This is a genomic window from Gilliamella sp. wkB292, assembly GCF_001690235.1.
Classification (GTDB): domain Bacteria; phylum Pseudomonadota; class Gammaproteobacteria; order Enterobacterales; family Orbaceae; genus Gilliamella; species Gilliamella apicola_F.
Map to the genome: position 1 here is coordinate 1 of NZ_LZGO01000019.1, position 46,906 is coordinate 46,906.

The following is a 46,906-nucleotide window of genomic DNA, read 5'->3' on the forward strand; positions in this document are numbered from 1 at the left end:
AATAATATTTATTATAAATCAGTATGATATGAATTTATTTCATAAAAAACTAAAATTATTTGAAATTAAATTGAACTTTTTGTTGTTTAGCTTGTCTATATCTACAGATTACATTTTTTCATTTTTTGCCCTCCACTCGAGTTTTCGGGTGGATTTTTTTTATCTGTTGTTTTTATCACACGATCTTTTCAAATTTTAGCTTCTCATTTATTGTTACTATTAAATTACAGTAAAAATTGCGCTTCACTAGGTAGGAAGATAATATTCTCTATGGATATTGAAATGGTATTGTTTTTTCTGTTACCAAGTCCTGCCCGCTAATACTTAATTATAAAGTGACCAAACTTAAGATAATCATGTACACTTTGATAGCTTTTTATTGATATAAGTAGAGAGATTTTTATGTTCGTTACCAAAAAAACACAAGGACACTTAATTGCCTTGATGACAATCTTTATTTGGGGAAGTACGTTTATTGCAACAAAAGTATTATTGGTCAATTTTAAACCCATTGAAATTTTGTTTTATCGATTTTGTCTTGGCTATGTCATGCTTTGGGTTTTAGCACCGCGTTTATTAGTTTGGCAGGGTATTAAGCGAGAATTAATGTTTTTATGCGCTGGATTTTGTGGTGTAACATGTTACTTTCTATGTGAAAACATAGCGTTAACTTATACCAATGCCTCGAATGTTGGGGTTATCACTACCTTAGCTCCCGTATTTACTGCTTTGTTATCAATATTCTTTTTAAAAACAGAAAGACCGCCTCGACGTTTTTATATTGGTTGTTTGTTTGCTATTTTGGGGGTTGGATTGATTAGCTTTAATGGTAAATATGTGCTTTCTCTTAATCCTTTAGGTGATATTCTTGCTGTTGCAGCTTGTTTATTTTGGGCTTGCTATTCTATATTAACCAAAAAAAGCAGTAATTTGGGTTACAATACCATTTTATTGACTAGGCGTTTTTTCTTTTATGGTTTACTCCTGATGTTACCGGCTTTATCTATTTTTGATTTTAAGTTCGGGTTAGAAAGGTTTAGCCAAATGACTAATTTACTCAATATACTATTTTTAGGTGTTGGTGCATCAGCGATTTGTTTTGTATCTTGGAATTATGCAGTGAAATTAGTTGGCGCTGTTAAAATTAGTATTTATCTGTATCTATTGCCGATTTTGACCATTCTTGCTGCGGTTATTATTTTACATGAACCGTTTACTTTTATTGCTGCATTTGGCACCTTAGTGACACTTATTGGTGTGTTATTGTCTGAAGGTAGAATAAAAATTAAAAAGCGATGATTTAACTCTAGGGGTTATATTTAAAGGGGCCTTTACCCCTTTATTGTTAATTATTGTACTCGCTTATCAATAGCGTCCATAATGATTTGACCAAGATGTTCATAATTCTCATCAAAATGGTGACCACCAGGCAATTGGAATGCTTCGCCTTTCATTTCTGGTTGTAGGCAACCGGTATCCTCTTTTTCTTCCTCTCCATAGATGCAAAATAGTTTATTGGCTGGAATCCGCGCAACTTCTGGTGCGGTTTTCATTTCGTCACCTGATTGCCCGAGCCAACCACTTACTTCAATTTCAAAATTAGCATCTTTTGAAAAAGCTATCATAATTAGCGCTTGGACACTTTTTTGATCTTGCGGTGATAGTCGGTTATAGAGTGCAGGTAAGATATCCCCACCAAAAGAGTAGCCAGCTAAAACGAATTGAGTTGTTCCCCATTTGTCTCGGTACTGTTGCATTAAATAGCTCAAATCTTTAGCGCTACGTTCAACTGAACGATGCTGCCAGAAAAGTTTTAATGCATCAACGCCAACTACCGCATATCCATGCAAAGCCATATATTCTGCCGAAATTTTATCAAGATCACGCCAACCACCATCACCAGAATAATAAAGTGTAATGGTTTTAGGGTGGATCTCTTTACTTCTGGCAGGTAATTCTATAACAGGTAGTTGTTCATGCTCACCAAATAAAATAGATGATAAGTGTAAACTCAGTAGTTCGGTTGGCGTAGCTTGGTATTCACCAATTGATGTTGTGACATGGATATTTTTTTGTTCCCGGGGGAAAACAGCAACATCATCATCCGGTGGATTATTCCAAATGACTTGCCAACTACCATGGCTGGCTTGCGTCGGTAATGGTGCATCACAATCTTTGTGATCTAAGGTAAATTCAATTGATAATGCTTTGGCGTCATCACTTTGTTGTTCTGTTAGCCATCTATAAGCAAAGGCTGCACCTTCTTCCATGCCTGCGACAGCAAAATTCTTCTCTTTGAGAATTTTTTTTGCTTGTTTAAAACGTGCTTGCTGCTCACTACAACTGGCAGAGGGTTTTAATTCAAACTGGACAAGTTTGGCGCCCATTTTTTCTGACAAGTCTAATAATTGTTGTTCAGTAAAATGATTTTTAGGCGTGGCAACAATAATTGCGGCTGCTTCAGCCGAGCGTTTTGGTGCTGCTGATAGGATGGAATATTCATTATTGATTGTTACGGTCTTAACTGATGCACTTTCTTGGTTTTTTATAAAATACCAGCCAAGTATAATCAGTATTAATAGCGTAATAAATAATAAAGCATAGCGTATAAATTTTTTCATATTAACTATTTTTATTCTTTTTTAAACCTGAGATACCACCAGAAATAAGCATAGTCGTATCGATCAAAGCAACTAATGGATCGAGCCCAGCAGGAACAGCCATATAACGTGGCTCCCAATGCGTTGCAAACTTTTCTTTAAAGCGACGTAAACCTTGAAAGTTATAAAAACGTCCACCTCGTCTAAATACTAGTGCACCTAGCCTTTGAATTAATGGGGCACCGCGTCGCCTTTGCATACCAGCCAATGGTACCATGCCTAGGCTAAAGTACTTAAACCCTCTTTCTTGATAATGCAAAATTAAGCCTACCATTAAAAATTCCATCGTTAATTTGGGAATATCTTGTATTACCCGCATTAAATCGATACTGGCCGAATAATGTTGATCGGTCTCAAGTAAATTAACAAAAGCAATGATGCGGCCTTGGTATTCAATTACTGCTATCGTAAAATTATCCAAATATTCTTTAGAAAAAGACCCTAATGAAAATCTTTTTTCCTTTGAGTGCTTATTTTTAAGCCAAGCATCTGAAACCGCTTTTAGTTCATCAAGTGGCGCAGTTCCAGGTGGGTAAAATTTTAGGGATAGTCCATCACGTTGCCCTCGATTCCAAGTATAGCGAAGATCTTTATAACCTTTTGATGTTAAATCAAATATTTTTAAATTGACTAATGCTTCTTCACCAAGTTTTACTGTACGTAAACCAATATCCATATAAAAAGGTAAATTAGCTGCTCTGACTTGATAAAAAACTGGGCGAAGATGGTGTTCATCACACAGATCACGAAATGACCAAATTAAGTCAGCTCTATCAGCAATATCACCAATCGGATCAAATAACGCAACCATGCTTCGACCACGTCTTGCATACATAATAAAGGCGGTTTGTTCTTGGTTGAACAGCAGTGATTTATCGCCACTCATCGCTAAGCCGCCTTCAGGCTGTTTTGAATTTAAAACGATCTGATAAGCTTTATTGAGTTGTTCTGTTTCTGGTTTAGCTAATATTGGTAACGCTGGTCTAAATAACCAGATTAACATAATCGAACTTAACAAAATAAAACTGCCTAATGCTGCACGTAATGCTCGTGGTACTCGGCTATCTAATTCAAACTGCCACCATAGATCTTGGCTATAGGGGACATCTTGGTAAATAAATAAAATAAGCCAAACAAAAAGCGCAATCAGACAAAAACAAATGGCAAAAGATTTGAAAGAAAAGGGGATAACACTAAGTCGACTTTTTCGATAAAAAGCATGCCTAAAATTAATGAGTAATATTGCAATAACTAATAAAGTTATGGCTTCTATCCAGTGTAGACCTCTTAACACCGAGCAGAGGCTACCAATCAAGAGTAAAATAACGGTAATTCCCCACGCTGAATAAAGACGTCGGCGTAAACCCATTGCGAGTAATAAACATAAAACGCCAATCAAACTCGCACTTAGATGAGCTATATTGATAATTTTATTCGGAATAAATTCATCAACAAAACGATGATTAAAACCAGGAATGATGCTAGAAAACATCATCACTACACCGGCAAAAAATACCGCAGCAGCCATGATAGAGGCCGCAATTCCCGTTTCAGTTTGCTTGACTTGTGATGAAGTTAAATAATGCTTTCCTTCATTGATTAACAGCAAAATACCGGCAGGGATAAGCGGGATTAAAATATAAATAATACGATAAATGACTAATGCTACAGTTAAAGATGCTGCACCAATTTGAGATGAAAATGCGGCGAGCATAATTGCTTCAAATACGCCTACTCCCCCAGGAACATGACTTAATACACCAGCAACTAATGCCAGAATGTAAATCATAATAAAGGTAATAAAATTTGGATGCGAAGGTAGTAGAAAGTAAAGAATCGCCCCTGCTAAGACAGCATCAAAGAAGGTAATAATAAATTGGCTTGAAGCCAAACGTAAGTTAGGTAAACGAATAGACCATCTTGCGATTTTAAATAAGCGAGTATCTTTATTAGGCTTTTCCGATAAACGATTGCAGTATAAGAAAATAAATAATCCAATATAAAAACAAAATAGCATGCTTGCTATTAGTATCACGCCATTTTCGGATAAGTGTAAAGCAACCATAGCATTATGTGGATGAATTAACGCTGCCGCCGCTGCCAGTAATGGTAGAGTAAAGCCTAAAGAGAGTGTAACAAAAATTGACATTCTTGCCACATCAATCGTTGTTAGTCCATATTTGAAGTATAAACGACAACGAACTGCGCCCCCTGACAACGCCGATAAACCTATTGCATTACCGATAGCTGAAGCACAAATTCCACCTAAAACAATAATGGAAGGCTTTAGCTTTACGCCTGCATAACGCGCGGCTGACCATTCATAGCAAATTAACATTAAATAGCTACCAATAGCCGATAAACAAGCAAATAAAATAGCTTGCGGTGAAAGGTTGTGAACGGCTAATTTTAAGTCATCAAGATTAATTTCTTTTAATAGATGCCAGCAAACAATCAAAGCAATAAAAAAGATGGATAATCCAAATAATAAAGCTAGGAATTGGCGATAGCGAGTGAAGTATTCTATCAATTGCCAAGGCAAAACTTTACGCGCTGATATTTTCACGTGAGCAACTCCGATATTTGCTTTATAAATTTTTGATTTGCGCATTCTACCTTTCAAGTTTGTTGAAAACAATCATCCCAAAATAAAAAAAATATAAAAAAAACATTAATTATTACTGAGCAACTATTTTAATTGATTATTTTTATTTAGTTGATATTAGTTTTTAATAAAAATATTTATGGGTTAATAAATATTACTTTTGGGATAATATGTATTGATTTATAGTTATTTTACTTTTAACCTTAGTTGCACTTTATATAAAGTAATTTAAGCGTTATCACTGATAGTTTATTCGTAAAAAAGCATAAAGTTGTTGTTTGGTTGTTATCAATAATTATTTAATAAGTTGTTTTATTATGAAAACAGAGATAGGTAATCTAAATAGACTTCGAGCGCCAAGTAGGCAACGTTTTACTAAAAAAAAATATTGTGGTTTGTTCATTCCTATTATTTTTTATTTATTGCGAACAATAAGGACTCTATTTTATTTAATTCGACTATCCATAGTGCTGTTTTTTTGGGGTTTATTCAGTTTTAATGTTTTTAGTGCATTACCCGTAGTTCAAGCTGTTAAGACTGTAAATACCATACAAGGTTCGGCTCCCTATCTTACTTTTGATGGTGGTAAAAGCCGTGCTTATACCACTTATGATTTATTCGTCATTACTTTACCTGACGGCAGAGAATTTAATTACTCAAATAACGTTTCCTCCACCACTAATCCGATTCAATTAACCGGTGCACCAACCAAAGTTAAAGATATTAAAACGATCATCCCTTACAATCAAACAGCAGATAGCTCAGATCAAAACAAGGATATCACTGCTCAACAAAGCATGACCGATGTGCTCAACTCTGGTCCTTATTGGTTTGATGTCGATGGTGATGGTGAAATAACGGCGACCGGTCATTTTCAATTGATTGTAAAAAATGCCAATAACCAAGTGCTTAGTTTGGATGATGAATTAAACGATTGTGAAGCGCCTTATAGCTTTAGGCTAATGCATGATGGGAGTGATGTCACCACTAAATATGGCGATCCTAACCATTTTTCATTGAACTACACTGATATGATTTACTACCTGAATCCGGCACCGGGTGCTTGCTCTTTATCGGCAAAACCCAATTTATTCCTCAGCGATACCCATAAAACTTGGTCAGGTTCGAATTATTCAGGACCGCAAGGCATGTGGGATGATGCCAAAGGATTCAGACAACAATCTTTTGATAATCCAGAATTGAACTTTCCAACTATGGCCGCTAATGGGCTATTGTTTACCATGGATTTAGCTGATTCAGCCAGTAATATGAGCTTTACTAAAATACCTGCCGATTCCGGCATTGACTTAGAGATTACCAGCAAAGGTAATCAAGCAAAAATCACTTTAACCGGTCCTGCTGACGGCGCCAGTTTGCAAGATGCAAGTAAAGCAGCAGTTGCCACCACCTTTATTCTTTATGCCGATAAGGCGAAAACCCAAAAGCTATATAGTTTTACCATTAAAAAATGGTTTATTGCTAAAAAAACTCGTCCGGAAAATTTTGATGAAGCAGCAAAACAGTATTGTCGTGATTTAGGTTATCAATTACCGACAGTATCACAATTGACCAATGCCAATTCAAAAGATTCTTCGAGTTATTGGGATGGTGGTTTGGCCGGGCAAGGCAATAATTATCAACGCCGTATTGGTGGTGGATTGTTTGCTGAGTGGGGCGAAATTCATCTAAATTCTTATCCGCAAGCTGACATTTACCCAAATGAAATTTACTTGACTAGCAATGATTTGCAAGTTTATTCAAATATGGGACAAATTCAAAAAAGGGGATATGGTAGTCTGGTTTGTATCAGTCCTAATTAACGTATTGCGACAATTAGTGATGAAACCATATGTATTGTTTAAAATAACTCGGTTGATTGAAATGTGTGACTTAGCAGCGATAAAATCAAGTTTAGCTTTATTGATATCAAAAATGATAATAGCTTGTCTTGGCATTGTTTGTTACAGTGTGAATGCGGGTTTACCTTATGTTGAAGCGGTCGAAACAACAAATACCATACAAGGTTCGGCTCCTTATATCTCTTTCGATGGCGGTAAAACGCGCTCATTTTATACCGATAATCTTTTATTAATCACTTTACCTGATGGACGAAAATTTACAAAAGCGACCAACACTTCATCAAAGCAAGTACCCATACAATTAAATGGGGAATCGATCAGAGCCAACGATTTTAAAACCTTAATTCCTGAAAACCAAGCATCCGTTTCTTTAACTGAGGTGTTTGCGACTAACGGTTTTTGGTTTGATGAAGATGGTGATGGTGATATCACAGCAACAGGGGATCTTATATTATCAATTCAAGATGCTAACGGTACTCCTATCGCATTGGATAAAGAGTTAAGTGATTGTTATGCGCCTTATAGTTTTACCTTAAATCATATGAATGGCACATTATCTACTAAATATGGTCAGCCAAATACGGTTGCATTTGACGCAAATAGTACCACTTACTATTTTTCTCCGCCTAATGGTGCCTGTACTTATTCAGCGGAGCCAAATTTATCAGTCAATGACAGCAAAGGCAACAGTTGGGGCGGAACGGACTATTCAGGACCAGAAAATCAATGGGATGATGCTAAAGGTTTTAAACGGCAATCTTTAACGCATCCAGAATTAAATTTTCCAACTATGGGTGAGAATGGTTTATTTTTTTATCTGAATTTACTTGATAGTTCACCATCGGATATGAGCTTTGATAAAATACCCACTGATTCAGCAATTAATTTAACCATCACGGGTAATGGTTCTAAAGCCAAAATTCAATTAACTGGGCCGACAAGTAGCGCTGATGCAGCACAAGCAGCCAAAGCTGCTATTGCTACGACATTCATCTTATATAAAGATAAAGCTAAAACCAATAAAATTTATGCTTTTACTATACAAAAATGGTTTATTGTTCAGGCTGAAAATACCAGTATGCTTTTTGAACAAGCAAAACAATATTGTGATAATTTGGGTTATCAAATACCGACTTTACCTCAATTAACAAATGCAAATTATAATTCAATTTGGACTGGTGGATTACCTGGGTTAGGTCGTCACTATCAACGCCGGATCGATGGAGGACTGTTTTCTCAATGGGGCGAGACAAACAACTATTATTATCCTGAAAGCCATTTTATTTCCGGCGCTGTTTATTGGAGCGCAAATAGCTTCCAAGAGGGTGGTAAAACTTATTATTTGCAAGTTCACTCTAACATAGGGATGATTGATTATTGGACAGATAAAGCTAAAGTTGCTTGTATTAGTCCTAATTAAGCAAAATAAAAAAAGGTTTAAATGATGAAAGATTCACCGCTAACTAAACATCAACAACGTGCTATGCAAGCCGTAAAAATTTTTGTAGAACAAAAGCTTGCCCATGATTTTTCAGGTCATGATATGGCACATATTGAACGCGTAGTTAAATTGGCACAAAAAATCTTACTCAATGAACCCAATGCTAATTATTTTATTGTTGTTTTAAGTGCTTATTTACATGATGTAATTGATGAAAAAGTAGTGTCTAATGTGGAATTAGCGGTTGATGAATTACGTTGTTTCCTAACGTTACAGGACCTTACGGAAATCGAAATTACTGCTATTTTTTCTATTATCGAAAATATGTCTTACCGGAAAAACCTGAGTGATAAAAAGCCATTATCCCTTGAAGGTAAGATTGTACAAGATGCCGATCGACTTGATGCCATTGGCGCAATAGGAATAGGGCGTACATTCTATTATGGTGGTAATAAACATAACATCATGCATGATCCTACCATTTTGCCAAGAATACCGATGACTGAAGAGAGTTATAAACAACCGAATACAGTAATTAATCATTTCTATGAGAAACTTTTTTTACTTAAAGGTATGATGAATACGCAAACTGCTAAAAACATTGCTGAACAGCGACATGATTTTTTAGTTCAGTTTGTTAATCAGTTTGAAAAAGAGTGGAGGGGTGATGACTAACTGTACCGCTGTTTAATGTGTTAAATAGTATGGGAGAGGTTTGTGATGACGATAACTAGCGATAATAAAATTACTCTAAGTAATAATGTAGTAATGCCACAACTTGGTCTTGGTACTTTTAAATTAACTGAATTTGATCAAATATCTCAAGCAATTAATACGGCTATTAAAGTTGGCTATCGTTCTTTTGATACCGCGCAACTTTACCAAAACGAAAAACAAATCGGTCAGGCGATTAAACAATGTGGTATCGATCGTAGTGAATTATTTATTACTTCAAAAGTGAGCAATGCCAATCAAGGTTACAAAAAAACGTTAGCAAGTTTTGAACAATCGCTAAAGGATTTACAACTTGATTATCTTGATCTGTTTTTAGTGCATTGGCCGCTTCATCATACTTTTTTTGAAACTTGGCGAGCAATTGAAAAGCTTTATGAGGAAAAACGTGTTCGAGCCATTGGAGTGTGTAATTTTCATATCTCACATTTAGAGTTACTGGCTAGTCAAGCAAATATTCAGCCGATGATTAATCAAATAGAAATTCATCCCTACTTAACACAAATAGACTTAGTGCGCTACTTACGTAAGCAAAATATTGCAATTGAAGCATGGTCGCCACTTGCTCATAATAAAATACTCAATGAACCGGTATTAGTTGCAATAGGCGATCGTTATAATAAGTCTTTATCACAAGTTGCCTTACGTTGGCACCTACAAAATGGTTATATTGTGATCCCAAAGTCAGCGCATCCGGATCGGATTGCTGAAAATATTAATATTTTTGATTTTGAACTTACCTCTGACGAAATAAGAAAAATTAATTGCTTAAATCAAAAATTACGCACGGGACCTAATCCTGATGATGTGTATAACAATAATGGCTTTTAACTTATCCAGATATGCGCTTTTTAAAAGTAAAAAACTATCTGTTAAAAAGGTACGGGCGCGCCTACCAGCCATAATACAGTCGGTAATGTGATTAAACTTAATAATGTACTGACTAGGGTTGCACTCGAAACTAACTCAGGATGCGTATCAAATTGTACTGACATTAAAGTGGTATTAGCGGCACTGGGCATTGCGGCTAACACAATGAGTACCTGTTTATAAACCGGTGAAATAGGCATAAAGTAGACCAAACAACAAGCGACAAGTGGTGAGATAACCATACGGGTTAATAGCGAAAATGAAAGTTTAGGGTAATCGAGTTGTTTAATCCGAATTTTAGCTAATTGCATACCTAAAATTATCATAATAATCACAATTGATGAATCACCAATCATGCCAATGGATGTCATAATGGATTTTGACAAAGGAATGTGGCACAACTGGAAAATAATCCCCAAAAAAGCACCATAAGCAACAGGCATGCGAATGACTTTATTGATGACATCTTTTTGACTGACAATATCGCTACGAGCACTGCCTTTTGCTGCATAGTAGATACCAACGGTACTCATCACAAATTGTTGCAATACCATCATAATAACGCCAAGATCGAAGCCTACTGTGCCAAAAAAAACCAGTAATACCGGTGTACCATAATTACCATTATTCATAAAGCAAGAACTCAGAATCATGGCGCAACGTTCTTTGACTGAATAACGCATGATCAACGACCAAATTGAGACAACACTAACTAATAAGAAACAAAGACCAAAAATATAGACAATATAAAATAGATAGTCTGTGGTTAAGGTGTGAGTATAAAACGTTTTGAATGATAAAAAAGGAGAAAGCACATAAAGCGACATTTTAGATAAATTTGCTACATCAAATTTTAGTGCTTTTTGTGCAATAAATCCAACGACAAATATACAGAAGATTGGAAATAAAATAATAAAAAATTGCATAAACGGTATCTTCAAATTGGTTAATTAATTCATCGAATCAATAGTATTTACTATCGAATCTCGTAATATATTACAAGTATTATCATCAAGTGCATTGTTGTGTTTATCTTTTAAAATAAATAAATCTTCAATATGTTCACCGATAGTTGCGATTTTAGCACTACTTAATGATAACTCTAGTTTTGCAAATACTTCACCAACACAGGCAAGTAACCCCGGCCTATCTAATGCAATTAGCTCCATATAAGTCTGGCTTTCATTAAAGGCAGATAAAAAATTGACTTGAGTGGGCACTGAAAATGAACGCAATCGTTGCTTAGGCGGTTTTATTGTTACGCCTTTGTAAACCGGCTGCTGCAAAGCTTTTTCAAGTGATTTTATAATACTGTAATGCCTGTCTGGTTGTAATGTTTGCCCATTTGGTTCTAATACAATAAATGTATCAAGGGCAAAACCTTTCTTATTGGTAATAATTAATGCATCATGAATGCTCAGGTTATGATTATTTAAAATATTGCAAACAGTGGCAAATAGGTAAGGTCGATCTGGTGAGTAAATAACTATCTCGCTGCCACCATGGTACGGATCAGGGTTGATCGCTACAAATGTTTGAGTTAAATCATGCTGCAATAGCATTTGCGCATGCCAAACAATCTGTTCAGTAGTATAGCGCAGAAAATAGTCAACACGGTAATCTTGCCACAAATTTTTGATTTTTTGTTCATCGTAATGTTGTTTGAGCAAGGTTTCGAATGCTTCATGTTTATGTTGGCGAGCAATACTTCGTTGTTCAGGGATATGATGAGCTCCTGAATCGAATGATCGTTTTGCGGTTAAATACAGTTCACGCATTAAACTTTGCTTCCAACTGTTCCAAAGTGTTTCGTTAGTTGCGCACACATCGGCAACGGTTAAACATAATAAATATTGTAAACGGCGCTCACTTTTAACAATTTGAATAAATTCATTAATAACCGCAGGATCTTGTAAATCACGACTTTGGGCCGTGACTGACATAAGTAAATGATAGCGAACTAGCCACACAATTAAGTCGGTATCTTTTGGCTCAAGTTTATGTAGTTGGCAAAACTTTTCAACCAGTTTTGCCCCTATTTCAGAATGATCACCATGGTGACCTTTACCGATATCATGGAATAATCCAGTAATAACTAATAATTCAGGTTTTGATAGTTTGGCAAAAACGTTTGAACTGTTCGGGTGTTTTTCTTTACTGGCTTGAGTTTTAAAACTATCAAGTTCAAGTAGCAAGCGGATAGTATGTTCATCAACTGTATAGGCATGGAATAGATCAAATTGCATCATACCTGCAATGTGCTTCCAACCAGGAATATAGACAGTCAAAATACCATATTGATGCATCAGTAATATAGCCTTTTTAATTGCATCTGGGTGTTTGATAATTTTTAAAAATAATGATCTTGCCTTTTCATCTTCACATAGCAAGGTTGTTAATTGTCGCCGCGCTGAACGTAATTGCCTAATTGTATTTGAGTATAGCCCTGTGATTTGAGGATTTAGTAAGATGGTATAAAAAAGCTGTATAATCATGACAGGATCTTGTTTGAACAGATTATTGTCTTTTACATCAATCAAGTCATCTCTTGCCTGAAAATATTCATCAATACTATAGGTTTTACTTTGAGCATTAAGTTCAAGTATCGATTCATCAAACAGTTGTAATAACATTTGATTAAGTTCGGTAATATTATGTGCAACACGATAATAATCATGCATCATTTTTTCAACAGGCGTATTACCTTGACCTTGGTATCCGAGCAGATTAGCAATACTGAGCTGGCGATCAAACAGCAAGCGATTGTCATAACGGTTAATCACGCTATGCAGGGCAAAACGCATACGCCAAAGGAACTTGCGACAGGTTTTAAACTCTTCAATATCTTCAGGCGTTAAATAATTAAAATCAGCTATTTTTTTTAAAAACTCACCACCAAAATGACGAACAGCAATCCATTGAATAATTTGCATGTCGCGCAAACCGCCTGGGCTATTTTTTAAATCCGGTTCTAGATTATAGCTGGTACTATGATATTGCCGATGTCGTTCTTGTTGTTCTTTAACTTTAGCCTGATAGAAAGCTGCTGAAGGCCAAATTTTATGACTAAAAATCTGTTTTTGCAGCTCTTTTAATAATGAAGCGTTACCACATATTAATCTCGATTCAATTAAATTGGTCATAATGGTGATATCGTTTTTAGCTTCTTGCAGACACGTTTTTAATGTTCTAACACTATGACCAATATCTAAATGTAAATCCCATAGCAAGCGAACTAAATCACCAATTCGTTTTTCAAGATCTTTTGACAGTGCACTATCACTTAATATTAAAATATCGATATCTGATAGAGGATGAAGTTCTGCACGACCATATCCACCTACGGCAATTAAGGCTAGGCGGTTTTGCTTAAACAGTGAAGACACTTGTTCTGGAATTTGGTAGTACTGCCAGAGTCTTTTGAGCAAATCATCAATAAATTGACTCCGTAAATGCACCAATATATCAATATCGACATTTTGTTTAAATTGGCTAACAGACCAGTTCTGAAATTCTTCAAGTTGCTGTTTTATATAGTGAGTATTTATTTGCTCATCGTTAAAATTAAGCGGTGAGATTGGATAATAAAGATTTGCTTGAGTCATAGCGATTATATCAAATCAAAACAATTTAATGCTAATATCCTTACCCGATTTTAGGTAACTGTCAAGCAACGGTTTATTGATATAATTATTGACATAGTTAATGTATAAAAAAGGAACAAGCGTTTGTTCCTTTGGTGAATGAAAATGCGGGTTGGCGCGTTTGATGATTATTTTGTTTGTGTATTAAAGTTACTAAGCATTTTATACTTTATGTACTGGTTAGTCGCTTCTAATACTTCAATAACCGCACCTTTATAACGTATAATTTTGGAACTAGACAAGTCATATTCGGCATTATTCGCAAAAGCAGGTCTTGCCATGTTATTGCTAAACTCGCGATATCCTATATTAATTTTATTTCCAATTTTTCCTGTATAAATTAATATTTGTTGGAATTGGTTTTCACCTGTTATGCTAACTTTCTTGAATTTATATTGTTTATCATAATTACAAAAGTCAGTGCCAGTGGGGAAAGACAAACAAACTTCATTTTTATTATTATCTTTTCTAACGCGAATTCCAATAACTGGCAATGAGTTGGTATAACTTTTGACTATTGATTTTCCATCGATACTTTTTGAGTCGAAAAATAGGTAGGTTTTATCTTCACCTAATTTTGGATAGTCACCAGCATCAATAATGAAAGATTGTATAGTTCGAGTAATATCTGTTTTAGAACTAAAAGAAATAGTATCGACTAATTTTATATTTCCCTGGCGAATCATATCATCACCAATATAGGTTGTTGTAACTGTATTGAGTTCTGGAAAACTGATTTGAGATGTTTCAGGTACATAGTTATATTTAATATCACTTACACATCCAAATAATGTAAAAGACATTGCAGCTATAATTATTTTTTTCATTAGATTTCCTTTTCCTTTTTTAGTTCTTTCATATAGTAAGCAAATTTAATAATAGATCAATATAGCAATCAATTTTTATAAAAAAACAGATTAGTTATTTATTTTTTCAAGTTACTGTTGATTTTGAGATATATAACAAAAAAGGAACAAGCGTTTGTTCCTTTGGTGAATGGAAATGCGGGTTGGCGCATTTGATTATAATGAGAAATCACTTAAATCATCTTCATTAATTTCTGAGTCAATTTGTCCCACTAGGTAAGAACTCATTTCCGCTTCTTGTGGGGCAACTTGGACATTGTCAGACACTAGCCAGTTATTAATCCAAGGAATTGGATTGGATTTAACTTCGTACGGTAATTTTAGACCAACAGCTTGCATACGAATATTGGTAATATATTCAACATATTGGCATAAAATGTCTTTATTTAATCCAATCATTGATCCACCTTCAAATAGGTATTCGGCCCACTCTTTTTCTTGATTGGCCGCTTGCAAGAATAAATCATAACAATCTTGTTCGCACTCTTTGGCAATTTCTGCCATTTCGGGGTCGTCTTCGCCGCTACGTAATGTATTTATCATGAATTGAGTACCGGTTAAGTGAAGGGCCTCATCACGTGCAATAAGTTTGATTATTTTTGCATTACCTTCCATCAATTCGCGTTCAGCAAAGGCAAATGAACACGCGAAGCTGACATAAAAACGAATGGCTTCAAGCGCATTAACGCTCATTAAGCATAAGTAGAGCCGTCTTTTGAGTTCGCGCAGATCAATAGTGATGGTTCGACCGTTAACGTTATGCTTGCCTTCACCCAATAAATTATAGTAGCTGGCATAGCTGATAAGGTCATCGTAATAACCAGCAATATCGCCTGCTCGTTTTTGAATTTCTTTATTGGTGACAATATCATCAAATACGACAGAGGGATCGTTAACAATATTACGAATAATGTGTGTGTATGAACGTGAATGTATCGTTTCAGAAAATGACCATGTTTCAACCCAAGTTTCGAGTTCAGGAATAGAAATAAGTGGCAGTAAAGCAACGTTAGGGCTACGTCCTTGAATTGAATCGAGTAGAGTTTGATATTTCAAGTTACTGATAAAAATATGCTTTTCGTGTTCAGGTAACGCTGCATAATCGATACGATCTTGTGAAATATCGACTTCCTCTGGACGCCAGAAGAAAGAGAGTTGTTTTTCGATCAGTTTTTCAAACATTTCATATTTTTGCTGATCATAACGGGCAACATTAACAGGTTGGCCGAGAAACATTGGCTCTTTAAGTTGGTCATTATGTACATGCGAAAAGGTACTGTAATTCATACTCATAAAAGAACTCCTAACGGTTTTTTGTTGCTTTTACCGCGACCTTTCGCGACAGCAAAAGACGAGGAAGAATTTTTAGAGAAAGGTTTGACTTTCTCTAAAACTATTTTTCTATATTACTGCGTAATGATTGAATATTGTTTAAATTTTGCAAGCTCCGCCTTCACATCCATCATCACTTGCTGTTAGCGCTATATCACCTTGAATATCTTCGGCACCATCACGTGTATTATGATAATAGAGTGTTTTTACCCCAAATTTATAGGCTGTTAATAAATCTGCTAATAGCTGTTTCATTGGTACTTTGTCATTAGGGAATTTTGTCGGATCGTAATTAGTATTAGCTGAAATAGATTGATCAATAAATTTCTGCATAATACCAACTAAGTGTAAATAACCGGTATTATTAGGTATTTGCCAAAGTAATTCGTAGAAGTTTTTTAAGTCGTTATAGTCCGGTACTACTTGCTTTAAAATGCCATCCTTTGACGCTTTAACACTAATATAGCCGCGAGGAGGTTCAATACCATTGGTGGCATTAGAAATTTGTGACGAAGTTTCAGAGGGCATTAATGCTGATAATGTGGAGTTGCGTAATCCATAAGTTTTAATTGATTCACGCAGTGATTCCCAATCATAATGTAAGGGTTCTTTAGTAATACTATCCAAATCTTTTTTATAGGTATCGATTGGCAAAATCCCTTGAGAATAGGTTGTTTCATTAAATAACGGACATGCACCTTTTTCTTTCGCTAAATTATTTGATGCCTTAAGCAGATAGTATTGCATGGCTTCGAAAGTTCGATGAGTTAAGTTATTGGCGCTACCGTCGGAATATTTAACACCGTGTTTAGCTAAATAATAAGCATAATTGATGACACCAATACCTAATGTACGACGATTGATTGATGAATTTCGAGCGGCAGGTACAGGGTAATCTTGATAATCAAGCAGAGAATCAAGAGCACGTACGGTAAGATCAGCTAACTCTTCAAAGTCATCAAGTGATTCTATTTTACCTAAATTAAATGCAGATAAAGTGCAAAGCGCAATTTCACCATTTTCATCATTAATATTATAAAGTGGTTTTGTTGGCAAAGCGATTTCCATACATAAATTGGATTGATGCACTGGAGCTTGTTCAGGATTGAATGGGCTATGAGTATTACAATGATCGACATTTTGAATATAAATACGGCCAGTAGATGCGCGTTCTTGCATCAAAAGTGAAAATAACTCGACAGCTTTTACTATACGTTTGCGAATATTCACATCTTGTTCATATTGTTGATAAAGAGATTCAAATTTATCTTGATCAGCAAAAAAAGCATCGTAGAGTCCAGGTACATCAGATGGGCTAAAGAGTGTTATATTTTCATTTTTGATAAGGCGTTGATACATTAATTTATTAATTTGTACGCCATAATCTAAATGACGAACGCGATTTTCTTCAACCCCTCGGTTGTTACGTAAAACAAGTAAACTTTCAACTTCTAGATGCCAAATTGGATAAAATACTGTAGCTGCACCGCCTCGTACGCCACCTTGGGAACAAGATTTAACTGCTGTTTGAAAATATTTATAAAATGGAATACAACCCGTATGGAATGCTTCACCACCGCGAATTGAACTGCCTAATGCACGAATACGACCCGCATTGACGCCAATCCCTGCTCGCTGAGAAACATATTTAACAATGGCACTTGCTGTTGCATTAATTGAATCTAAACTGTCATCACATTCAATTAAAACACAAGAACTAAATTGTCGTGTAGGGGTACGAACACCAGCCATAATTGGCGTTGGCAGTGAAATCTTGAACGTTGATACTGCATCGTAAAAGCGTTTAATATAATTTAGACGTGTATCTTTAGGGTAATTGGCAAAAAGACAAGCGGCAACTAATATATATAAAAATTGAGCGCTTTCATATATTTCACCTGTTACACGATTTTGTACTAAGTATTTACCTTCGAGTTGTTTTACCGCTGCATAAGAAAAATTCATATCACGCCAATGATCGATAATCTTATCCATTGCTTCGAACTCTTCTTGCGTATAATCTTCAAGTAAGTGTTTATCGTAACGTTTAGTGTCGACTAACTTTTTGACATGTTCATAAAGTGGCGGCGGCGTAAACTGATTATAGGCTTTCTTACGTAAGTGGAAAATGGCTAATCGAGCAGCTAAATATTGATAGTCAGGGGTTTCTTGCGAAATAAGATCAGCAGCAGCCCTTATAATTGTTTCGTGAATATCGGAAGTACGAATGCCGTCATAGAATTGAATATGTGATCGCAATTCAACTTGTGATACTGAAACATTGTCTAATCCTTCGGCTGCCCAAGTGATGACTTTGTGAATTTTATCTAGATTTATGGGTTCTTGTTTACCATTTCGCTTTGTTACGAGTATTGATTTATTCATTTTTTTATCCAGTTTTATCCCGTATTTCAGTGAGGGTTATGATAATTGATATTTGTCAAAATATACAATATATAGTACCTATTAATCATTTTATTACTATATGTAGTGTATTTATTAAGCGATAATTAAAATTTTTTAGTTAAAATCAACTATAATGATGCAAAAAAGGAGAGGCGTATTTATAAAACTATATTAGCGAAAAAGGGAGGTAAGCGCATAAAAACATGCAATTATCGGAATGATAAGATCTACCTATGAATAAGTAGATCTATTTAAAGGTTAAGTATAATTCTACCATTCTTGACCTGGAGGTATAGAAACACATACACCATTTTTATCTTCATTTTCGTTTGCACGGCAATGATATTTAGCATTATAAGTGTGCATATCACAAAATGTACCAGGTTGATGTGTATGAGCATCAATTGCCTCTGGATCCCATACATACCAGCGACTAAAAATATTAGATTGATTTTTAGCCGGTCCATATGAACCAGGATATTTATCTTGACTAGGATCGCCCCATTCACCAAATAAAGAACCAATTTCACGAGTATAGTCAGAGGAACCGGCTCTATTACCATAAGGCGCATTACTTAATTCTTTGGGTTCAGTTATGCGATAGTTACCTGGCTTATTTCTACATTCGGCGGCTACCGCTTCGGCAGTGTCTCTGACGCCGATTACATTGCCTTTACTATCTTGAGCTTGTTTCCAAGCTTCATACCATTTTTTTATTTTGAATCCATATCGTATGGATTTATGAGTGTTTTTATTTTTTCCCTCTATAATAATTGTAAATCCATCAGACCCCAACGCTTCGACATATTGCCAAGCTTGTTTTGAATCTCTAGCTATTGGTGTATTTAAATAGACAGTAACTATATCATTATTATTGGTAATTGTTGCAAGTTCACTCCCTTGTTTTACAGACCAATCATAGTTATTAGCAAGTCCATTTTGAGCCAAAAGTAAGTCAAACTTAGCACCATAAAAACCCGTAGTTGGAAAGTTTTTGTCTAAATCTACATTTGATTGAATTAAAAAACCAAAATTTTTATTCCATTGATTTTTAGCACTATTAGCGGCTGTAGATGGGGTTAGTTCGGGTTTTGCGTAACAAAATCCAGTATCTTCTAAAACAGTATACATTTTCGATGGTTGCGTAATAAATGTATCATTAGGATATTCATTATCATCGGGTATACCAAACTTTGAGAAAAGAAGTAAGTCTGCTGTCAGTTTTACTTTATAAGGGCTGTACATTCCTTTTTGTGATAAGGAACAAAAAGTATCTGTTGCTGTAGGTATAAATTCAACTAATTGATTTTTAGCATTGGTATAATACCAAGTCATATTGATTTTATCTTTAGCACTTAAAAAATCGAGTTGATCCCCATCGTTATCATAATATTGGTTTTCGTTAGGTTGTTTTATTGGTGCTATTTTAAATTTATCTTTGAATGGATAACTTGTTTGCAGGGGAATAGTATCGACTTCGCTACCGTAGTAATTGAGATCATCTACATTTAAACCAAAAAGATCAAGATCATCGATATTATTTTCTATTTCGGTAGACAACGATGGACGCATGCCATGAATGATTTGCACTGTTTGTGACGTTAAATAAGCATAACCTATTGGTGAAAATTGTAATAACAGTAATAATTTACAAATTACTTTTGCTAGTGTTTTAACATTTAATTGATTCACTTTAATATCCCTTTCCATCACTAATTATCTTTACTTAAAATTAATTCATTGTTTTTTATAATTTTATTTTTGTAATTTTATTGATAATGCTAATAAATTTTTATCATGTTCAATAAATCAGCTGGGATAATTATAGTTCAAATAATAGGTTTAGTCGATCAATAAGATCGTAATGATCGTTAATTCCTTAGATTGACGCATTATTATTCAATAATGAGTTAAAAAATAGTTATATAATTAATAAGTTAGTGTAATTAAGAAAAAAGCCTCACAGTTAAAAATATGTTATTAAGAGGGGGGGATTGTTATAAAAAGTTATTTGTTTAGTGATAAAAAGGAAGGAAGTTATTTGATACCAGTATTAATTGGTATCACTTTCAGGAACAGCTGTACATACCCCAGCTTTTCTATCGGTTTCAGCGGAACAGTGATATATGGCATTGTAGGTATGTAAGTCACAATAAGCCTTTTTATTAGGGTCGTACAACCAAATTCTTTTGTATAAAGTTGATTGCGTTGTAGCTGGAGCCCAAGAGTTAGGGTAAGCGGTTTGTGATGGATCGCCCCATTCACCAAGTAATGTACCAATTTCTCGAGTGAACACCACTCTAGTACCAACTACTTTAGATGTGGCATTACTGACTTCATCAGGGTAGCTGATCCGATAATGTCCATCTAAAGTTTTACAACCTTTGGCTATATTTGGTGCGGTGTCAATGGTTGCTTTAGGCATACCAATATTGGTTTTATTATAACCTGAAAACCATTTAGTTAAAGTAAACACATAGTTAAGATTATAGTTTGTCGTTTTATTGTGACCTTGGACAATAACTTTATAACCCGTACCAGATCCGATAACGTACTGCCAAGCTTTACCTGTATCTTTAGCATCATCAGTATCAAATGCGACAGTAATTTTATTTAAACTTGGGTTTAATTTTAAGGTTGTCAGCTCACTGCCTTGTACAATTTTCCAATCATAATTACTGGCAAGTTCTTGTTGATTGAGTAACAAATCAAATTGTGCGCCATAAAAACCCGTTGTGGGAAAGTTTTTGTCAGATTCGCTAACGGACTGAGTCAAAAAGCCATTTTTTTTATCCCATTGATTGGCAGCACTAGCGGTTGCCGCTGTAGGTAATAATACGGGTTTAGCATAACACACGCCGGCTTCTTTCAATATTGAATAAGTTTTACCAGGATGAGCAGAAATAAGTTCGTTAGGATATTCGTTAGCATCGGGATCACCAAACTTTGAAAATAGAAGTAAATCAGCCGCTAATTTAACTTTATAGGGACCCACGATTTTACTTTGCGCTAATGAACAAAAAGTATCGGTCGTTTTTGGGGTGAATTGCACTAATTTATTTTGCGCATTGGTATAGTACCAACTCATTGCAATATCATTAGCCGTACTTAAAAAATCAAGCTGATCACCATCTAGATCAATATATTGGTTGCTATCAGGTTGTTTAATATTTGCAACTTTAAATTTATTGATAAATGGGTAACTTAGGACAAGGGGTATTTTATCGACTTCTTCATCGCCATAATAATCTAATCCCTCAAAATTTAATCCAAATAGTGGTAAATCATCGATATGTTTTTCGATGTCTGAGGATAAAGATGGATGGTTGCCATGAACGGTTTTAACTGTTTGTGCGATTAAAAATGCATACGATAGTGGAGAAAACGGTAATAAAAGAACTAAAAAGAAAATTACGTTGAACTGGTGTTTATTCATTAAACTGATCACTGCTATATTCCTTATATTACTTTTATTATATCTATTGTTGTAAAAATATATTGGTAAATCGAAAATAACGAGCGGCGCGGATTATATCTAACGCAATAAAAGTTGTCTATTAATAAATTGTAATTAATAAATAATACCTTTTTTATCGGACCAATTTTAGGATGCAAGGTAAGAATAGCTTGACTAAAAAAGCGAAACTCGATTAAGAAGATTAATTTTTTGGCGTCTTATAACGTTGATTTGGACTAGCTTGATTTTGTGCTTCTAACCAGGCAAGTTTCTCAGCATAATTTTTTTCAGCACCACGTTGTGTTGGATGGTAATATTTGTTGTCGGCCATTTCTGGTGGAAAGTAATTTTCGCCAGCTGCAAAGGCATTTGGTTCATCATGTGCATAACGATATTGTGCACCATAACCTAAATTTTTCATTAAACTGGTTGGCGCATTGCGTAGATGTTCAGGGACGTCATAATCGGGTTTTGATGTTGCATCTTTCATGGCTTGGTTAAATGCAAGATAAACAGCATTACTTTTTGGCGCACAAGCAAGGTAAACAATAGCTTGTGCAATTGCGCGTTCTCCTTCTGCTGGGCCAACGCGTGTAAAACAATCCCAAGCGGCAAGTGCTACTTGCATGGCTCTCGGATCGGCATTACCGACATCTTCCGAGGCAATAGCTAATAATCGTCGAGCAACATAAAGTGGATCACCACCAGCGGTAATAATTCTTGCATACCAATAAAGCGCAGCATCGGGTGATGAGCCTCGAATCGATTTATGCACGGCCGAAATAAGATCATAATAACGATCACCTTGATTATCAAATCTGGCACTTCTTTCACCTATCACTTCTTTAAGTAATTCTGGTGTTAGTGCCTGGCCATCAGACATATCGACTAATAATTCAAGTGTATTAAGTGCACGCCTAGCATCGCCACCTACAAATTCGGCAATCTGTTTTTTCGTTTCATCCGGTAAAATAATATTTCGATTGCCATATCCGCGCTCCGGATCGTCCATGGCTTGTTGTAAAATCAGCTCTATATCATTATTGGTCAAGGATTTTAGCAAATAAACTCTTGCTCTTGATAGTAATGCAGAATTTAATTCAAATGAGGGATTTTCTGTGGTTGCACCAATAAAAGTTACGGTGCCATTTTCCACATAAGGTAAAAAAGCATCTTGCTGGCTTTTATTAAAACGATGCACTTCATCGACAAATAAAATTGTACGAATCCCAGCTTGCTGATTAATTTTGGCGCGCTCAATCGCTTCTCGGATATCTTTAATGCCTGACGTTACAGCGGATATTCTTTCAACTTTGGCATTGGCATGATGAGCGATAATTTCGGCTAATGTTGTTTTGCCTGTACCGGGTGGGCCCCACAAAATCATGGAGTGTAAATTACCTGCTTTGATAGCTTTAGGTAATGGTTTATCTTCGCCAAGTAACTGAGATTGCCCGATATACTCCGATAAATCCCTAGGACGCATCCTAGCCGCTAACGGTTTAAATTCATCAGTACTAAACTCAAAAGATAGGCTAGGCATAGTAAATATCTATCCAAATTTATAAAATTGGAGCTATTATATACTGCTTATTGGTTAAGTTAAAAATAAAAGAAAATATCTTTCTTAGCTAATTGAAAAACGTTAATATTTTAAAACAATTTTGGTCTCAAAATTAATTTAAATACTGCCAAATAAAAATAAAAGGATTAGGCATGAAAAAGATTTTAGTGTTAATAGGGCTATTGGTTAGTGTATCGGCATGGGCCGGCGATAAAGAAGTACTGCAACAACGTTTGGATAAAATAGATGGCTTTTATGCGCGGTTTTCTCAAGATGTGAAAACCGCTGATAATCAAGTAGTACAACAAGGTAAAGGTGATTTGTGGGTAACAAGACCTTATTACTTTAATTGGACAATGAATGAACCAGATGAAACATCTATTATTTCAGATGGAAAAAATATGTGGGTCTATACCCCAGCGGTTCAGCAAGTAAGTGTGATGGATTTAAAAAAGGCTGTTGATAACAGATTAATGTTACTTATTACAGATAGCCATAATCCTATTTGGAATGCGTATAATGTCACACGAAAGCAAGACTCATTTACATTAAAACCAACAGATGGGACAAATCAAGACTTTGTTATCTCAGTGTTACCAACAGGAATGATTTCTAGCTTTACGATTATTGAAGAAGATGGACAGCGCAGTTTTTATGACTTGTCGCGTCAAACACTTGGTAAAGTTTCATTAGAAAAGTTTCAGTTTACTCCACCTGCTGGTGTTACTATTGATGACCAACGATAATAATTTAAAGTAATAAAAAAATAATGACAGATAACAAGCTGGCGAAATGCGTCAGCTTGTTGCTATGTGTATTTTCATTTGATTGGTGTTAATAATTATTCTGAACGTTAATGAGGTAGCGGATTATTCATAATCTTCTTCATTAATACTCACAACAGGATTATCAGAAAAAAGATAGTGATCACGTTTAGTCTCAAAATCTTCACTTGCTGCGTCAAATAGCATTTTTTTGGTGTTTTCTAAATGTTGCCACATAGCTAATTTAGCCGCTTTAGGATCGCGATTGATCAACGCTTCTAAAATTTTATCGTGTTCTTCCCACCAGCTTTCAATGTCTTGCTGTTTAACATGTTCGTGAAGCTTTTTCCATAAAGGATTTAAGGTTCTTTGTTGCCATGCTTCTTGCACAATGGTTATCAGTGCCGTGTTACGCGTTATCATGGCAATTTGGGTATGGAATTTTAAATCCCAATTAGAATCACGATAATGGTCTTCTTTTTTGGCATTATGCTGAATTTCTAATAAATTGACGATATCATCTTTAGTGATCTGTGTGGCGGCAAATTCTGCGATATTGCTTTCTATTAGTTGACGCGCTTGCAGCAATTCAAAAGGTCCAGTTGTTGCAAAATTCAAACCCACAGGAGAATCAATAGGATTAGATTGCATGCTGTTAGCTATAACATGAATACCTGACCCTTTTCGAGCATCAACAAACCCTTCAACTTCCAGCATTATAATGGCTTCTCTAACTACTGAACGGCTTACTTTTAGCTCTTCACAAATTAATCTTTCCGAAGGTAATTTGCTACCCACTGGGTAAATACCTTTGATTATGCGGTTTTTTAATTCCGTTGCGATAATTTGGTAAAGCCTTTGATATTCGTTTTGTTCTTGGGTCATGATGACTTTGATATAGCTCCTTAATTAATCATCATCTTAAAATAACATCTAATTGATTGGAGTTAAATAAGATTGTTTTATTTTTTTTACATAGAACACGAATCATTAAGGTTGGCAGACAGATAAAAATCCTATCAGATATTCTTATGTTTAAATTATGTGATGTATGTCAACTTTTTAAGTTATCAGACATGTTATTATGCGGCACATTATATTGGGCGTGGTGAGATGGATAAAACAATAGCAATCTGCGTTGGTATGTGATCGCTTTAATAACGATAAGAATGATACTTGTTCATCTAACACGTAATCCGATAGCTGTTAGCATACCAGTTTTAAAAGCCATGATGGATATGACAACGCAAAACTATTGTTATGTTGTTGCTGTGTATTTGGCTTGTTAAATCGTTATCTAACTGTAAACGGATTAACCGATAGAGTAGTTTGGCTTCATGCTAGTACTATCTTTGCTTTAATTGTTGGTGCGCTAGCCAATAACATTGGTTTTATTAAGCCATTCGTTATTTTAAGTTAACTTCATTTTTTAGCCACTGTTGCAATTGAGTTAATTTTAAAGGCACCATCAATAAATATAACGAATAAATTGATCTGATTACACACGATTTTATGTCATCAGATAATTAATTATTATTGGGAGAATAAAATGCGTTTTTTAACTGAAAATTTTTTACTAGATACCGAGTTTTCTCGTCAGCTTTATCATGATTATGCGGCTGATCAACCCATTTTTGACTATCATTGCCATTTACCACCGGAACAAATTGCAAAAGATTATCAGTTTAAAAACTTATATGACATCTGGCTTAAAGGTGATCATTACAAATGGCGCGCTATGCGTACTAATGGTGTTGCTGAAAAATTCTGTACAGGAACAGATGTCAGTGATTTCGAAAAATTCAAAGCCTGGGCTGAAACTGTGCCCCATACTATTGGTAATCCTTTATATCATTGGACTCACTTAGAATTACGTCGACCATTTGGTATTGATAACATTTTATTGTCCCCATCAACGGCTGAAACTATTTGGAACAAATGCAATGCAATGCTCGAAACTAAAGGGTTTTCTGCACGTAGCATTATGAAAAAAATGAATGTCAAAATGGTAGGGACAACCGATGATCCTATTGATGATTTAATCCACCATAAAACCATTGCCCAAGATAGTTCATTTGATATTAAAGTTCTACCAAGTTGGCGCCCAGATAAAGCATTTAATATTGATTCTGAGTTTTTTGTAGCTTATATCGAAAAATTATCTGCTGTCGCTGATGTGGCTATTACTAATTTCCAACAACTTTGCCAAGCATTATCAAAACGAATGGATCACTTTGCTGCACATGGTTGTAAAGTTTCGGATCATGCATTAGATGTAGTTGTTTATGAAGAAGCAAGTGAGAAAGAGCTCGATGCTATCTTAGCCAAGCGGTTAGCAGGTGCAATGTTAAGTGCCAAAGAAACAGCACAATTCAAAACTGCAGTCATAATCTTTTTGGGTAGTGAATATAACAAACGTGAATGGGTACAACAGTACCACATTGGTGCGTTACGGAATAACAACTCAAAAATGTTTAAGTTAATGGGACCGGATGTTGGATTTGATTCAATTAACGATTCACCTATTGCGCAGCCGCTTTCTCGATTATTAGATGCGCAAGCTAAGCAAAATGCACTACCTAAAACAATACTCTATTGTTTAAACCCGTCTGATAACGAAATTTTAGGCACCATGATAGGTAATTTCCAAGGTGAAGGTGTCCGCGGCAAAATGCAATTTGGTTCTGGGTGGTGGTTTAATGATCAAAAAGACGGCATGATTCGCCAAATGACACAGCTTGCACAGCTCGGTTTATTAAGTCGTTTTGTGGGTATGTTAACCGATAGCCGTAGCTTCCTTTCGTATACTCGTCATGAATATTTTAGACGTATTTTATGTCGAATGATTGGTCGTTGGGTAGAAGATGGTGAAGCGCCACGTGATATCGAGCTATTAGGTCAAATGGTTAAAAATATTAGTTTTGATAATGCGAAAAACTATTTTGGCATTGAACTAAGCTAAGAAGCATTAAGTTGTTGTGATTAGATTAATTAAAGAAGAGTTAGAGTAATGAAAACATTAAACAGAAATGATTTTCCGGGTGCAAAATATACGACACGTGTTGTTCAATTTGGCGAAGGTAATTTTTTACGAGCTTTTTTAGATTGGCAATTAGATATCCTAAATGAAAAAACAGATCTTGATGCTGGCGTTGTCATTGTTCGTCCACTAAATACTGATTTTCCACCTTCATTAAGTATTCAAGATGGACTATACACCACATTGATTCGTGGTTTAAACGAAAAAAACGAAGCAGTAAAAGAGTTTAGAATGATTCGCTCAGTGAATAATGAGATAAATGTCTATACTCAATACGATGAATATCTTGAATTAGCAAAAGATCCGAATATCCAATTTATTTTTTCGAATACAACAGAAGCCGGCATTAGTTATGTTGAGGGGGATAAATTAACCGATCGCCCTGCGGCTAGCTATCCAGCTAAATTAACCGCTTTTTTATATGAAAGATTTACTCACTTTGCGGGCAGTAAAGCGAGTGGTTTAATTATTATTCCGTGTGAACTGATTGATTACAATGGTGATGCACTTAAAAAACTTGTATTAAAGTATGCTAAACAATGGAACTTGTCTGACAAATTTATTGCATGGATCGAAAATGACAATTTATTCTGTTCTACACTTGTCGATAGGATTGTACCGGGTTACCCAAAAGCACAAATTACTGAGCTTGAGGCACAATTAGGTTATAAAGATAACTTTATTGATTCTGCTGAATACTTCTATCTCTTTGTTATTCAAGGACCGCAATGGTTAGCTGAAAAATTATGCCTTGATAAATGCAATATGAATATCAAAATTGTTGATGATATCAAGCCATATAAAGAGCGTAAAGTCGCTATTTTAAATGGTGCCCATACAGCTTTAGTACCAGTTGCTTATCTATCAGGGATTGATACGGTAGGTGAATCAATGAATGATCCACAAATTTTATCTTATATTAAAGAGACTATTTTTGATGAAATTATCCCTGTTTTAGATTTACCACATCAAGAGTTAGTGGATTTTGCCCAGTCTGTGATCAGCCGTTTTAAAAACCCATTTATTGAACATCAATTAATGTCGATAGCTTTAAACAGCATGACTAAATTTAAAACTCGTATTCTTCCACAATTAATCGCTTATCAAAAAGAAAAAGGTGTTTTACCAACCCATTTAGTTTTCTCATTTGCCGCACTTATGGCTTTTTATCGTGGAGTGAGAAACAACCAAACCTATCCATTACAAGATGATGCTATTTGGTTGGAACGTTTTCATGCTGGTTGGACGAATATAGCCGAAGGTAAACAAACTATAGATCAACTTGTACACACGATATTAAGCGATAAAGCACATTGGGAACATGATTTATTAACTATTCCGCAATTAGCACAAACCATAACGCAATATTTAACGGTCATTACCAAGGATGGTATGCGTCAAGCAATTGAAAAATGCGTTGTCAGTAGCAAATAAAATGAGCGATGTAATGATTAAATTTATAAAAATAAATAATAAAGATAATGTTGCGGTGGCGTTATCTGATTTAGAAGCACATGAAGAAAATGTTATTGTTGATGGTCATACAATTGATTTAAAACAACCAGTCAAACAAGGGCATAAATTTGCCCTTCACGATATAGCGCAAGGTGAAAATATTATTAAGTATGGTTTGCCGATAGGCCATGCAACTTGTGCAATTAAAGCCGGTGAGCATATTCATTCACACAATTTAAAAACCAATTTAAGTGATATTGATGATTATAAATATCATCCTCAGTTAGCAACTAATGACTCTTTACATGCCATACCAGATAAAGAAATCAATATTTATCGTCGTAAAAATGGTGAGGTTGGTATTCGTAATGAGTTATGGATTATCCCAACTGTAACTTGTATTAATGGCATTGCTCAGCAAATTGTTAAACAATTTTGTGCAGAATTAAACAATCAATTAGAAATTGATGGGATTACCGTTCTTGAACATCCTTATGGGTGTTCGCAACTCGGGCAAGACCATAAAAATACTAAAATTATTTTACAAGATTTAGTCAAACATCCTAATGCGGGTGCTGTGCTGGTTATTGGATTAGGTTGTGAAAATAATCAAATTTCGGAATTCAAAGCCGATTTGGGTGACTATGATGCGTCACGAGTGCGATTTCTTGTTGCTCAGCAAGAAGAGGATGAAATTGAAGCCGCATTGGTTCTTTTAAGAGAACTTTACGCTGTCATGAAAAACGATAAACGTGAAGCCGGTCGTTTGAGTGAATTAAAATTTGGGTTAGAGTGCGGTGGATCGGATGGTTTTTCAGGTATTACCGCAAACCCAATGCTAGGTCTTTTTTCTGATTATGTGATTGAACATGGTGGCACTAGTGTGCTCACTGAGGTACCAGAAATGTTTGGTGCTGAAAATATCTTAATGTCGCATTGCATTGATGAATCGACTTTCGATAAAACAGTTCATATGATTAATGATTTTAAACAATATTTTATTTCGAATAATCAACCCATCTACGAAAATCCTTCCCCCGGGAATAAAGCTGGCGGCATTACCACATTAGAGGAAAAATCACTCGGTTGTACCCAAAAAGCAGGGGGCAGTAAAGTGATTGATGTACTTAAATATGGACAAATGTTAACCAAGCATGGTTTGAATTTACTTAGTGCTCCAGGGAATGATGCTGTTGCCACTGGCGCTTTATCAGCAGCTGGTTGTCACATGGTGTTATTTACTACTGGTCGAGGAACGCCTTATGGTGGCATTGTGCCAACCGTCAAAATTGCAACTAATACACAATTAGCAGAGAAAAAGGTGAATTGGATTGATTTCAATGCCGGAAAATTAATTCAAGGCATTTCAATGAAAACAGTATTAATAGAATTTATTGATTACATCGTACAGGTAGCTAATGGACAACAAACTTGTAATGAAAAAAATAATTTCAAAAATTTAGCCATCCTTAAAAGTGGCGTAACCCTCTAAGAATAAATTTTTATTCAATGATAAATCATGTCGTTAAGTCCTTGTGGACTTAATGCTAGGGGCCCGTTTTTTTTATAAATAATATAGGTATCATTCATGACGAATAAAAAAGAGAGAAAAATTACATGGTTAGTAAGATTCTCGTATGGAAGTGGTAATTTAATTGGCAGTGGCGCTTTAGCAATTAGCGGGGCTTGGCTGCTTTATTTTTATACAACTTTTTGTGGTTTAAGTGTCGTTCAAGCAGCATTAATTTTTTCTATTGCAACTTACTTGGATGTGATTCTTAATCCATTAATGGGATTTATTACTGACAACTTTTACCAAACAAAAATAGGACAACGTTTTGGGCGTCGCCGATTCTTTATTTTAATTGGCATACCTTTAATGCTCATCTATCCAATGTTATGGATTGATGGTATGGGGTTTTGGTATTACTTAATAACTTACATCTTATTTGAAATCATCTATACCAGCATTATGATCCCATTTAATACCTTACCAGTTGAAATGACATCTAACTTTTCACAGCGGACTTATTTGACTGGTTCAAAAGCAATGTTTGGTAAAGTGGCTAACTTTTTAGGTGCTGCTATACCGGGCATCTATTTTTACTATTATAGTAAAGATTCAGCAACGCCTTTCTTATTAACGGGGATCACTTACGCAGCGATTATGATCGTCGCGTTGATTTTACTGTATTGTAATAGTTGGGAAAAACCTAAAGAAGAAGTAAAAGATGAATCTGTACATAGCTTTTTTGAAGCTATTAAAAAGCTTATTATCGACATCTTATCAACATTTCGTATTAAAACTTTTAGAACGCATTTAGGCATGTATCTATTTGGATTTGGTGCTGAATGGTTATTTACCGCAGTATTTACCTATTTCATTGTGTTTAGTTTAGGTGAACCTCGCTCATTTGTCGCTTCAATGAACTCGTTAAGTAGTATTTGCCAGCTAGTTTCGACAGCCTTTTTTATGATGTATTGTGCAAAAAAAGGCTTTAAAAAACCGTTTATTATTGCATTACTCATCGTAATTTCATCGATGATTGGTTATGTCGGTATTTATTATCTTAACTTGCCAAATATCACTTGGATTGTTGTGGGTATTACCATCTGGTTTGGTCTAGGTACGGGGGGCGTATATTATATTCCATGGAGTGTATACGTATTTTTGGCTGATGTTGATGAAGTGGTAACTAATCGACGTCGTGAAGGGGTTTATGCTGGCGCAATGACTATGGCGGGTAAATTAGTTCGCGCTTCAATTGTATTTGTACTTGGTATTATTTTAAGCGCATATGGTTTTGAATCAAAATCTCATGTTCAGCCACAAAGTGCAATTGATGCCATTAATGGCATTATTTTGTATGGTGTTGTTGGAATGGCACTTATTGGTGCTTTCTTCGCTTGGAGAATGAAGCTTGATCATGCAACGCATTCAATCATCATTAATGAAGTCGCTCGTATTCGCGGTGGTGGAAAAATGGCTGATGTTACGCCAGAAACTAAAAAAGTGGTTGAAGAATTATCAGGGGTTGCTTATGAAAATTGCTTTGGCAATAACAACATTGGTTTTAAATCCAAAAAAGACCCAAGCAAAATAACAATCATTGAATAAATATCTAGGATTAGCCAGTAATGCTAGTTCTGATTTTAGCCATATATCGTGAACTATTTGCTATCAGATTAGTGGATAGTTCACAAAGTAACACGTAAAGGATAAAAAATGACGACTGTTTCAGTTAAAGATTTTGGTGCAATTGGTGATGGCACTACGATTAATACCTTAGCTTTTGCAAAATCGATACAACATATTGAACAACAAGGTGGAGGAACCTTAATTGTTCCAGTTGGTACCTATTTTACCGGCGCTATTAAACTTTGTAGTAATCTGACATTAGTGATTGAACAAGGTGCAACTTTATTGTTTTCCGATGATGCTAAAGATTATCCCGTGGTCAATTCGCGTTGGGAAGGGGTAAAACAAGATGTTTATATGCCATGTATATATGGTCATAATATTGAGAACGTAATAATCACCGGCGGTGGAAAAATCGATGGTAATGGCCAAAAATGGTGGCACACTTTTCGCAATGATCGCACTAATTTGAAATACCCTAGACCTTATTTGATCGGATTTGATTTTTGTGAGCGTATCACGATTGAAAAACTATTTTTAACACAATCACCAAGTTGGACGGTGCATCCAATGGAATCAAACGATGTGGTGGTTGATAACATCTCGATTCTTAATCCCGCTGATTCACCAAATACGGATGGTATCAACCCAGAATCTTGCCGTAATGTGAGAATTTCTAATTGTTATATTGATGTTGGTGATGATTGTATTGCAATTAAAGCAGGTACAGAAGAGACTGTTGATAAAAGCCCTTGTGAAAACATTTTAATTACTAACTGTAATATGATTCATGGGCATGGTGCAGTGGTATTAGGGAGTGAAATGAGTGGGTGTATTCGTAATGTGACCATTACGAACTGCGTATTTCAAAAAACCGACCGAGGTGTAAGGTTTAAAACCCGTCGTGGTCGAGGCGGTGCAATTTCAGATATCACCTTTAGTAACATCGTTATGGATGAGGTGTTATCGGCATTTGTGATGAACTATTATTACTATTGTGGTCCTAAAGGTAATGATCCCATTGTCTGGAATAAAGCAGCATTACCAGTTAATGAACAAACACCCGCATGTCATAATATTAGTTTTTCCAACATTATTGCTAAAAATGTGCGTGCTTATGCTGGTTTTTTATATGGTATACCTGAATCGCCAATTGCCAATATTTCATTTGATAATATTCGAGTATCGATGCAAATTGATGCGCAAGCAGGCGAAGTTGACATGTTTAAAGATGTCAAACCAGAGGCAGGTAAGGGCTTTTTTATTGAAAATGCCGACACCATTTTATTTAACAATGTTATTGTTGATAATGTTATTAGCGAGCCACTTAGTATCAAAAACAGTACAGGTGTGCATGTTAATCAATCATTTGTTAAACAAGACGGTAAATTATTGCCGCTTCAAGCTTAACGGGTTTTATCAAAATAACCGCGAGAATGCGGTTATTTTTAATTAATTTTTATTTCGTTACTGGTTTGAATCTGTCGATTTTATCAAACGTTTTATCACTATTTAGAGATATTATTGCTAATAATAGAACAAAAAATCTGGATAATTTTCTTACAAGGCTGTTGTTTATTATCAATATTAAAGAAAAACAACATATAATATTGATAAATATTGCATAATGATGCTGTTAATTGGCTAATCAGTCTTACCTACAAACTAATCTTTTTTTGTGCAAACAATCAATGGCTAGGTTTAAGTTAAATATTGTACTTTTAAGGCTACTTCACTTGTCACTTGGTAGTGTTACCATTAAATGGACTTAGTCACTATTATTATATCCATTAAAGCGGACTTTAAAGGCTGAGAATGTGTTTAAATCTCATAAAACAATCATATCCCGAAAAAGTATGCTTAATCCTATTTTGTATAATAGTTTTAGGTTATTTAACAATCCGTTGCAAATGACGAACTTTCATCAAAATGCGCAACAAAATTTATATACTAAAAATATGTCACGTTACTGGTTATATCGTTAGATGATAGTTGGGGTAATTGTTCAGTTTTTTGTCATCCTTTTAATTTTTCACCTCTGATTTATTGCATTTTGTTTGTGGCAACAAAATAACTTTGATGTTGATCACATTTATCTAATAAACCTTTTAAAGCTAAATTTTTAGCTATTCATACTCAATTTCAGTTGTTCACTTTTTAAAGGATAAATTATGACAAATGCCTTCTATCGAAAGCCAACTTATTGGTTCGCTTCATGTTATAGCTTTATGTACTATGCAGCAGGGAGTTTTGTTTTTTCTTTTTATGCAATATGGTTAAGCAAGGAGATTGGTTTAACGGCTAAACAAACCGGAATTATTTATTCGTTTAATTACTTTATCTCCTTGATCATTATGATTATCTATGGTGTTTATCAAGATAAATTAGTATTAAAAAAACATTTAATTTGGTTTCAAAGCATCATAATTACCTGCGCGGCGCCCGCTTTAATTTATGTCTATGAGCCGCTATTACGGAATAGTTTTTACTTTGGTGTTATTTTTGGTAGCTTCTTTTTAGGTTTTGGTTGGGTTGCAGGCATGGGACTGATTGACTCTTATTGCGAAAAGATCAGTCGGGCTTTTAATTTTGAATTTGGTCAATGTCGCACTTGGGGATGTATTGCTTATGCCGTAGGTACTTTTATTGCTGGCATCTTAATTAGTATTAACCCGCATCTTAATTTTTGGGCGGCATCAGTAGTGGGCATTTGCTTTATGATACTCAACCTTAATTTCAAACCGGATTTAAGCAAATCATCGGCAGCAGTCTTTCAAAAGAAAGATAAGTTAAGTTTTAATGAGATTGTTTCAGTGTTTGCGCTTAAGAAGTTTTGGATATTTGTGATTTATGTGCTTGGCACTTACAGCCTTTATAATATTTACGATCAACAGTTATTTCCGGTTTACTTTACCCAGCAATTTAATGATGTAAATGATGGTTATCGTTTATACGGCATATTAAATTCATTCCAAGTATTTTTAGAAGCAGCCGTGATGTTTTGTGTACCATTTGTGGTTAACCGTGTTGGTGCGAAAAATGCCCTTATTTTTGCCGCTTTTATTTCAGCATCTCGAATCTTTTTAACCGGTCATGTCGAGAGTATTGCCATTATTTCAGTAATTAAACTGATGCACTGTTTAGAAATTTCAACCATTTTAGTATCAGTATTTAAATATATTGATAACAACTTTAACGCGCGTTTGTCGGCAACGGTATTTTTAATTGGTTATCAGGTCGCAGGTTCGGTTGGGGTGATATTGTTTTCTACCTATGTTGGGCAAGTTTATGATACTGCTGGTGCAGCAACCACCTTTAATAATTTAGGGCTAGTCGTGTTAGGTTTCATGATTTTTGCCATGCTGTTCTTAAGCCGTGACAAAAAGGTCAAATCATCAGAGAAGTAAGCTAGTTAAGATTCATAACACGTTTTTAATTTGGCTAAACAAATTACATTTAATAAAACATATTAAGGATTCAAAATGAATATATTCAATTCAGTTACGCAGTTTCACTTTGAACAAACCAGAACTATTTCGCCCGAAAATATGACTGGCGAAAAAGGCAAATCATGTATGAAGGCCAGCGCTTTAGGACCGAGTCGAAAAGGGCAAGGCTGTATCTCAATCCCTGCCGGTAGAAAGATGACCATAGCCGAAATAACGGGTCCTGCCGAAATTCGCCATATGTGGTTTACTTTAACTGATAGAACACATCGCGGAAGCTTTGTACTTCGTGATGTTGTTATACGCATTTATTGGGATGATGAAACCGTACCATCAGTTGAGAGTCCAATTGGTGACTTTTTCTGTAATGGCTTTGGTGCAAGATGTGATATAAATTCAATGCCAATTGTGGTTAATCCAACGGGCGGCTTTAATTGTTATTTTAGAATGCCTTTTAATAAAAAAGCACGCATTGAAATTGAAAATGAGCATGAGGCTGATTTGCAACATTTCTTTTTTACAGTGAACTATGCGTTAATGCCAAAACCATTTGAAGCGCCGCTTTATTTTCATGCGCAATGGCGCCGACAACGCATTACTCAATATGCCCAAGATTATGTCATTTTAGATAATGTTCAAGGACAGGGTTATTATGTAGGTACCTACTTAGCCTTAACGGCGCTAGAACGTTATTGGTGGGGAGAAGGGGAGTTTAAATTCTATCTTGATGATGATAGCGATTATCCAACACAACATTCAACCGGTTCTGAAGACTATTTTGGTGGCGCTTGGGCATTTCATAATCGTGATAGCCAAGGACGCCCAAAAGCGAAGTGTTTTCAAACACTGTTTATGGGTTACCCTTATCAAACCAATCGTGATGCAACACGTGATTTTTTCCAGACAGGTGATGCAAATCCTGTACATGGCTTTGGCGATGATGGTTTGCCGATGCATGGTTTATATCGTTGGCATTTACCTGATCCGGTGGCATTTCACAAAAATATCAAGTTAGCCTTTCAACAAATTGGTAACGATGATATAAGATTGTATGAACGTTGTGATGATATCGCAAGTGTGGCTTATTGGTATCAAAATCCATCGGCAAATCACAATCCTGCGTTCCCTAATAAACAGCAGCGTACTCCACGTTAAAAATAAGGTAATGTGTATGGCGAGTAATAAATTAAAGCTCAATGATATTGCTCGTTTGGCTGGTGTGTCGGCAACGACCGTCAGCCATATTTTTAATAAACGAGATAAAAAATATCGAATTTCCCCGCAAACTCGGCAGCGGGTATTAGCGATTGCTCAGCAATACAGTGATCAATCTCATATTCGTCAATATTTAGTTAAAGCGAATAGCACAAATACCATTGGCGTTGTTGTGCCGGATATGTCTAATTCATTTTTTTCGATGTTTTTACACCATTTAGAAGCCTCGTTTAGACAAAAAAATATCCAACTCTTAATCACTTGTAGTCATTATAATCCCGAGGTCGAAATTAAAGTGGCGCAAAATTTGGTCGAACGTTGCGTTGATGCGATGATTGTTGTGACATCTTTAGATAGTGATGATTTTTATGTAAACATTAACCAACAGACTCCCGTACTGTTTTTCGATCGTTATTTAAAGGATACCAAACTTCCTTTTATCACCAGTGAATCTGTAAAGTCAGTTGCTGATTTGATAATTCCTTATGCTAAACAACTAGAAGAGTTTTATTTTATTGGATGTGATATACAACTAACCTCGATTCATGCAAGACTTGAAGGATTCAAGCAAGGGCTGAAAACTGCGGGATTAAAGTTCAAACACGATTGGTTAGTGTGTGATGATTATTGTCAAAATAAAGGGTATCAGTTAATCAAAGGTGTTCATGAAAAATTAGGACGGTTACCTAAAGCTATTTTTACGCCTTCATGCAATTTATTGCAAGAGGTACTGAGTTATTTGGTCGAGATCAAAATAGATCCTAATCAAATTTGTTTATGCTCTTATGATTATAATATCTATCTTGACTACTGTTATTACCCAACAGATGCGATTGCTCAAGACTTTCAAACCATGGCACATACTTGTGTTGAGGTCATCGATCGGCTGATTAACTTTAAAGAACTAAAACATCATGCCTTTTTTATTGAGCCAAAAATTATTCGCCACCGTTAGCCTAGCCATTTTTTTATGAGCTAGACTATTAACGATTGGCGTTTTTCATAATTCGCGCTTTATCAACCTGCCATTGGCGTTCTTTAATGTCGGTACGTTTATCGTATTCTTTTTTACCTTTGGCTAAACCAATTTTTACTTTAGCCCAGGCATTTTTCCAATATAAAGAGAGGGCCACAACGGTATAACCTTGACGGTTTATTTGACCAAACAGAGAGTTCAACTCACGCTGATTAAGCAGCAATTTACGTGTACGCATCGGATCGCATACTACATGCGATGATGCAACTGATAATGGCGTAATTGTTGCACCAAATAACCATGCTTCACCATCTTTGAGTAAAACGTAACTATCACTAATGTTAGTTTTACCTGCGCGCAGGGATTTTACTTCCCAACCTTGTAGAGATAATCCCGCCTCAATTTCCTCTTCAATAAAGTACTCATGGCGTGCGCGTTTATTTAATGCAATTGTTGCCGAACCCGGCTTGTGTGATTTTTTCTTAGTCATAATGTGCGATATTATAGAGTTACGTGATACTATATGCCAATAATTTTATTTTTTTATTTTATTCTTATGGCACACGTTTTTCACGAAGTTATCGAGCCTTATTCAATTGAACAAATGTTTGCATTGGTTAATGATATTGCTCGTTACCCAGAATTTGTTCCTGATTGTATCGCAACTGGCATTATTAGCAAACAAGATAATAAGTTAACGGCATTTATTGAAGTTGAAAAGTTAGGCTTTAAAAAATCTTTTACTACTGTAAATCAGATTAATGAGCCGCATTTAATTGAGATGAAATTACTGCAAGGCCCTTTTAAACACCTGTCTGGCAGATGGCAATTTACTCCAGTGAGTGATACTCACAGTAAAATCAGTTTTAGTTTAGATTTTGAGTTTAAAAATAAGCTACTTGATATTGCTTTTACCCCGGTGTTTAAAGAAGTTATGACTAACATGGTCAATGCATTTTCAACACGAGCAAGGCAGATTTATTAGTATGATAAATATTCAAGTTGTTTATGCTTTACCTAATAATGCAACCGTCATTAATTTAGAAGTTAGTGCACAAACGAATGTATTGCAAGCAATAACAAAATCCAATATCTTATCGTTATGTCAAATTACTTTAGATGAGCATCTAGTTGGTATTTACGGTAAGCGCTGTGATTTTAATACGTTAGTTAATGATGGTGATCGCATCGAAATTTATCGTCCATTAATTAATGATCCTAAAGAGATAAGACGAAAAAAAGCAGCACGTAATAAATAATAATCAAAAGTGAAGGGAAACCGAATGCACAATCTGCTAATTGAAAAGATTGAAATGTTATGCAAAAAACGCGGTATAAAACTGACAACACAGCGGCGTACTGTTTTACATATCATGTTGAAAGCAAATAAAGCGATGAGTGCATATGATTTGTTAGATCTATTGAAAGTTAGTGAACCACAAGCAAAACCACCGACAATTTATCGTGCACTTGAGTTTTTACTCGAACAAGGTTTTATTCACAAAGTTGAATCATCTAACAGTTATATTGTATGCCCGCATTTTCATGATCCAGAGCATATTTCAATTTTATTTATTTGTGATAAATGTAAACAAATTATAGAAAAGCATTCAGAAGATATTGAAACACAGCTCAAGCTACTAGCATTGCAAAGTCAGTTTTTAATAAAACATAGTGTGCTTGAAATACATGGAATTTGTCAGCCATGTCAGCCTTAATTATTACGCTTTGGTTAGTTAATCTAGTTTGTGATACTGTCGGACAAATTGCCTTTAAATATGCTGCCATAACGTCAAAACATCAACAAGGTTTACACTATTGGCAAAAATTGTTTGGTAATTTTTGGCTTTGGTTAGGTTTTGCTACCTATTTTGTTGGTTTTATTTTTTGGTTAGCTTTTTTAAGTGAAGTCCCCTTGTCGCAAGGTATTTTATTAGGATCGTTTAACATCATTACGGTTATGATTGCTGGGCGAGTTTTATTTAAAGAGCATCTAACCGCCTTTCGTCTTATTGGTATATTCTTTATTACTTTCGGCGTGATATTAGTGGGGCTAACCTAATGAAAAAATTTTATATCATTGGTTTTATTTTGTTACTATTTTTCGATACTTTTGGGCAAACCAGCTTTAAATTAACGGCATTAGCTGCACTCCCCTTTGAGGCTAATTTTAATTGGTTGATTCGTATTTTTAGTCATGGTTGGGCTTATTTAGTTATTTTAGGCTATACAGGTGCTTTTATGACATGGATGATATTATTAAAAAAAGCACCGGTTGGTCCTGCATTTGCGGCTTCTCATTTACAAGTTGTAACGGTAATGCTTGTTTCGATCGTGGCTTTTAATGAGCAAATTACAACCACTCGCTTACTTGGCGCGTTATGTATCATTATAGGTATTGTTTTTTTGGCATTAGCCGAACAACGATTACAGTGTAAATAATCGATTTTGATGTTTGATTTTCAAGGTCAAATCTAAATTATAAATAGCGAGTGATATTTTATCTTTAAATTGACGTTTAGTTTTGGATATAAACTGCCTTGGATCAAATAAAAAACTTAAATAACCAGTTTTAACCCTAAGTTCAATTCTATATTGCTCATACAGTTTTTTTAAACTGTATGAATATTGGTTATTTATATGCGATCTTTTTCCATCACAATTAGATAGGCTTCACGTTTCCAAAGTAAAAATAGGCGTCTCATATCTTTTTCCATTGTCACCACACGCCAACCTTGTCTTGCATTTTGATTTAAAAAATCAGAGAATTTTTCAGCATTAGAATTTGCTGCACCAAAAAGTAAAGATGATAAAGCACCTTCTTGATAAATAACAACTTTATATTCTTTCATTGTATTCATTTCCTTTTCATATTTTAGAAATAGTGTTCTTATTGATAAGTAATATCAATAAGGAGAGCAGTATATTATAAGTTAAGTTTTAAAACAAAGTTAAAACAGCAATATTTGAGTTAATATTATGTTTCTTATTAAAAAATGGGAAGATATACGTTTGAAAATCAAACGTATAAAAGGATATTCTAAAAAAATATGCTAAATTTGTTTATCTAAATTTTTTAGCATTTCGATGATAGGTCGATTAGCATCGGGAAATTCATCCGCATTGAGATCTTCTTGATCAATCCAACGGCTCGGTTGCCCTTCTTTGGCAAAAGGTACGCCATCCCACTCTTCAACTAAATAAGCATGGATAGTAATATCGCGATCATCGTAACTATGCTGAACTGTTTTTAAGAATTGCGCATGATGAATATGAATGTCGACTTCTTCAGCGATCTCGCGTTGCAAGGTTTGAAAAGGTGTTTCAGCAACTTCGACTTTTCCACCCGGAAACTCCCAAAAACCAGCAAGATGTGAGTCTTCACCTCGTTGAGTGATAAAGATTTGACAATCTTGTGAACGTATAATACCTACAGCAATTTCAGTATGTTTTTTCATAATCCTGTCTGTCTATCTATAAGTCAACTTGGGGAAAGAGATCCTTTCCCACCTGTTAAATGCCGAGTATTATCGGCAATTTATTTGATAATGTTTTGATGATACTAAATTTTTATCTTAGTGAACAGCACCATGACAGTGTTTATATTTTTTTCCTGAGCCACATGGACAAGGATCATTACGCCCAACTTTCGCTTGCGCTCGGACTACTGGTTGCGTCGATGAGGTTTCAGGTTCATCTCCATCAATACTAGTAACAGATTCATGGCTCGTTTTCTGTTTTTCCATGAGCTTTTCCATTTCAGCTAAGCGTTGTCGTTCAGCTTCATCAACTTCCTCTTGTGATCGGATTTGAACACGACTCAGTACACCAATAACATCATATTTTAACGATTCTAACATGCTTGCAAACATATTAAATGATTCACGTTTATACTCTTGTTTAGGATCTTTTTGCGCATAACCACGTAAATGTATACCTTGGCGTAAATAATCCATTGCGGCTAAATGTTCTTTCCATAAAGTGTCAAGTGTTTGTAACATTACACTTTTTTCAAAGTGTCTAAATGCTTCAGAGCCAGCACTATTTTCTTTTTCAAGATAGGTCTCTTTTGCGATTTGTAAAATGCGTTCACGTAATGTTTCTTCATGCAGATTTGCTTCTTCATCTAACCATTTAGCAATCGGTAAATCTAAAGCAAAATCGGTTTTTAATGCTGATTCTAGTCCAGGTACATCCCACATCTCTTCAATTGATTGAGGTGGAATATATTGATCAATTAGCGCATTAAATACATCATCACGAATAGAATCAATGGTATCTTTAATATCGCTATTATCAAGTAGTTCATTTCGTTGACGATAAATTGCTTTACGTTGATCGTTGGCAACATCATCAAATTCAAGTAGTTGTTTACGTATATCAAAGTTGCGGCTTTCAACTTTCTTTTGCGCATTTGCAATAGCTTTAGTAACCCAAGGATGTTCAATGGCTTCGCCTTCTTTCATACCCAGTTTACGCATCATATTACCAACACGCTCTGAGGCGAAAATTCGCATTAATGGGTCTTCAAGTGATAGATAAAAGCGTGAAGCACCAGGGTCACCTTGACGACCTGCACGACCACGTAATTGGTTATCAATACGACGAGATTCGTGACGCTCTGTCCCTAAAATGTAAAGGCCACCAAGTGCTATTACCTCTTCGTGCTTGGTTTGCCATGCTTGTTTGGCTTTTTCGATATCTTCAGGGGTTGGATTTTCAAGTTTAGCGATCTCATTTTGCCAGTTACCGCCAAGCATAATATCGGTACCGCGCCCCGCCATATTGGTGGCAATTGTCACGGCACCTTTACTACCTGCTTCAGCGATAATTTCGGCTTCTTGTGCATGGAATTTAGCATTTAATACATTATGTTTGATACCCGCTTTTTTAAATGCTTGAGAGACAAGTTCTGATTTCTCGATGGAAGCCGTACCAACTAACACAGGCTGCCCACGTTTTACACACTCTTGTACATCAGCCACGATCGCGTCGATTTTTTCTTTTTCGGTCATATAGACTAAATCAGATTGATCTTTACGGACCATTGGGCGATTTGTTGGAATAACAATGGTATCAAGACCATAGATTTGATTAAATTCGAATGCTTCGGTATCCGCTGTCCCTGTCATCCCTGCTAATTTTTCATATAGTCGGAAATAGTTTTGGAAAGTGATAGATGCCAAAGTTTGGTTTTCATTTTGAATTTTAACATGTTCTTTGGCTTCTACTGCTTGGTGTAACCCATCAGACCAGCGGCGTCCATCCATAGTACGACCAGTATGTTCATCGACAATAATGATTTCGTTATCGCGAACAATATAATCCACATCTTTATGGAACAGGTGATGGGCTCGAAGAGCTGCGTTGACATGATGCATTAACACAATATTGCTTGGGGCATAAAGTGACTCGTCACTTTTCATAATACCTTGTTTAATTAGTAACTCTTCAACTTTAATTAAACCGCGTTCAGTAAGGTTGACTTGACGTGTTTTTTCGTCAATAGAAAAGTCACCATCACCTTGAAATTGATCAGAATCTTCTTTTTCTTGGCGAACCAAGTATGGAATAATTTTATCGATACTGACATATCTATCAGAGCTGTCTTCGGCTTGTCCAGATATGATTAATGGTGTTCTTGCTTCATCAATTAAAATCGAGTCTACTTCGTCGACTAAGGCATAATGTAGTGGGCGTTGTACTCGCGATTCTTTCGTAAACACCATATTATCGCGCAGGTAATCAAAGCCATATTCGTTATTAGTACCATAAGTGATATCGGCATTATAAGCATCGCGTTTCATTTGCGGTGGCATGTTAGGTAGATTAATACCGACAGTTAAACCTAGAAATTCAAATAGTGGGCGATTGTTTTCAGCATCACGTTGGGCTAAGTAATCATTAACCGTGACGACATGAACCCCTTTGCCTGTTAACGCATTTAAATAGGCAGGTAAGGTTGCGGTTAAGGTTTTACCTTCACCGGTACGCATTTCAGCAATACAGCGTTCATTTAATACCATACCCCCAATTAGCTGCACATCAAAATGACGCATTCCAAAAACGCGTTTACTCGCTTCACGAACGACCGCAAAAGCTTCTTCTAAAATATCATCTAATTTGGTGCCATCAGCAATTTTTTGTTTAAATTCTGCTGTTTTTGCTTTTAGCTCATCATCCGTTAATGCTTCCATTTGTGGTTCTAAAGCATTGATTCTTTCTACGCGTTTACGCATTGTTTTTAGTACACGTTCATTACGGCTACCGAATACTTTGGTTAATAATTTTAATAGCATGATCTTCTCTTATTTTTTTAATAGGATTAATAATGTTTTATATCTAAATAAGACAACTTAATTTCAGTAAGTTATCGATTTTTAAACAGTAGCTTCAGGACCAGCTCTAATGCCGTTGTAGGGGGTTAATCGGATGACAATATTGGGACTGACATCATAATGATTTAATGAAATGGTTTGTTTATCATCATGTTGTTTTTGCACCAACAACAGTGATTGTATATGCGTTTTTATTGGCGTTTGATGATCTTGCACTATTGCGGTAATAGCTATAATACCGACTTGAGACACCGATAGCTGAGCAGGTAATGCATTTTCTTGATATAGACCAAACCCAGCAGCAATCACACCTAATAATAAGTGCGATAAGGCAGTTTTGATAATAAAGCGTTTGTGGAGTTGTTTACAATAGCTAATCACAGTCATAGTGGCAACATTCTAGCATTTTTTCTCAAAATTAAAACAATTATTACAGCAGTGTCATTAGCTACTCTTGATGTTAAAAGAAAAATGGCTAAAGGTCTGCTATCTTATTTTGACTCGGTTAGATGTTGTGGCAGTAAAATTGTTAAAAAGAGTGACCGATAACATCCACTTGCCAATTTATATTAGCAAGTGGATAGGATAAGCTTTAAAGCTTTTGTGCAGATGTAAGATTTTTAAGGATTATTTTTCTATTCTAATATTCTAATTTCGTCTGGTAACCAAGTTGTTTTATTTGGGGGTGAACTGCGTGATAAAAGCTCATCAGTTTTTGGTGGTTGGACCGTGTCAATGATTAATGAAATACAGGTAGATGCTTGTTTTTTAGGTACTGATGGCTTTAGTAATTTGAGCGGTCCTTCTAGCCCATCTTCTTCTGATGCTTATGTTGATAAAGCGATCATTGCTCATTCGGATAAAAAATATATTTTAGGTGATTACACTAAATTCAGTCGCAAAAGTTTATATAAAATTTGCGAATGGCAAGAGATTACCGCATTGATTACTAATGATATGGCTGATCCTTTGCTAGTTGCAAAATTAGAGAAGCAAACGCAAGTCATTTTATGTGAGTAATAGTCAACGTTAATTAGTCTGTTATATACTCGATATTGTCTATTTTGTTACCGTAATCATTGAAATTATTTTTATATTTAAGGGATTTATTCGTTGTGGATTGTTGATTTATCTTAATCGAAATAAAATCTCCCTCTTAATCTTAATAGTCTGTATTTAGAAAATTAAGAAAAGAGGGAGGATAAATCGATTATTTCACCATCAATTGCCCCATCATACCCAATGTTTCGTGTTCGATGATATGGCAATGATACATGCGTAATCCCGGCATGTTTTGTTGAATTTTCACAACAAGTGTTTCGTGCGGACGTAAATTGGTGGTATCTTTTAACGCAACAAATTCAGGCGTTGTTTTAGTACCATTTAATTCACGAGACTGCACAATAAATTGTGCACCATGTATATGGAAATTGTGATCCATATGTGAGTTGTTAACAATTGTCCACTCTTCAACGTCATGAAGTTTACTTTCTAAGTCAATTCGTGACATATCATGCTGTTTGCCATTAATTAAAAACAACATACCACCTCGAGGCTCATTTTTATTCATTACTTCAGTATATTCAAGCGACTTTTTGGCGACTGCTTCACCTAAAGTTGGTATTTGTTTTAGCTTAGCCGGTAAAACTACACTGGCTGTTTGGGTTAATTGGAATTGTGAAAGAATGATATTTTGCTCTGGTGGTACATTACCCATTTTACCCCGATCGTATCCGATATTTTCTAAGTAAAGGCTGGCTGTTTTTTTCGGAACTATGACCACTTCAGCGCGTTCAGCTGGGGTAAGTAGTAAGGGGGTATTAAGTTGGTGAGGTGCAGCAATTAGGCCACCGTCCGTACCCACTAAATAAACATCACAATCCGGTACCGAAAGGTTTAAGTATCGACCTGAACACGCATTCCAGATTCTCACTCGTGTTGCACCTTCTACTTTTATATTTGGGCGGTAAGCGCCATTGATTAACACAAATTGTCCTTCTCGACCATTCATCCAGTCTGTCATCGAATTTTCGGCAATTTCCCCTTTTTCTGTTAATTTTAAGTCGGAAAAGAACCAATGTTGCTCAGGTAGTGAAGCTAATGGATCGTTTTTACTGCGGACAATAAATGTACCGGCTAAACCACGATAGACTTGTTCAGCAACCGTGTTGTGCCCATGTGGATGATACCAATAAGTTCCAGCCGTACCTTCAGGGATGGTAAATTCATAAATTCGACTACCGCCTGCAGGAATGGCATCTTGTGGATTACCGTCTTGATCTGAAGGTATAAGCAAACCATGCCAGTGAATGGTCGTCGGTTGTGAAAGATCATTTTTAACGGTAATTTTGACATGATCACCTTCAAACACTTCAATTTTTGGACCGGGAACCATGCCATTATAAGCCCAAAATTCTGTGGTTATGTCGGGTGTTAAAGCTATTTTTACCGGTTTCAAATGTAACGTTGCTTCAAAGACGCCTGCTTGGTTACTGGTATTTTTTAAATTGGTGAGCTCAGGTAAATTTTTACCCTGTGTCAATGCTGAAGTCGATAACAGTTTTTGTGGCATTGTATTATTCATATTCATATTCATATTCATGTTCATATGATCGTGCATATTCCCCTCCGTATTACAGTTATCAGAATTAACTTCACACACGTTTTCAGACATAGATGCGTGATTCATTTTGGCGATAGCTTTAGTGGCAAACAATCCGCCTAAGGCGGCAGTAAAACTGATGATAAAATTTCGACGTTTCATAATATTCCTTTAAAATATAATTAGTTAAATAAAATAACCATTTATTCAATACAACTTGATAAAAAGCCTCACATAAGGTGCTTTTTATTGCGTTATTGACTGTGAATTACTTACTTCTTATGTTCGATAAATACTATTAAGCAATTTTGGGTGGTTTTAACTCAGGAATACTTTCTTTATACACAGGTACAAATGTTATTGGCCGGTACTGTTTACTTTTAATGGCATAATCAAAGGAAAAAAAATAGTTAGTAACAAGTGAGCTACATGTTGGACAGTGGTTTAGTTGTTGATATTTGTTTGGGATTGATGAGTTAGGATTGGATTGAGTCG

At 35.4% G+C, this 46,906-nt stretch carries 37 protein-coding genes and 2 pseudogenes; 21 read left to right on the forward strand and 18 right to left on the reverse strand.

What is annotated here, in order from left to right:
* Nucleotides 1–402: 402 nt before the first annotated feature.
* Complete coding sequence (locus A9G09_RS01265; RefSeq protein ID WP_065633111.1) at nt 403–1,299, forward strand: DMT family transporter; 897 nt, start codon at nt 403–405, stop codon at nt 1,297–1,299.
* A 50-nt stretch (nt 1,300–1,349) separates the two neighbouring features.
* Here the strand turns inward: A9G09_RS01265 and A9G09_RS01270 are convergent, their stop codons facing one another.
* Nucleotides 1,350–2,621 (reverse strand): virulence factor family protein, encoded by a 1,272-nt coding sequence (locus A9G09_RS01270; RefSeq protein WP_065633112.1) that lies wholly within the window; start codon nt 2,619–2,621, stop codon nt 1,350–1,352.
* A gap of 1 nt (nt 2,622) precedes the next feature.
* Nucleotides 2,623–5,271 carry a bifunctional lysylphosphatidylglycerol flippase/synthetase MprF gene (gene mprF, locus A9G09_RS01275; RefSeq protein ID WP_065633113.1) on the reverse strand — a complete coding sequence of 883 codons (2,649 nt, stop codon included), beginning with the start codon at nt 5,269–5,271 and terminating at the stop codon, nt 2,623–2,625.
* Nucleotides 5,272–5,582: 311 nt separating this feature from the next.
* On the opposite strand from mprF, the gene A9G09_RS01280 reads away from it, so the two are divergent.
* The 4 genes from A9G09_RS01280 (at nt 5,583) to A9G09_RS01295 (ending at nt 10,128) form a co-directional block, all read left to right on the forward strand.
* Nucleotides 5,583–7,085 (forward strand): hypothetical protein, encoded by a 1,503-nt coding sequence (locus A9G09_RS01280; protein WP_141671493.1) that lies wholly within the window; start codon nt 5,583–5,585, stop codon nt 7,083–7,085.
* A 61-nt stretch (nt 7,086–7,146) separates the two neighbouring features.
* Nucleotides 7,147–8,544 carry a hypothetical protein gene (locus tag A9G09_RS01285; protein ID WP_141671494.1) on the forward strand — a complete coding sequence of 466 codons (1,398 nt, stop codon included), beginning with the start codon at nt 7,147–7,149 and terminating at the stop codon, nt 8,542–8,544.
* A 21-nt stretch (nt 8,545–8,565) separates the two neighbouring features.
* Nucleotides 8,566–9,240, forward strand: coding sequence for an HD domain-containing protein (locus tag A9G09_RS01290; RefSeq protein WP_218056778.1), 675 nt, complete (start codon nt 8,566–8,568; stop codon nt 9,238–9,240).
* A gap of 45 nt (nt 9,241–9,285) precedes the next feature.
* Nucleotides 9,286–10,128 (forward strand): aldo/keto reductase, encoded by an 843-nt coding sequence (locus A9G09_RS01295; RefSeq protein ID WP_065633116.1) that lies wholly within the window; start codon nt 9,286–9,288, stop codon nt 10,126–10,128.
* Nucleotides 10,129–10,169: 41 nt separating this feature from the next.
* Here A9G09_RS01295 and A9G09_RS01300 read toward each other — a convergent pair whose 3' ends face one another.
* The 8 genes from A9G09_RS01300 to A9G09_RS01335 form a co-directional block, all read right to left on the reverse strand.
* Entirely contained in the window at nt 10,170–11,093 is a 924-nt protein-coding gene (locus tag A9G09_RS01300) for an AEC family transporter (protein ID WP_065633117.1), read from the reverse strand.
* Between the two features lie 24 nt (nt 11,094–11,117).
* The gene (glnD, locus tag A9G09_RS01305; RefSeq protein ID WP_065633118.1) at nt 11,118–13,772 is read right to left on the reverse strand and encodes a bifunctional uridylyltransferase/uridylyl-removing protein GlnD; all 2,655 of its coding nucleotides are present in this window, start codon (nt 13,770–13,772) and stop codon (nt 11,118–11,120) included.
* Between the two features lie 167 nt (nt 13,773–13,939).
* Entirely contained in the window at nt 13,940–14,638 is a 699-nt protein-coding gene (locus A9G09_RS01310; protein WP_065633119.1) for a hypothetical protein, read from the reverse strand.
* 195 nt (nt 14,639–14,833) lie between these two features.
* Nucleotides 14,834–15,964, reverse strand: coding sequence for a class Ia ribonucleoside-diphosphate reductase subunit beta (nrdB, locus tag A9G09_RS01315; protein WP_065633143.1), 1,131 nt, complete (start codon nt 15,962–15,964; stop codon nt 14,834–14,836).
* 144 nt (nt 15,965–16,108) lie between these two features.
* The gene (gene nrdA / locus A9G09_RS01320) at nt 16,109–18,394 is read right to left on the reverse strand and encodes a class 1a ribonucleoside-diphosphate reductase subunit alpha (RefSeq protein WP_065633120.1); all 2,286 of its coding nucleotides are present in this window, start codon (nt 18,392–18,394) and stop codon (nt 16,109–16,111) included.
* Between the two features lie 291 nt (nt 18,395–18,685).
* Nucleotides 18,686–20,107, reverse strand: a complete 1,422-nt coding sequence (locus A9G09_RS01325) for a hypothetical protein (protein WP_141671495.1) — start codon at nt 20,105–20,107, stop codon at nt 18,686–18,688.
* A gap of 361 nt (nt 20,108–20,468) precedes the next feature.
* The gene (locus A9G09_RS01330) at nt 20,469–21,851 is read right to left on the reverse strand and encodes a hypothetical protein (RefSeq protein WP_141671496.1); all 1,383 of its coding nucleotides are present in this window, start codon (nt 21,849–21,851) and stop codon (nt 20,469–20,471) included.
* Nucleotides 21,852–22,074: 223 nt separating this feature from the next.
* A complete protein-coding gene (locus tag A9G09_RS01335) occupies nt 22,075–23,415 on the reverse strand; it encodes a replication-associated recombination protein A (protein ID WP_065633123.1) in 1,341 nt (446 codons plus the stop codon).
* A 173-nt stretch (nt 23,416–23,588) separates the two neighbouring features.
* Here A9G09_RS01335 and lolA point away from each other — a divergent pair, with 173 nt between their 5' ends.
* Nucleotides 23,589–24,182: an outer membrane lipoprotein chaperone LolA gene (gene lolA, locus A9G09_RS01340; protein WP_065633124.1), complete on the forward strand. Its 594-nt coding sequence runs from the start codon at nt 23,589–23,591 to the stop codon at nt 24,180–24,182.
* 123 nt (nt 24,183–24,305) lie between these two features.
* On the opposite strand, the gene exuR is transcribed toward lolA, so the two are convergent.
* On the reverse strand, nt 24,306–25,085 hold the full coding sequence (gene exuR, locus A9G09_RS01345; RefSeq protein ID WP_065633125.1) for a transcriptional regulator ExuR: 780 nt from the start codon (nt 25,083–25,085) through the stop codon (nt 24,306–24,308).
* Nucleotides 25,086–25,500: 415 nt separating this feature from the next.
* Here exuR and A9G09_RS13150 point away from each other — a divergent pair.
* From A9G09_RS13150 to A9G09_RS01385, 9 genes and pseudogenes are all read left to right on the forward strand, one after another.
* Nucleotides 25,501–25,617, forward strand: a pseudogene (locus tag A9G09_RS13150) (hypothetical protein); the annotation flags it as partial.
* 132 nt (nt 25,618–25,749) lie between these two features.
* Nucleotides 25,750–27,162: a glucuronate isomerase gene (uxaC, locus tag A9G09_RS01350; protein ID WP_065633126.1), complete on the forward strand. Its 1,413-nt coding sequence runs from the start codon at nt 25,750–25,752 to the stop codon at nt 27,160–27,162.
* Between the two features lie 48 nt (nt 27,163–27,210).
* Entirely contained in the window at nt 27,211–28,674 is a 1,464-nt protein-coding gene (locus A9G09_RS01355) for a tagaturonate reductase (protein WP_065633127.1), read from the forward strand.
* A gap of 13 nt (nt 28,675–28,687) precedes the next feature.
* Nucleotides 28,688–30,187, forward strand: coding sequence for a UxaA family hydrolase (locus A9G09_RS01360; RefSeq protein ID WP_065633144.1), 1,500 nt, complete (start codon nt 28,688–28,690; stop codon nt 30,185–30,187).
* 96 nt (nt 30,188–30,283) lie between these two features.
* Complete coding sequence (locus A9G09_RS01365) at nt 30,284–31,813, forward strand: MFS transporter (RefSeq protein ID WP_065633128.1); 1,530 nt, start codon at nt 30,284–30,286, stop codon at nt 31,811–31,813.
* Between the two features lie 108 nt (nt 31,814–31,921).
* The gene (locus A9G09_RS01370; RefSeq protein WP_065633129.1) at nt 31,922–33,244 is read left to right on the forward strand and encodes a glycoside hydrolase family 28 protein; all 1,323 of its coding nucleotides are present in this window, start codon (nt 31,922–31,924) and stop codon (nt 33,242–33,244) included.
* Between the two features lie 761 nt (nt 33,245–34,005).
* Nucleotides 34,006–35,241: an oligosaccharide MFS transporter gene (locus A9G09_RS01375; protein WP_065633130.1), complete on the forward strand. Its 1,236-nt coding sequence runs from the start codon at nt 34,006–34,008 to the stop codon at nt 35,239–35,241.
* 75 nt (nt 35,242–35,316) lie between these two features.
* A complete protein-coding gene (locus A9G09_RS01380; protein WP_065633131.1) occupies nt 35,317–36,435 on the forward strand; it encodes a glycoside hydrolase family 172 protein in 1,119 nt (372 codons plus the stop codon).
* Nucleotides 36,436–36,451: 16 nt separating this feature from the next.
* Nucleotides 36,452–37,450, forward strand: coding sequence for a substrate-binding domain-containing protein (locus tag A9G09_RS01385; RefSeq protein ID WP_065633132.1), 999 nt, complete (start codon nt 36,452–36,454; stop codon nt 37,448–37,450).
* 28 nt (nt 37,451–37,478) lie between these two features.
* Here the strand turns inward: A9G09_RS01385 and smpB are convergent, their stop codons facing one another.
* A complete protein-coding gene (gene smpB, locus A9G09_RS01390) occupies nt 37,479–37,961 on the reverse strand; it encodes an SsrA-binding protein SmpB (protein ID WP_065633133.1) in 483 nt (160 codons plus the stop codon).
* 33 nt (nt 37,962–37,994) lie between these two features.
* Between smpB and A9G09_RS01395 the strand changes: the two genes are divergently transcribed.
* Genes A9G09_RS01395 through A9G09_RS01415 form a run of 5 tightly spaced genes read left to right on the forward strand, consistent with a single transcriptional unit; the run spans nt 37,995 to nt 39,913 of the window.
* Entirely contained in the window at nt 37,995–38,456 is a 462-nt protein-coding gene (locus tag A9G09_RS01395) for a type II toxin-antitoxin system RatA family toxin (RefSeq protein WP_081297433.1), read from the forward strand.
* 1 nt (nt 38,457) lies between these two features.
* Nucleotides 38,458–38,730, forward strand: a complete 273-nt coding sequence (locus tag A9G09_RS01400) for an RnfH family protein (protein ID WP_081297434.1) — start codon at nt 38,458–38,460, stop codon at nt 38,728–38,730.
* 24 nt (nt 38,731–38,754) lie between these two features.
* Entirely contained in the window at nt 38,755–39,189 is a 435-nt protein-coding gene (gene zur / locus A9G09_RS01405; RefSeq protein WP_065633135.1) for a zinc uptake transcriptional repressor Zur, read from the forward strand.
* Complete coding sequence (locus tag A9G09_RS01410; RefSeq protein ID WP_065633136.1) at nt 39,177–39,533, forward strand: EamA family transporter; 357 nt, start codon at nt 39,177–39,179, stop codon at nt 39,531–39,533. Before zur ends, A9G09_RS01410 begins: the two co-directional genes overlap by 13 nt.
* Nucleotides 39,533–39,913 (forward strand): multidrug efflux SMR transporter, encoded by a 381-nt coding sequence (locus tag A9G09_RS01415; RefSeq protein ID WP_065633137.1) that lies wholly within the window; start codon nt 39,533–39,535, stop codon nt 39,911–39,913. Before A9G09_RS01410 ends, A9G09_RS01415 begins: the two co-directional genes overlap by 1 nt.
* Nucleotides 39,914–40,107: 194 nt before the next feature.
* Here the strand turns inward: A9G09_RS01415 and A9G09_RS01420 are convergent, their stop codons facing one another.
* The 4 genes from A9G09_RS01420 to A9G09_RS01435 form a co-directional block, all read right to left on the reverse strand.
* Nucleotides 40,108–40,323, reverse strand: coding sequence for a DUF4177 domain-containing protein (locus A9G09_RS01420; protein ID WP_065633138.1), 216 nt, complete (start codon nt 40,321–40,323; stop codon nt 40,108–40,110).
* Nucleotides 40,324–40,524: 201 nt separating this feature from the next.
* A complete protein-coding gene (gene mutT / locus A9G09_RS01425; protein ID WP_065633139.1) occupies nt 40,525–40,929 on the reverse strand; it encodes an 8-oxo-dGTP diphosphatase MutT in 405 nt (134 codons plus the stop codon).
* Nucleotides 40,930–41,046: 117 nt separating this feature from the next.
* Nucleotides 41,047–43,770 carry a preprotein translocase subunit SecA gene (secA, locus tag A9G09_RS01430; protein ID WP_065633140.1) on the reverse strand — a complete coding sequence of 908 codons (2,724 nt, stop codon included), beginning with the start codon at nt 43,768–43,770 and terminating at the stop codon, nt 41,047–41,049.
* Nucleotides 43,771–43,851: 81 nt separating this feature from the next.
* Nucleotides 43,852–44,196, reverse strand: a complete 345-nt coding sequence (locus tag A9G09_RS01435) for a hypothetical protein (protein WP_065633141.1) — start codon at nt 44,194–44,196, stop codon at nt 43,852–43,854.
* A gap of 252 nt (nt 44,197–44,448) precedes the next feature.
* Between A9G09_RS01435 and A9G09_RS01440 the strand changes: the two are divergent.
* Nucleotides 44,449–44,829, forward strand: a pseudogene (locus A9G09_RS01440) (DeoR/GlpR transcriptional regulator); the annotation flags it as partial.
* 190 nt (nt 44,830–45,019) lie between these two features.
* Here the strand turns inward: A9G09_RS01440 and A9G09_RS01445 are convergent.
* Nucleotides 45,020–46,573 (reverse strand): multicopper oxidase family protein, encoded by a 1,554-nt coding sequence (locus tag A9G09_RS01445; protein ID WP_081297436.1) that lies wholly within the window; start codon nt 46,571–46,573, stop codon nt 45,020–45,022.
* Between the two features lie 136 nt (nt 46,574–46,709).
* Nucleotides 46,710–46,906 (reverse strand): hypothetical protein (locus A9G09_RS12970; protein ID WP_218056780.1); only part of this gene is annotated, 197 nt, incomplete at its 5' end.

Excerpts from the sequence above, each read along its gene's own strand:
- A9G09_RS01335 (WP_065633123.1), bottom strand. The coding sequence starts at position 23,415 with ATGCCTAGCCTATCTTTTGAGTTTAGTACTGATGAATTTAAACCGTTA.
- zur (WP_065633135.1), top strand. The coding sequence starts at position 38,755 with ATGCACAATCTGCTAATTGAAAAGATTGAAATGTTATGCAAAAAACGC.
- A9G09_RS01360 (WP_065633144.1), top strand. The coding sequence starts at position 28,688 with ATGATTAAATTTATAAAAATAAATAATAAAGATAATGTTGCGGTGGCG.
- A9G09_RS01265 (WP_065633111.1), top strand. The coding sequence starts at position 403 with ATGTTCGTTACCAAAAAAACACAAGGACACTTAATTGCCTTGATGACA.
- glnD (WP_065633118.1), bottom strand. The coding sequence starts at position 13,772 with ATGACTCAAGCAAATCTTTATTATCCAATCTCACCGCTTAATTTTAAC.
- nrdB (WP_065633143.1), bottom strand. The coding sequence starts at position 15,964 with ATGAATTACAGTACCTTTTCGCATGTACATAATGACCAACTTAAAGAG.
- smpB (WP_065633133.1), bottom strand. The coding sequence starts at position 37,961 with ATGACTAAGAAAAAATCACACAAGCCGGGTTCGGCAACAATTGCATTA.
- A9G09_RS01295 (WP_065633116.1), top strand. The coding sequence starts at position 9,286 with ATGACGATAACTAGCGATAATAAAATTACTCTAAGTAATAATGTAGTA.
- A9G09_RS01395 (WP_081297433.1), top strand. The coding sequence starts at position 37,995 with ATGCCAATAATTTTATTTTTTTATTTTATTCTTATGGCACACGTTTTT.
- A9G09_RS01370 (WP_065633129.1), top strand. The coding sequence starts at position 31,922 with ATGACGACTGTTTCAGTTAAAGATTTTGGTGCAATTGGTGATGGCACT.
- A9G09_RS01355 (WP_065633127.1), top strand. The coding sequence starts at position 27,211 with ATGAAAACATTAAACAGAAATGATTTTCCGGGTGCAAAATATACGACA.
- A9G09_RS01300 (WP_065633117.1), bottom strand. The coding sequence starts at position 11,093 with ATGCAATTTTTTATTATTTTATTTCCAATCTTCTGTATATTTGTCGTT.
- A9G09_RS01375 (WP_065633130.1), top strand. The coding sequence starts at position 34,006 with ATGACAAATGCCTTCTATCGAAAGCCAACTTATTGGTTCGCTTCATGT.
- A9G09_RS01445 (WP_081297436.1), bottom strand. The coding sequence starts at position 46,573 with ATGAAACGTCGAAATTTTATCATCAGTTTTACTGCCGCCTTAGGCGGA.
- mutT (WP_065633139.1), bottom strand. The coding sequence starts at position 40,929 with ATGAAAAAACATACTGAAATTGCTGTAGGTATTATACGTTCACAAGAT.
- A9G09_RS01420 (WP_065633138.1), bottom strand. The coding sequence starts at position 40,323 with ATGAAAGAATATAAAGTTGTTATTTATCAAGAAGGTGCTTTATCATCT.
- A9G09_RS01415 (WP_065633137.1), top strand. The coding sequence starts at position 39,533 with ATGAAAAAATTTTATATCATTGGTTTTATTTTGTTACTATTTTTCGAT.
- A9G09_RS01365 (WP_065633128.1), top strand. The coding sequence starts at position 30,284 with ATGACGAATAAAAAAGAGAGAAAAATTACATGGTTAGTAAGATTCTCG.
- uxaC (WP_065633126.1), top strand. The coding sequence starts at position 25,750 with ATGCGTTTTTTAACTGAAAATTTTTTACTAGATACCGAGTTTTCTCGT.
- A9G09_RS01410 (WP_065633136.1), top strand. The coding sequence starts at position 39,177 with ATGTCAGCCTTAATTATTACGCTTTGGTTAGTTAATCTAGTTTGTGAT.
- mprF (WP_065633113.1), bottom strand. The coding sequence starts at position 5,271 with ATGCGCAAATCAAAAATTTATAAAGCAAATATCGGAGTTGCTCACGTG.
- A9G09_RS01380 (WP_065633131.1), top strand. The coding sequence starts at position 35,317 with ATGAATATATTCAATTCAGTTACGCAGTTTCACTTTGAACAAACCAGA.
- A9G09_RS01280 (WP_141671493.1), top strand. The coding sequence starts at position 5,583 with ATGAAAACAGAGATAGGTAATCTAAATAGACTTCGAGCGCCAAGTAGG.
- A9G09_RS01285 (WP_141671494.1), top strand. The coding sequence starts at position 7,147 with ATGTGTGACTTAGCAGCGATAAAATCAAGTTTAGCTTTATTGATATCA.
- nrdA (WP_065633120.1), bottom strand. The coding sequence starts at position 18,394 with ATGAATAAATCAATACTCGTAACAAAGCGAAATGGTAAACAAGAACCC.
- A9G09_RS01435 (WP_065633141.1), bottom strand. The coding sequence starts at position 44,196 with ATGACTGTGATTAGCTATTGTAAACAACTCCACAAACGCTTTATTATC.
- A9G09_RS01310 (WP_065633119.1), bottom strand. The coding sequence starts at position 14,638 with ATGAAAAAAATAATTATAGCTGCAATGTCTTTTACATTATTTGGATGT.
- A9G09_RS01330 (WP_141671496.1), bottom strand. The coding sequence starts at position 21,851 with ATGAATAAACACCAGTTCAACGTAATTTTCTTTTTAGTTCTTTTATTA.
- exuR (WP_065633125.1), bottom strand. The coding sequence starts at position 25,085 with ATGACCCAAGAACAAAACGAATATCAAAGGCTTTACCAAATTATCGCA.
- A9G09_RS01385 (WP_065633132.1), top strand. The coding sequence starts at position 36,452 with ATGGCGAGTAATAAATTAAAGCTCAATGATATTGCTCGTTTGGCTGGT.
- A9G09_RS01290 (WP_218056778.1), top strand. The coding sequence starts at position 8,566 with ATGATGAAAGATTCACCGCTAACTAAACATCAACAACGTGCTATGCAA.
- lolA (WP_065633124.1), top strand. The coding sequence starts at position 23,589 with ATGAAAAAGATTTTAGTGTTAATAGGGCTATTGGTTAGTGTATCGGCA.
- secA (WP_065633140.1), bottom strand. The coding sequence starts at position 43,770 with ATGCTATTAAAATTATTAACCAAAGTATTCGGTAGCCGTAATGAACGT.
- A9G09_RS01400 (WP_081297434.1), top strand. The coding sequence starts at position 38,458 with ATGATAAATATTCAAGTTGTTTATGCTTTACCTAATAATGCAACCGTC.
- A9G09_RS01270 (WP_065633112.1), bottom strand. The coding sequence starts at position 2,621 with ATGAAAAAATTTATACGCTATGCTTTATTATTTATTACGCTATTAATA.